This window comes from Micromonospora sp. NPDC048909 (assembly GCF_040649635.1).
Taxonomy (GTDB): Bacteria; Actinomycetota; Actinomycetes; order Mycobacteriales; family Micromonosporaceae; genus Micromonospora.
In genome coordinates this window covers 115,344-172,237 of record NZ_JBEZFU010000008.1, presented here as the reverse complement: position 1 = coordinate 172,237, position 56,894 = coordinate 115,344, and the positions used below count along the sequence as shown (strand labels likewise).

At 73.3% G+C, this 56,894-nt stretch carries 50 protein-coding genes and 1 riboswitch (2 of these 51 cut by a window edge); of the genes, 13 read left to right on the top strand and 37 right to left on the bottom strand.

Annotation, left to right across the window (positions count from 1 at the left end):
* The 3 genes in view from AB0C04_RS22240 to AB0C04_RS22230 are tightly spaced (at most 22 nt apart) and all read left to right on the top strand, a layout consistent with a single transcriptional unit that may run on beyond the window.
* Window positions 1-1,290, top strand: the 3' portion of a protein-coding gene (locus AB0C04_RS22240; RefSeq protein WP_357057578.1) for an aldehyde dehydrogenase family protein. The gene continues 129 nt to the left of window position 1, outside the view; the window shows 1,290 of its 1,419 coding nt (coding positions 130-1,419); its start codon lies off the left edge, out of view; its stop codon occupies window positions 1,288-1,290.
* Complete coding sequence (locus AB0C04_RS22235) at window positions 1,287-2,360, top strand: alcohol dehydrogenase catalytic domain-containing protein (RefSeq protein WP_357057577.1); 1,074 nt, start codon at window positions 1,287-1,289, stop codon at window positions 2,358-2,360. Before AB0C04_RS22240 ends, AB0C04_RS22235 begins: the two co-directional genes overlap by 4 nt.
* Window positions 2,361-2,382: 22 nt before the next feature.
* Window positions 2,383-3,141 (top strand): GNAT family N-acetyltransferase, encoded by a 759-nt coding sequence (locus tag AB0C04_RS22230; protein WP_357057575.1) that lies wholly within the window; start codon window positions 2,383-2,385, stop codon window positions 3,139-3,141.
* A 30-nt stretch (window positions 3,142-3,171) separates the two neighbouring features.
* On the opposite strand, the gene AB0C04_RS22225 is transcribed toward AB0C04_RS22230, so the two are convergent.
* The 11 genes from AB0C04_RS22225 to AB0C04_RS22175 all read right to left on the bottom strand — a co-directional run bounded on the left by AB0C04_RS22225 (window position 3,172) and on the right by AB0C04_RS22175 (window position 16,842).
* Window positions 3,172-5,925 carry an AAA family ATPase gene (locus AB0C04_RS22225; RefSeq protein ID WP_357057573.1) on the bottom strand — a complete coding sequence of 918 codons (2,754 nt, stop codon included), beginning with the start codon at window positions 5,923-5,925 and terminating at the stop codon, window positions 3,172-3,174.
* 50 nt (window positions 5,926-5,975) lie between these two features.
* Complete coding sequence (locus AB0C04_RS22220) at window positions 5,976-6,584, bottom strand: TetR/AcrR family transcriptional regulator (RefSeq protein ID WP_357057571.1); 609 nt, start codon at window positions 6,582-6,584, stop codon at window positions 5,976-5,978.
* A gap of 118 nt (window positions 6,585-6,702) precedes the next feature.
* A complete protein-coding gene (locus AB0C04_RS22215) occupies window positions 6,703-7,473 on the bottom strand; it encodes an SDR family oxidoreductase (RefSeq protein ID WP_357057569.1) in 771 nt (256 codons plus the stop codon).
* A gap of 203 nt (window positions 7,474-7,676) precedes the next feature.
* A complete protein-coding gene (locus AB0C04_RS22210; RefSeq protein WP_357057567.1) occupies window positions 7,677-8,957 on the bottom strand; it encodes an ABC transporter substrate-binding protein in 1,281 nt (426 codons plus the stop codon).
* Between the two features lie 71 nt (window positions 8,958-9,028).
* Window positions 9,029-10,141 carry a branched-chain amino acid ABC transporter permease gene (locus tag AB0C04_RS22205; protein WP_357057565.1) on the bottom strand — a complete coding sequence of 371 codons (1,113 nt, stop codon included), beginning with the start codon at window positions 10,139-10,141 and terminating at the stop codon, window positions 9,029-9,031.
* A complete protein-coding gene (locus AB0C04_RS22200) occupies window positions 10,138-11,016 on the bottom strand; it encodes a branched-chain amino acid ABC transporter permease (RefSeq protein ID WP_357057563.1) in 879 nt (292 codons plus the stop codon). Before AB0C04_RS22200 ends, AB0C04_RS22205 begins: the two co-directional genes overlap by 4 nt.
* Before the next feature lie 20 nt (window positions 11,017-11,036).
* Window positions 11,037-11,759, bottom strand: coding sequence for an ABC transporter ATP-binding protein (locus AB0C04_RS22195; RefSeq protein WP_357057561.1), 723 nt, complete (start codon window positions 11,757-11,759; stop codon window positions 11,037-11,039).
* Between the two features lie 76 nt (window positions 11,760-11,835).
* On the bottom strand, window positions 11,836-12,621 hold the full coding sequence (locus AB0C04_RS22190; RefSeq protein WP_357057559.1) for an ABC transporter ATP-binding protein: 786 nt from the start codon (window positions 12,619-12,621) through the stop codon (window positions 11,836-11,838).
* A 135-nt stretch (window positions 12,622-12,756) separates the two neighbouring features.
* Window positions 12,757-13,659 carry an alpha/beta hydrolase gene (locus AB0C04_RS22185; protein WP_357057557.1) on the bottom strand — a complete coding sequence of 301 codons (903 nt, stop codon included), beginning with the start codon at window positions 13,657-13,659 and terminating at the stop codon, window positions 12,757-12,759.
* Window positions 13,660-13,815: 156 nt separating this feature from the next.
* Window positions 13,816-14,550, bottom strand: coding sequence for a DUF2071 domain-containing protein (locus AB0C04_RS22180; RefSeq protein WP_357057555.1), 735 nt, complete (start codon window positions 14,548-14,550; stop codon window positions 13,816-13,818).
* 93 nt (window positions 14,551-14,643) lie between these two features.
* Complete coding sequence (locus AB0C04_RS22175; protein ID WP_357057553.1) at window positions 14,644-16,842, bottom strand: hypothetical protein; 2,199 nt, start codon at window positions 16,840-16,842, stop codon at window positions 14,644-14,646.
* A gap of 394 nt (window positions 16,843-17,236) precedes the next feature.
* Here AB0C04_RS22175 and AB0C04_RS22170 point away from each other — a divergent pair, with 394 nt between their 5' ends.
* Window positions 17,237-18,421: a low temperature requirement protein A gene (locus AB0C04_RS22170; RefSeq protein WP_357057551.1), complete on the top strand. Its 1,185-nt coding sequence runs from the start codon at window positions 17,237-17,239 to the stop codon at window positions 18,419-18,421.
* Between the two features lie 60 nt (window positions 18,422-18,481).
* Here the strand turns inward: AB0C04_RS22170 and AB0C04_RS22165 are convergent, their stop codons facing one another.
* Window positions 18,482-19,672, bottom strand: coding sequence for a low temperature requirement protein A (locus AB0C04_RS22165; protein WP_357057549.1), 1,191 nt, complete (start codon window positions 19,670-19,672; stop codon window positions 18,482-18,484).
* Window positions 19,673-19,863: 191 nt separating this feature from the next.
* Between AB0C04_RS22165 and AB0C04_RS22160 the strand changes: the two genes are divergently transcribed.
* Entirely contained in the window at window positions 19,864-22,242 is a 2,379-nt protein-coding gene (locus AB0C04_RS22160; RefSeq protein ID WP_357057547.1) for a discoidin domain-containing protein, read from the top strand.
* Between the two features lie 73 nt (window positions 22,243-22,315).
* On the top strand, window positions 22,316-24,367 hold the full coding sequence (locus AB0C04_RS22155) for a glycosyl hydrolase family 28-related protein (RefSeq protein ID WP_357057545.1): 2,052 nt from the start codon (window positions 22,316-22,318) through the stop codon (window positions 24,365-24,367).
* Between the two features lie 108 nt (window positions 24,368-24,475).
* On the opposite strand, the gene AB0C04_RS22150 is transcribed toward AB0C04_RS22155, so the two are convergent.
* From AB0C04_RS22150 to AB0C04_RS22140, 3 genes are all read right to left on the bottom strand, one after another.
* Complete coding sequence (locus tag AB0C04_RS22150; RefSeq protein WP_357057543.1) at window positions 24,476-26,065, bottom strand: Na+/H+ antiporter; 1,590 nt, start codon at window positions 26,063-26,065, stop codon at window positions 24,476-24,478.
* Window positions 26,066-26,226: 161 nt separating this feature from the next.
* Entirely contained in the window at window positions 26,227-26,517 is a 291-nt protein-coding gene (locus AB0C04_RS22145; RefSeq protein WP_357057541.1) for a hypothetical protein, read from the bottom strand.
* On the bottom strand, window positions 26,511-26,831 hold the full coding sequence (locus tag AB0C04_RS22140; RefSeq protein WP_357057539.1) for a hypothetical protein: 321 nt from the start codon (window positions 26,829-26,831) through the stop codon (window positions 26,511-26,513). The genes AB0C04_RS22145 and AB0C04_RS22140 overlap by 7 nt, the downstream gene beginning before the upstream one ends.
* A 176-nt stretch (window positions 26,832-27,007) precedes the next feature.
* Between AB0C04_RS22140 and AB0C04_RS22135 the strand changes: the two genes are divergently transcribed.
* A complete protein-coding gene (locus AB0C04_RS22135) occupies window positions 27,008-29,164 on the top strand; it encodes a glycogen debranching N-terminal domain-containing protein (RefSeq protein ID WP_357057537.1) in 2,157 nt (718 codons plus the stop codon).
* Window positions 29,165-29,176: 12 nt separating this feature from the next.
* Here AB0C04_RS22135 and AB0C04_RS22130 read toward each other — a convergent pair whose 3' ends face one another.
* The 3 genes from AB0C04_RS22130 to AB0C04_RS22120 all read right to left on the bottom strand — a co-directional run bounded on the left by AB0C04_RS22130 (window position 29,177) and on the right by AB0C04_RS22120 (window position 30,760).
* Window positions 29,177-29,593 carry a nuclear transport factor 2 family protein gene (locus AB0C04_RS22130; protein ID WP_357057535.1) on the bottom strand — a complete coding sequence of 139 codons (417 nt, stop codon included), beginning with the start codon at window positions 29,591-29,593 and terminating at the stop codon, window positions 29,177-29,179.
* A 160-nt stretch (window positions 29,594-29,753) separates the two neighbouring features.
* Window positions 29,754-30,161, bottom strand: a complete 408-nt coding sequence (locus tag AB0C04_RS22125; RefSeq protein ID WP_357057812.1) for a ChaB family protein — start codon at window positions 30,159-30,161, stop codon at window positions 29,754-29,756.
* Between the two features lie 155 nt (window positions 30,162-30,316).
* Window positions 30,317-30,760 (bottom strand): PPC domain-containing DNA-binding protein, encoded by a 444-nt coding sequence (locus AB0C04_RS22120; protein WP_357057533.1) that lies wholly within the window; start codon window positions 30,758-30,760, stop codon window positions 30,317-30,319.
* 200 nt (window positions 30,761-30,960) lie between these two features.
* A riboswitch (SAM riboswitch) is annotated at window positions 30,961-31,073 on the top strand.
* A gap of 264 nt (window positions 31,074-31,337) precedes the next feature.
* Here AB0C04_RS22120 and AB0C04_RS22115 point away from each other — a divergent pair.
* The 3 genes from AB0C04_RS22115 to AB0C04_RS22105 are packed head-to-tail and all read left to right on the top strand — an operon-like array spanning window position 31,338 to window position 33,772.
* On the top strand, window positions 31,338-32,204 hold the full coding sequence (locus tag AB0C04_RS22115; protein WP_357057531.1) for an ABC transporter substrate-binding protein: 867 nt from the start codon (window positions 31,338-31,340) through the stop codon (window positions 32,202-32,204).
* Window positions 32,205-32,243: 39 nt separating this feature from the next.
* Window positions 32,244-33,023, top strand: a complete 780-nt coding sequence (locus AB0C04_RS22110; protein ID WP_357057529.1) for an amino acid ABC transporter permease — start codon at window positions 32,244-32,246, stop codon at window positions 33,021-33,023.
* Window positions 33,020-33,772 carry an amino acid ABC transporter ATP-binding protein gene (locus AB0C04_RS22105; RefSeq protein WP_357057527.1) on the top strand — a complete coding sequence of 251 codons (753 nt, stop codon included), beginning with the start codon at window positions 33,020-33,022 and terminating at the stop codon, window positions 33,770-33,772. The genes AB0C04_RS22110 and AB0C04_RS22105 overlap by 4 nt, the downstream gene beginning before the upstream one ends.
* A gap of 11 nt (window positions 33,773-33,783) precedes the next feature.
* Here the strand turns inward: AB0C04_RS22105 and AB0C04_RS22100 are convergent, their stop codons facing one another.
* The 3 genes from AB0C04_RS22100 to AB0C04_RS22090 form a co-directional block, all read right to left on the bottom strand.
* Window positions 33,784-34,623: a sugar phosphate isomerase/epimerase gene (locus AB0C04_RS22100; protein ID WP_357057810.1), complete on the bottom strand. Its 840-nt coding sequence runs from the start codon at window positions 34,621-34,623 to the stop codon at window positions 33,784-33,786.
* A 119-nt stretch (window positions 34,624-34,742) separates the two neighbouring features.
* Window positions 34,743-35,906 carry a dihydrodipicolinate synthase family protein gene (locus tag AB0C04_RS22095; protein WP_357057525.1) on the bottom strand — a complete coding sequence of 388 codons (1,164 nt, stop codon included), beginning with the start codon at window positions 35,904-35,906 and terminating at the stop codon, window positions 34,743-34,745.
* Window positions 35,907-35,982: 76 nt separating this feature from the next.
* The gene (locus AB0C04_RS22090) at window positions 35,983-37,134 is read right to left on the bottom strand and encodes a Gfo/Idh/MocA family oxidoreductase (protein WP_357057522.1); all 1,152 of its coding nucleotides are present in this window, start codon (window positions 37,132-37,134) and stop codon (window positions 35,983-35,985) included.
* Between the two features lie 219 nt (window positions 37,135-37,353).
* Between AB0C04_RS22090 and AB0C04_RS22085 the strand changes: the two genes are divergently transcribed.
* Window positions 37,354-38,382 carry a LacI family DNA-binding transcriptional regulator gene (locus AB0C04_RS22085; RefSeq protein ID WP_357057520.1) on the top strand — a complete coding sequence of 343 codons (1,029 nt, stop codon included), beginning with the start codon at window positions 37,354-37,356 and terminating at the stop codon, window positions 38,380-38,382.
* Between the two features lie 91 nt (window positions 38,383-38,473).
* On the opposite strand, the gene AB0C04_RS22080 is transcribed toward AB0C04_RS22085, so the two are convergent.
* From AB0C04_RS22080 to AB0C04_RS22050, 7 genes are all read right to left on the bottom strand, one after another.
* The gene (locus AB0C04_RS22080) at window positions 38,474-40,576 is read right to left on the bottom strand and encodes a PQQ-dependent sugar dehydrogenase (RefSeq protein WP_357057518.1); all 2,103 of its coding nucleotides are present in this window, start codon (window positions 40,574-40,576) and stop codon (window positions 38,474-38,476) included.
* A gap of 50 nt (window positions 40,577-40,626) precedes the next feature.
* A complete protein-coding gene (locus AB0C04_RS22075) occupies window positions 40,627-41,589 on the bottom strand; it encodes a LamG-like jellyroll fold domain-containing protein (protein WP_357057516.1) in 963 nt (320 codons plus the stop codon).
* 109 nt (window positions 41,590-41,698) lie between these two features.
* Window positions 41,699-42,448 (bottom strand): ABC transporter ATP-binding protein, encoded by a 750-nt coding sequence (locus tag AB0C04_RS22070; RefSeq protein ID WP_357057514.1) that lies wholly within the window; start codon window positions 42,446-42,448, stop codon window positions 41,699-41,701.
* Window positions 42,438-43,178, bottom strand: a complete 741-nt coding sequence (locus AB0C04_RS22065) for an ABC transporter ATP-binding protein (protein WP_357057512.1) — start codon at window positions 43,176-43,178, stop codon at window positions 42,438-42,440. Before AB0C04_RS22065 ends, AB0C04_RS22070 begins: the two co-directional genes overlap by 11 nt.
* Window positions 43,175-44,386, bottom strand: a complete 1,212-nt coding sequence (locus tag AB0C04_RS22060; RefSeq protein ID WP_357057510.1) for a branched-chain amino acid ABC transporter permease — start codon at window positions 44,384-44,386, stop codon at window positions 43,175-43,177. Before AB0C04_RS22060 ends, AB0C04_RS22065 begins: the two co-directional genes overlap by 4 nt.
* On the bottom strand, window positions 44,370-45,257 hold the full coding sequence (locus tag AB0C04_RS22055) for a branched-chain amino acid ABC transporter permease (RefSeq protein ID WP_357057508.1): 888 nt from the start codon (window positions 45,255-45,257) through the stop codon (window positions 44,370-44,372). Before AB0C04_RS22055 ends, AB0C04_RS22060 begins: the two co-directional genes overlap by 17 nt.
* Window positions 45,258-45,263: 6 nt before the next feature.
* Window positions 45,264-46,490, bottom strand: a complete 1,227-nt coding sequence (locus tag AB0C04_RS22050; protein ID WP_357057506.1) for an amino acid ABC transporter substrate-binding protein — start codon at window positions 46,488-46,490, stop codon at window positions 45,264-45,266.
* Between the two features lie 117 nt (window positions 46,491-46,607).
* Here AB0C04_RS22050 and AB0C04_RS22045 point away from each other — a divergent pair, with 117 nt between their 5' ends.
* Entirely contained in the window at window positions 46,608-47,639 is a 1,032-nt protein-coding gene (locus AB0C04_RS22045) for a LacI family DNA-binding transcriptional regulator (RefSeq protein WP_357057504.1), read from the top strand.
* A 26-nt stretch (window positions 47,640-47,665) separates the two neighbouring features.
* On the opposite strand, the gene AB0C04_RS22040 is transcribed toward AB0C04_RS22045, so the two are convergent.
* Window positions 47,666-48,457 (bottom strand): maleylpyruvate isomerase family mycothiol-dependent enzyme, encoded by a 792-nt coding sequence (locus AB0C04_RS22040; RefSeq protein WP_357057502.1) that lies wholly within the window; start codon window positions 48,455-48,457, stop codon window positions 47,666-47,668.
* 232 nt (window positions 48,458-48,689) lie between these two features.
* On the opposite strand from AB0C04_RS22040, the gene AB0C04_RS22035 reads away from it, so the two are divergent.
* Entirely contained in the window at window positions 48,690-50,408 is a 1,719-nt protein-coding gene (locus AB0C04_RS22035; RefSeq protein ID WP_357057500.1) for a hypothetical protein, read from the top strand.
* On the opposite strand, the gene AB0C04_RS22030 is transcribed toward AB0C04_RS22035, so the two are convergent.
* From AB0C04_RS22030 to AB0C04_RS21995, 8 genes are all read right to left on the bottom strand, one after another.
* Window positions 50,405-51,781 carry a transposase gene (locus AB0C04_RS22030; RefSeq protein ID WP_357057498.1) on the bottom strand — a complete coding sequence of 459 codons (1,377 nt, stop codon included), beginning with the start codon at window positions 51,779-51,781 and terminating at the stop codon, window positions 50,405-50,407. The two genes, AB0C04_RS22035 and AB0C04_RS22030, sit on opposite strands and share 4 nt — an antisense overlap.
* 203 nt (window positions 51,782-51,984) lie before the next feature.
* A complete protein-coding gene (locus tag AB0C04_RS22025; RefSeq protein WP_357057496.1) occupies window positions 51,985-52,365 on the bottom strand; it encodes a DUF2267 domain-containing protein in 381 nt (126 codons plus the stop codon).
* A gap of 109 nt (window positions 52,366-52,474) precedes the next feature.
* Window positions 52,475-53,281, bottom strand: coding sequence for a methyltransferase domain-containing protein (locus tag AB0C04_RS22020; protein WP_357057494.1), 807 nt, complete (start codon window positions 53,279-53,281; stop codon window positions 52,475-52,477).
* Between the two features lie 5 nt (window positions 53,282-53,286).
* Window positions 53,287-54,084, bottom strand: coding sequence for an ABC transporter ATP-binding protein (locus AB0C04_RS22015; protein ID WP_357057492.1), 798 nt, complete (start codon window positions 54,082-54,084; stop codon window positions 53,287-53,289).
* Window positions 54,084-54,827: an ATP-binding cassette domain-containing protein gene (locus AB0C04_RS22010; protein ID WP_357057490.1), complete on the bottom strand. Its 744-nt coding sequence runs from the start codon at window positions 54,825-54,827 to the stop codon at window positions 54,084-54,086. Before AB0C04_RS22010 ends, AB0C04_RS22015 begins: the two co-directional genes overlap by 1 nt.
* Window positions 54,824-55,849, bottom strand: a complete 1,026-nt coding sequence (locus AB0C04_RS22005; protein WP_357057487.1) for a branched-chain amino acid ABC transporter permease — start codon at window positions 55,847-55,849, stop codon at window positions 54,824-54,826. Before AB0C04_RS22005 ends, AB0C04_RS22010 begins: the two co-directional genes overlap by 4 nt.
* Window positions 55,846-56,742 carry a branched-chain amino acid ABC transporter permease gene (locus tag AB0C04_RS22000; RefSeq protein ID WP_357057485.1) on the bottom strand — a complete coding sequence of 299 codons (897 nt, stop codon included), beginning with the start codon at window positions 56,740-56,742 and terminating at the stop codon, window positions 55,846-55,848. Before AB0C04_RS22000 ends, AB0C04_RS22005 begins: the two co-directional genes overlap by 4 nt.
* Window positions 56,739-56,894, bottom strand: the end of a protein-coding gene (locus AB0C04_RS21995) for an ABC transporter substrate-binding protein (protein WP_357057483.1). It continues 1,038 nt past the right edge of the window; 156 of the gene's 1,194 nt are visible here — the last part of the coding sequence; its start codon lies beyond the right edge, outside the window; its stop codon occupies window positions 56,739-56,741. The genes AB0C04_RS22000 and AB0C04_RS21995 overlap by 4 nt, the downstream gene beginning before the upstream one ends.

Genomic DNA, 56,894 nt, shown 5'->3' with positions numbered 1-56,894 from the left:
GACGTCGACCGCGCCGTGGCCGCCGCCCGGGCCGCCTTCGACGGCTGGGCCGCGACCGCGCCGGCCGAGCGGGCCGCGCACCTGGACCGGCTGCACGCCGCCCTCTCCGCCCGCGCCGACGAGATCGGCCGCACCATCGCGCTGGAGCTGGGCACCCCGCTGAAGCTGGCCACCCGGGTCCAGGCCGGCCTGCCGCTCACCGTGTTGCACAGCTACGTGGAGCTGGCCGCCCGCCCGCCGGCGGACGAGACGGTGGGCAACTCGACGGTGGTCCGCGAGCCGGTCGGCGTGGTCGGCGCGATCACCCCGTGGAACTATCCGCTGCACCAGGTGGTGGCGAAGCTGGCCCCCGCGCTCGCCGCCGGCTGCACCGTGGTGCTCAAGCCGAGCGAGCTGACCCCGCTGGTGTCGTACCTGCTCTTCGACGCGATCCACGAGGCCGGCTTCCCGCCGGGCGTGGTCAACCTGGTCACCGGCACCGGCCCGGTGGTCGGCGAGGCCATCGCCGGGCACCCGGACGTCGACATGGTCTCCTTCACGGGCTCCACCGCGACCGGCCGGCGGATCGCCCACCTGGCGGCGGAGCGGATCGCCCGGGTCGCGCTGGAGCTCGGCGGCAAGTCGGCGAACGTCATCCTCGACGACGCCGACCTGGCCACCGCGGTCAAGGTCGGGGTGGGCAACGCCTTCCTCAACTCCGGGCAGACCTGCACGGCGTGGACCCGGATGCTGGTGCACCGGTCCCGCTACGACGAGGCGCTGGCGCTGGCTGCCAAGGCCGCCGAGGGGTACCGGCTCGGTGACCCGTTCGACCCGGCCACCCGGCTGGGTCCGCTCGTCTCCGCCGCCCAGCGGGAGCGGGTCCAGGGCCACGTGACCCGCGGGCTGGCCGACGGCGGAAGGCTGGTCGCGGGCGGCCCCGACGCCCCGGTCCCCGACCGGGGCTTCTTCGTCGCGCCCACCGTGATCGCCGACGTCGACCCGGGAAGCGCGCTGGCCCAGGAAGAGGTCTTCGGCCCGGTGCTGGCGGTGATCCCGGTCGACGACGACGAGCACGCCGTCGCGGTCGCCAACAACTCGCGGTACGGGCTGGCCGGCGCGGTCTGGTCCGGCGACGAGGAACGCGCGGCGCGGGTGGCCCGGCGGATGCGCACCGGAGCGGTGGACATCAACGGCGCGCCGTTCAACCCGCTTGCCCCGTTCGGTGGCTACAAGCAGTCCGGCATCGGCCGCGAGCTGGGCCGGCACGGGCTGGACGAGTTCCTCCAGACCAAGGCCATCCAGCGATGAGGGCGCTGGTCGTCCGCGAGGTCGGGGCGCCGCTGCGGGTGGAGGAGATCGAGCTGCCCGCGCCGGGGCCGGGTGAGGTGCGGGTCGGCATCCGGGCCGCCGGGGTCTGCCACTCCGATCTGTCCATGGTGAACGGCACGCTCGCGCCGTCGTATCCGCTGGCGCTCGGCCACGAGGCGGCCGGCGTGGTCACCGAGGTCGGCGCGGACGTCTCCCGGGTGGCGCCCGGCGCGCACGTGGTGCTGAACTGGGCGCCCCCCTGCCGGAACTGCTGGTACTGCGGGCACGGCGAGCCGTGGCTCTGCGCGGGCCTCGGGTCGCCCTCCACGCCCCGCGGCCGGACGGCGGCCGGCGATCCGCTGCACGTCACGCTCGGCCTCGGCGCGCTCGCCGAGGAGGTGGTGGTACCCGAGAACGCGGTGATCCCGGTCCCCTCCGCGCTGCCGTTCGAGGCGGCGGCGCTGCTCGGCTGCGCCGTGCTCACCGGGGTCGGCGCGGTCCGGCGCACCGCGACGGTGGCGCCCGGCGAGTCGGTCGCCGTGATCGGGCTCGGCGGGGTGGGGCTGTCGGTGGTCGGTGCCGCCCGGGCGGCCGGCGCGGACCCGGTGCTGGCGGTCGACGTCTCGCCGGCCAAGGCCGGCCTGGCGATCGCGGCCGGCGCCACCGACTTCCTGCTCGCCGACGACAAGCTCAGCCGCGCGGTACGGGAGCGGACCGACGGCCGGGGCGTGGACCACGCGTTCGAGTGCGTGGGGCGGGGCAGCACGATCCGCACCGCCTGGCGGTCCGCCCGGCGTGGCGGACAGGTGACCGTGGTGGGGATGGGGGCCAAGGACGACCTCGTCCCGCTCAGCGCGCTGGAGATCTTCCACTCGGCCCGGACGCTGCGTTCCTCCGTCTACGGCTCGTCCGACCCGGATCGCGACCTGCCCGAGTTGGCTCGGGCGGTGCTCGACGGCACCCTCGACCTCGCCCCGCTGATCACCGACCGCACCACCCTGGACGGCGCCGCCGAGGCGTTCGACCGGATGGCCCGGGGCGAGGGCGCGCGTACCCTCGTCCTGCCCTGAGCGGGCGCGGCCGGGCAGCCCGATGGCCCGTACGTCGGTACGCGATCTCCAGGAGCGGGCGGCCCGAGCGCTGCCGGCCGAGCAGGTCGAGGTGGTCGACGGGTGGTGGCTGCGGCACCATCCGCACTCCTCGTGGTGGGTGGGATCGGTGCTGCCGCACGGTGTGCTCGACTCGGGCGACCTGGTCCACCGGGTCGTCGCGGCCGAGGAGTTCTACCGCCGTCGCGACACGACCCCGCTGTTCCAGATCAGCCCGGGCGCGTGCCCGGCCGGGCTCGACGCGCTCCTGGCGGCGCGCGGCTACCGCCGGCACGGTGGCCTGTCGTTGCAGGTGGCACCGACCGCGCGGGTCCTGACGCGGGCACCGGCCGGCGCGCTGCGGGTGCGGTGGGACGACCACCCGACGGACGCCTGGTTCGACGTCTGGCGCGCCGCGCACGGTGACGACGGCGACGAGGCCCGCGCCGAGTGGGAGCTGCTCGCCCGGGTGGACCGGCCGAGCGCCTACGTCCGGGCGATGATCGGCGACGACGCCGTGGCGGTCGGCCGCGCGGTCGCCGACACCGGCTGGGCGGGAGTGTTCAACATGGCCACGCTGCCGCGGGCACGCGGGGAGGGCGCGGCCGACAGGGTGCTCGCCGCGCTCGCCGACTGGGCCGCCGCGCAGCACGTCGACGAGATGTACCTGCAGGTGGAGCGGGACAACGCCCCGGCCATGCGGCTGTACGGGCGGCGAGGTTTCCGCGAACTGCGCGGATACCACTACCGCATCGCGGGCTGAGCACCGCTTCGGCGGGGCGGCCGCGCGGGGCTAGCCGAGCGCCCGGGCGAGTTCGGTCCGGGACCGGATGCCGAGCCGGTGGAAGATGTTGCGCAGGTGGTGGTCGACCGTCCGGGTGGAGAGGAACATCCGGGCGGCGATCTCCCGGTTGGTGGCGCCCTCGGCGACCAGTTGGGCGATCCGCAACTGCTGGCCGGTCAGCAGCCGGGCGGCGGCCGGGTCGGGGGCGCCGACGGACTCGCCGGCGGCCCGCAACTCGGCGGTGGCCTGTTCGGCCCACGCGTCCGCGCCGAGCACGGTGAACGCGGCCCAGGCGTCGTGCAGGTGCGACCGGGCGTCGCGGGGTCGGCGGGCACGGCGCAGTTCCCGGCCGAAGAGCAGCGCGGTACGGGCCCGCTCGAAGGCGCCCGCGTCCACCGGGTGCAGCCGCAGCGCGGTGTGGAAGTGTTCCTCGGCCTGCCCGCTGCCCTTGCGGGCCAGCAGGGCGTGACACCGGGCCGACAGGGCCCGCCGGGACGGGCTCGCCGTGCTGCTGGCCCAGCGGTCGAAGACGGCCAGCGCGGCGTTCGCCGCGGGTCGGTGCACCGGGTCGACAGCGGCGGCCTCCACCAGGTACGGCGTGGCCATCACCTGGACGAGGACCTGCCCGTGGCCGGTGCCGGGGCGGGCCAGCCCGGTCAGTCGCGCCGCGGCGGCGGCGTGCCGGCCCTCGGTCAGGTCGAGTACCGCGAGGGCCCACTGGGCCAGTGCCCGGGGGCGGCTGTGCGGCGCGGGGGCCTCGCCGATCTCCCGAAGCCGGCGCAGGCACGTCTGCCGATCGGCGCGGACGGCGGCGAGCACGGCGAGCATGCCCAGGTGGACGCCGGCCGTGGCGATCTGCCCGGTCGCCCGGGCCAGCCGCAGGCCCTCCCGGGAGGTCTCGGCCGCCGCCTCGTGGCGGCCCAGCCAGTACTCGGCGACGGCCCGCAGCTCCAGGGCCCGGGGCAGCGCGGACAACTCACCTCGGCTCCGGGCCAGCTCGACGGCGCGGTCGGCGAGCCGGTGCGCCGGGCCGTCCACCGCCACCAGGAGCCCGGCCGCCGCGGCCCAGGTCAGCGCGGCCGGGGTGAGCGCCGGCCCGGAGAGCTGGCCGCCGAGCACGACGGCCCGGCGCAGCGCGGGGCCACCGTGTTCGTGGTCGCCGCGCAGCGTCGCGCCCACTCCGTTCAGGTAGGCGCTGGTCAGCTCGGTCACCGGCGGGTCGCCGGGGCGGAGCAGCGCGCGGGATCGGCGGGCGAGATCGGCGTAGCGGTACTGCTGACCCGAGTAGGAGGCGAGTTCGCCGGCCCGGGCCAGCGCGACGAGGGCCAACGCCCGGTCGGTGCCGGCCAGCGCCTCCGCCGCGGCCAGCAGCGCGGGTGCCGCGGCCGGGACCGGGCCGCACCGCAGCGCCATCTCGCCGCGGAGCAGCTCGGCCCGGCCGGCGGCGCACGGCGACAGCGGGCCGGCGCCGAGGCCCGCCAGGAGCAGCCGGGCCCGCTGCGGCGATCCGGCCTGCCAGGCGTAGCGGGCGGCGGCGACCCGACGCTCGGCGGCGCGGGCCGGCTCGTCGGTGAGTTCGGCGGCCCGTTCGAGGGCGCCGGACGCGTCGGCCGGGTCGCTCTCGTCGGCGAGCGCGGCGGCTTCCAGCTCGGCGGCGAGCGCCGGGTCGGGACCGGTCGCGGCGGCGGCGTGGTGCAGGGCCCGGCGCAGTCGGTCCGCGGGGTCGTCCAGCACGCCGGCCAGCAGCAGGTGCGCCGCGCGCCGCTCGGCGAGCGGGGCGGTGGCCGCGACCACGACCCGGACGACCGGCTGCGGGAAGGTGATCTGGTGCGCCTCGACGCGGACCAGGCCGGCCACCTCGGCCGGCGCGAGCGCGGCGATCGCCGCCCCGCCGGCGCGGGCCGCCCGCACCAGGGTGTCGGGGTCCGCGTCGGGGTCGAGCGCGGCGAGCAGCAGCACCCGGCGGGTGTCGCCGGGCAGGTGGTCCAGCCGGGCCCGGTAGGCGCGGCCCAGCGCGCCGTCGACCGGTGGCGCGACGGGCGGCGGCGCGTCACCCCGGCGCTGGTCGTGGCTGAGCGTGCCGGCGAGGTCGACCAGGGCCTGCGGGTTTCCTCCGGCCGCCGCCGCGAGCGCCGAGGCCACCGCCGGGGCGGGCGGTTCCGGCAGCCGGTCGGCGAGCAGGGCCGCGCTGTCCCGCTCGTCCAGCGGGTGCAACCGGTGGGTGGGCAGCCCGCCGGGCGACGCGGTCGCCGCGGTGAGCAGGACGGCGACCGGCAGCCGGCGCAGCCGCCGAGCGACGAAGGCGAGCGTCTCGGCGGTCGGGGGGTCGCCCCGGTCGACGTCGTCCATCGTGCACAGCACCGGACGGTCCTGGGCGACGGTGGCGAGCAGCCGCAGCACGGCCAGGCAGAGGGCCAGCCGGCGCTCGGTCGGGCAGCCGCCGCCGGCCAGCGTCCGGCGCAGCAGGCGAGCCTGCGGGCGGGGCAGCGTCCCGATCCGGTCGAGCACCGGGTCGAGGAGGCGTTGCAGCCCGGCGTACGGCACGGCCGCCTCCTCCGCGTGCCCCGCTGCGGCGAGCACGGCGCAGCCCTCGGCGTGCCGGTGGGCGTAGCCGACCAGCGCGCTCCGGCCGGAGCCCGGCTCGCCGTGGAGCACCAGGGCGCTCCCGCCGCCGGCCACGCCGTCGAGCAGCCGGCGGATCGCCCGGCACTCCTCGTCCCGGCCCCGCAGCACGGTTATTTGCACTCTTGATGCAGTAACCATGCATTCAGTGTTACCTATAGGTAACCGGTTGGAAAGAGGCGTCCGTGGGGTCATTCGTCGGCGGCGGCCAGCAGCGCGCCGACCGTGCGGGCCATCACCGCACGGGCCTGGTCCACCCCCAGCCCGAGGCCGTCGCGGAGCATCGACCAGGCCGGCCACATGCTCGCCGCCACGATCGCGTCGACCAACTGCTTGCGGCCCGGCCCGGACGGCGGCAGCTCGCCGGCGAAGAGCGCCTCGACCTCGTCGCGCACCCGCCCGATGTGCTTGAGCCGGTTGCGGTGCAGCTGGTCGGAGACCGGTTCGCGCATCTGCGCGGCCCGGGCCGACGGTGCGATCAGCTGGAGCAGCCGGGCCCGCTGCCGGCAGTACGCGTCGACCCGCCTGGCCAGTGGCAGCGCCGGCGAGATCGTCCGGTGGGCGGCGTCCTGCTGGCGGAGCACCTCGGCGCCGCTGGCCTCGAAGAGCGTCTCCATGTCCTTGAAGTTCGTCCAGAGCGTGCGCAGTGAGATGCCGGCCCGCTCGGCGATCCGCTCGCCCGTCGGCCGGAGGTCCCCCTCGGAGATCAGGGCGAGGTGCGCCTCGACGATCGCCGCCCGGGTGCGTTCGGCGCGGGCGGTCCGTCCGTCGACCCGTACCGGCGCCTCGGCCCTGCCCATTCGCCTCTGCCCCCTCACCACCGCCGCGGCCCACCCGGCAGCACCGGCGAGTCTAGACGCGCGGTGATCAGCGCCACCGGGGCACCGGGCGAGGGTCCGACCGCCGGCCGGCGCAAAGTCATCCGGCGGCCCGGCCGGTGAGCGTCGCGCCGCCGTCACAGACGACGGTCTGCCCGGTGATCCAGGCCGCGTCGGGCGAGGCCAGGAAGGCGACCGCGGCGGCCACGTCCGGCGGCACCCCGAGGCGCCCGAGCGGGTACGCCGCCGCGACCTCCTCCTCCCGACCCTCGTAGAGGGCCGCCGCGAAGCGGGTCTTCACCACCCCGGGCGCGACCGCGTTGACCCGGACCGTCGGACCGAGTTCGACGGCCAGACAGGCGGTGAGATGGTTGAGGGCGGCCTTGCTCACCCCGTAGAAGGCGATGCCGGTCGACGGGGCGAGGCCGGCGACCGACGAGACGTTGACCACGCAACCGCCGCGCTCGGTCAGACCCGCGGCGCAGACCTCCTGCACCCAGCCGAGCGCACCGACCAGGTTGACGTCGAGGATCTTGCGGGCCGCCGCCAGGTCGAGCGTCGCGAGCGGCCCGTACGCCGGGTTGATGCCGGCGTTGTTGACCAGGATGTCGATCGGCCCGAACGCGTCGGCCACCCGGCGCACCGCCTCGGCCCGGTGCTCGGCGTCGTCGGCGCGGCCAGGCACGGCCACGGCGTGCGCCGGGCCACCGAGCGCGGCGACCGCCTCGGTGAGCGTCTCCGGTCGCCGGGCGGTGAGGCCGACCCGTGCGCCCTCGGCCACCAGCCGCCGGGCGATGGCGAGCCCGATTCCACGGCTGGCGCCGGTGACGAGGGCGACCCGGCCGGGCAGCCGAACTGAATCTGCATTCACAGTGCAGATAGTAGGAGGCCGATCGACCGGGGTCAACGACCGACCGGCGCGATCACGGAGACCGCATCGCCGTCCACTTCCGAAAGCAGCATCGGCGGTGCAGATAGCCGACCTCGCCGCCGCCGAACCGCGGGCACGACGGCCGGCCGGGCCTGGCCGTGGCGGCGATGCCACGGCCGGACCCGGCCGGTGATCGTTGTGGATCAGGACGCGGTCGGCACCCCGTTCGCCGGCGGTTGCACCGGCGTCGCGGTGTACTCGTTCACCGGCCCGTCGGCCTCGTCGGTCTCGTAGACCGGGCCGAAGTAGCTCTGCGTTCCTCCGCTGACCCGGCTCAGCTGCTGCCCGCCGTAGCCGGAGTGATCGGTCGCCGAGAAGCGCAACGGCGCCAGCCCGGGCCCCTGGTAGCCGCCCTTGCTCACCGCCGCGGTCACCGACTCCCGGGTGAGGTCCTTGCCGGCGGCGAGCAGCACCTGGACGAAGAGGTAGCCGACCGACATGCCGTAGACGGTGTTGCCGTCGAACGGCGCGTCCCCGTTGTGCTCCTTGTTGATTCTGGTGAAGAGCTGGATCCACGGGTTGGCGGTGTCGTTCTGCATCGGCAGGTAGTTGGTGCCGATCATGCCCTCCAGCAGCGGCGCGGCCTCACCGAGCTGCTTCGCCAGGGTGGGGTGGTCGGCGCCCACGTTGGAGACCATCCACTGCGGCTTGAAGCCGAGCCGGGCGGCGGTGCCGATGGAGAGCGCGGTGAACCCGGGGACCGTGGCGAGGATGACCACCTCGCACGCCGCCGCCTTGAACGCGCCGATCTGCGGGGCGACGTTGGTGTTGCTGGTGACGTAGGTCTGCTTGACCGCCACCGGGCCGAGCACCTTCTCCACGCCGGCCAGGCTGTCCCGGCCGAAGTCGTCGTCCTGGCCGAGGAAGCAGACCTTCTTGCCGGGCAGGGCGCTCTTCACGTGGTTGGCCAGGATCTTGCCCTCCACGGTGTAGTCCGGGTTGAAGCCGAACGTGCCGGGATACTTGTCGGGCTGGTCCCAGCTGCGGCTGCCGGAGGCGACGAAGAGGTCGGGCACCCGGTTGCTCTTGAGGAAGTCGAGCACACCGGTGTGCGTCGGCGTGCCGAGCCCGTTGAGGATCGCGAACACCTTGTCCTGCAGGACCAGTTGGCGGACCACCTGCTGGGTGTTCGCCGGGTTGTACCCGTCGTCCATGATCTTGTAGGTGATCTTCCGACCGTGCACGCCGCCGTTGGCGTTGACGTAGTCGAAGTACGCCTTCGTCGCCGGGGCGATCTTCGAATAGCCGGCCGAGGCCGGCCCGGTGAGCGGCATGTGGGTGCCGACCACGATCTCGGTGTCGGTGACGCCGGGCACGGACCCGCGTCCGGGGCTGGACCCGCCGTCACCGCTGCAGGCGGTGGCGCTGACGAGCAGGGCGATGGTGCTGGCGATGGCGAGACCGCCTCGTGCCGTACGGTGCATGGGAACACCGGCCTTTCGTCATCTGGATGTGGTGGTGAGGTGGGGCGCCCGGCCGGGGCCGGACCGAAGGATCAGGACCGCCGGCCCGACCGGCGGGCTAGCAGGGCGCGACCGAGCCGGGAGAGCAGACCCTGCACGCCGCCGGGCGCCGCGATCATGACGACGATCAGGGTGACGCCGAAGATCGCCAGGGGCAGGTTCCCCTCCAGCCGCTGCGCCGCCGCGGGCGAGAGGGTGAGCAGCTCGGTCACCGAGTGACTCAGGTCGGGCAGGGCGACCAGCAGCACGGCGCCCCAGACCGCCCCGGCGAGCCGCCCCAGACCGCCGATCACCACGGCCATCAGCAGGAAGAGCGACAGGGTCAGCGAGAACGCGCCGGGAGACACGCTCTGCGCCAGCACCGCGAGCAACGCGCCGCCGAGCCCGGCGGTCGCGGCGCTGACCACGAAGGCGAGGACCTGGGTACGCGCGACGTGGATGCCGGCCAGGCGGGCGGCCACCTCGTCGTCGCGGACCGCCCGGAACGTGCGCCCGTAGCGGCTTCGGACGAGGTTGGCCAGCAGCAGCAGGGCGAGCAGGGTGGCCCCGGCGGCGATCCAGAGCTGCCACCGTTCGTAGGGGAAGTAGGCGCCGAGCGCCAACGGTGGCGGCTCGACCGGCACCGACAACCCCTGCTCGCCGTTGAAGACGCCGTCGAAGGTGACGGTCAGGGCGGGCACCACCACCGCCACCGCCAGGGTGACCCCGGCCAGGTACGGCCCCCGCAGCCGGGCCGCGGCCACGCCGACCACGGCGCCGACCACCACCGTGGTGAGCACGGCCGCGGCCAGCGAGATCGGCAGCAGCCAGTGGCCGGTGAGCCCCCGGTCGGCGAACGCGTTCTGGCCGAAGGCGACGGTGTAGGCGCCGGTCGCCATCAACGCCCCGTGCCCGAGCGAGAGCTGACCGTTGAGCCCGGTCAGCACGGTGAGTCCGGCGGTGGCGCAGAGATAGGCCGCCACGGTGGCGAGCTGGAAGTTGCGGAACGGCTCGACCGCGTAGCTCAACCCGAAGAGCAGCAGCCCGGCGACCGCGACGACGGCGAGGTGTCGCAGCAGAGTGCCGCCGCGGCGCGGCGCAGCGGCCTGCCGCGCCTCGTCGGCGCTGCGCTGGCGGGGCGGGGTGGCCGCCCGGGTGGCGCTCACACCCGCCTCGCCGCGACCGGGGCGAAGAGCCCGCCGGGCCGGACCAGCAGCACCGCCAGCAGCAGGACCAGCACCGCCAGCGGGGTGAGGTCGCTGCCGGCGTAGCCGCTGACGTACGACAGCAGCAGGCCGACCACCAGCCCGCCGACCACCGCCCCGGGTGGACTGTCCAGCCCTCCGACGACGGCCGCGGTGAACGCCGAGACGAAGACCAGGTCCATCGCGTGCGGATGCAGGCCGAGCTCGGTCGGGATGACCAGCATCGCCGCCAGCGCGCCGACCGCCGAGGCGAGCGCCCAGCCGAGGGTGAGCATCCCGCCCACGTTCACCCCGAGCAGGCGGGACACCTCGGGGGCGAACGCCGCCGCCCGCATCCGCAGGCCGACCGCGGTCCGGGCGAAGATCCAGGCGAGCGCGCCGACCACCACCCCGACGGTGGCGAAGACGAACAGGTCGTACGGCGACAGCAGGGCGAGCCCGCCCACGGTGAACGCGCCACGCGAGAAGGGCGTCTCGGCGGGCCGGAACTCGCTGCCGTAGACCATCCCGAGAACGGCCTGGATCAGCAGCACCAGCCCGAGCGCGACGATCACCGGGTTGAGCGGCGAGGCGTGGTCGATGTGGCGCATCAACGCCCGGTCCACCACCGCGCCGAGCAGCAGACCGGCGGCGAGCGCGGCCAGGAAGCCCAGCCAGTAGGAGCCGGTCGCGGCAGCCACGCCGTACGCGACGTACGCGGCGGCGACGGCCATCGCGCCCTGGGCGAAGTTGACGACCCGCGCCGCCCGCCAGATCAGCACCAGGGCCAGCGCGAACGCGGCGTAGACCGCCCCCCGGGACAGGCCGTCCAGGGTGAGGAACACGAAGCGGTCCAACAGTTCTCCCTCCGGGGTGGTCAGAAACCGAGGTAGGCGTGGCGCAACTCGACGTCGTCGCGCAGCCGCTCGGCGGGGGCGGTGGTGACCACCCGGCCGAGGGACATCACCACCCCCTGGTCGGCGATCGAGAGCGCGCTGCGCACGTTCTGCTCGACCAGCAGCACGGTCAGGCCGGTGGTGTCCCGCAGCTGCCGCAGCAGGGCCATCGCCCGGGCGACCACGCGCGGCGCCAGGCCGAGCGACGGCTCGTCGAGCAGGAGCAGTCGGGGCCGGCCGACCAGCGCCCGGCCGAGCGCGAGCATCTGCCGCTCGCCGCCGGAGAGCTGGTGCCCGAAATGCCGCCGGCGCCGGGCCAGCGGCTCGAAGAGCTGGTAGACGTCGTCGAGGGCCCGACCCGCGTCGGCCCGGTCGCGCCGCCACAGCCCGCCGAGGCGCAGGTTCTCGTCCACCGTGAGCTCACCGATCACCCCGCGCCCCTCGGGCACGTGCGCCATCCCGCGGCGCACCAACTGCTCCACCGGCGTTCCCCGCAGGTCGTCGCCGTCGAGCAGGACCTGGCCGGCCGACGGGCGCAGCATGCCGGAGACGGCGCGCAGCAGGGTGGTCTTGCCGGCGCCGTTGGCGCCGACCACGGCCGCGATGGTGCCGGCCGGGACGGTGAGGTCGACGGCGTGCAGCACCGGCGCGGCGCCGTAGCCCGCGACCAGGCCGCGCACCACCAGCAAATCCCCCCCGCTCATGCCGCCGACTCCCTTCGGTCGCCGACGGCACGAGGCTCGACCGCACTGCGCCTGATGAGTCGCTCACTCCGCTCGCTCATGGTGTTGCCTCCTCGACGGTGGCGCCGAGGTAGGCGTCGGTGACGGCCGGGTCGTCGCGGACCTCGTCGGGGGTGCCGGCGGCGATCACCCGCCCGAAGTCGAGCACCACGAGCTCGTCGCAGACGGACATCACCAGATCCATGTGGTGCTCGACCAGGAGCACCGCGCACGGATCGGGGTCGCGGCGGGGCAGCTGCCGAATCAGCTCGGCCAGCTCGGCGATGTCGTCGGCGCCCAACCCGCCGGCGGGCTCGTCGAGCAGCAGCAGCCGGGGCTTGGCGGCGAGCGCGCGGGCCAGCGCCACCCGCTGGCGTACGGCGAAGGGCAGCGTGCCCGGCATCGCGCCGGCGTGCGCGGCGATGCCGAGCCCGTCCAGGACGTCGAGCGCGTGCGCACGCAACCGCGCCTCGTCGCGATCGCTGCCGGGCAGCCCGAGCAGGGCCGGCAGGAAGCCCGCCCGCGCGGTGTGCGAGGCCCCGGCCATCACGTTCTCCAGCACCGTCAGGCCGGCGAAGAGCCCGGTGCCCTGCAGGGTCCGGGCGATGCCGAGCCGGTTGAGCTGGTGTGGTCGCGGACGCAGGGGCCGACCGTCCAGAGTGAGCGAACCCGCCTCCGGCCGGAGGAAGCCACAGATGACGTTGAACAGGGTGGTCTTGCCGGCGCCGTTGGGGCCGATCACCCCGACCACCCGGCGGGGAGGCACCTGCAACGAGACGTCGTCGAGGGCGATGAGGCCTGAGAAACGCACCCCGATGTGGTGCAGCGCGAGCCCGTCCTCCATCAGCCATCCCTCGCTCAATGGCGGGTGTTATTTACACTCGCAGTGTACATTTCTGCGTTACCGCGTCAATACCTTCGATGTTTCGATACCGGCGCGACGGGGCGGCCGCCGCGGCGGCCGCCCCGCTGCTCACCGTCAGGAGCTCGGGCAGGTGTTGCGGTACTCCTCGATCTGCGTGCCGCTCGGCCCCGGGCAGAGGAACTGCTCGTAGCGGGTGTCGTTGTCGACGAACCGCTTGAGCCAGGCCACCATCTGCCGCGCGGTGGGCGTGTTCACCGTCTGCGGAAAGAAGTGGCTCGCCCCGTTGAGCTCCAGGTACGCCTTCTCCGCCGACGACGGAATGCTGTTGTAGAACGGCACCGAGTGCGACGAGACCGGGGCGACGCTGTCGGACTCGCCACCGATGATCAGCGTCGGCACCTGGAGCTCCGACCAGGTCTTGTCCAGGTTCCACGGCGCGAGCGGCACGGCGGCCTGCAACGACGGTCGGTCCGAGGCCGCCTCCAGGCTGCCCCCGCCGCCCATCGAGTGACCGGCCACCGCGAGCCGGCTGCCGTCGATCCGGCTCCGCACCGAGCTGCGCTCGACCACGTAGTCGAGCGCGGCCAGCAGCTGTCGGCCCCGGCTGTCCGGCTGGTCGAGCCGGGAGTTCGTCTCGATGCCGATCACCACGAAGCCGTGCGAGGCGATCCGGGGGCCGAGCCAGCTGATGCTGGACCAGGCGGCGGTGTAGCCGGGCGAGATGGCGATGGCGCCGAAGGTGCCCTCGCTGGTGCTGGTCGGGTAGTAGATGACACCGCCGCCGAAGCCGGTGACGCTCAACGACGAGACGTTCTGCGAGGCGGTGGCGAACGGGCCGCGGCTGGCCTCGAGCAGCGAGACGGTCGGCGCCGGACCCCGCTCGTACGGGTTCTCGGCGGCCTGGGCCGCACCGGCCGGCGCGGCCAGCGCGGCACCGGCGGCCAGGGTGGCGGCCAGCGCGATCCGGGCGACCCGGACGGCGGACGGACGGGGACGGGTGGTGGTTGGTGATGACACGTCGGGCACTCCCTAGCGGTGGGATATATCGACGTGTGCAAGTCTTCGACGGCGCTGCCGGCCGCCGCATCGGTGAAATCACCAGTCCCCGGAGACACCGGCGGGCTGCCTGGAACGTCCTTCGCGCCCGCGTCGTCGAGCAGGATCCGCCGCAGGTCAGCGCAGGACGGCGGGCGCGCCGAAGCGCACCGGGACGCCGGGCGAGTAGAGCACGCTCACCGGCGCCGACGCCGGTGCGGGCAGCCCGGCCGCGCGGACCAGCTGGTCGTCCAGGTGCACCAGTTCCGCGCGGTGCAGCGGCCAGCGCGGGTGGACGTTGGGCAGGTGCAGGGTCCGCCCGTGGGCGCGGGTGTGCAGCCCCCAGCGAGCGGTGAGGAAGTGCTCCAGCGGGCTCGGCTCGGCCAGCGCGGCGCCGACCCGCACGCTCAGCTCGCTGGTCGCGCCGCGCGGCCCGGGCCAGCGCCGGCGGCAGGTGTAGGTCAGCAGGTCACCGTCGCGGCGCAGCCGCATCCGCGACCACAGGTACGGCAGCCGCAGGCTGGCCCGCGCGACCAGGACGGGCATCAGCCGGGCGGCGTCCAGGGACCGGAACACCACGGCCCGACGCCCGGCGGTGTCGACGCTGTACACCCGCACGTTGGTCTCGCAGAACGTGCCGAGGTAGGGCAGTCCCGGCCCGGCGAGCAGGCCGAGCCCCACCATCCGGAACGCGATCAGCCCCACGTACGTCTGTCCGGCCAGGACGTCCGGCCGGGTCCCCGGCGGCAACAGCGGCGCCACCACCTCCGGGTCCACCGCCCAGTGCAGGAAGGCGAGGTCCTGCCAGCGTTGGACCAGCACCGGCCGGCGCAGCGGCCGGATGGCCTCGGCCGTGATGTCCTCGGCGTCCATCCGGGCATTGTCGCGCGGGCCGGGCCGGTCGTCCGTCCGCGCCGCTCGGCGCGGCGCCCCGCCCGGGGCACGATCCGGAGGAGACGGCGTCCGCTACGTCGACCCGACGCTCGGGTCCGCCGGCTCGCGGAGACGCTCCACGAGCTCGCGCACCGCCCGGGTGAACGGCTCGTCGGTCTCGCACGGCCCGTGTCCCTGAATCGGGGGTGGGACGCTGTCGCCGGGTGGGGCCACCACGTCTCGGGGGTCTCGTAGTCGGCGGTCCACCGTGGCCGCCGGGCCGCCGACGGTGGCCGGCGCGCTCGGCCGGTGGGCGGAGAAGATCCAGCCGCCGACGGGGTCGGTGTCCCGCCACAGGTTCGCCCACCGCCAGCCGATCCGGCCGCCGATCTCGTGCAGCACCGCACTGTCGATGTAGGCGGGAAAGAGCCGGGCGTAGAGCCGGCGCAGCGGCGACCCGTAGGTGAGCAGGGCGACCCGGCTGCCGACCCGTGCCGGCAACTGGAGCACCGTCGCGGCGAGCAGGACCGAACCGTGGCTGTGCCCGGTGAGCAGCACCGCGTTGCCGCTCTCGACCAGGTACGTGATCCGTCGGGTCAGCTCCGGCACGGCCCGTTCGGAATAGCAGGGTGGCGAGAACGGATGGGCGGCCCGGGGCCAGAAGGTGCCCAGGTCCCACAGGATGCCGACGTTGCGCCGGAACTCGATGGTCCGGTAGGCGAAGATCGCGCCGATGATCAGGCCGAGGATGACCGCCGCGATCGCCCAGCTGCCGGCCGCGATGCCGAAGGTGAACAGGCCGGCCGGCACCCCGGCGAACCGCTCGATGACGTCACCCGGATACCACTGCAGCAGAGCGATGGTGGTGGTGGCCGTGCCGAGGCCGGTGAGACAGCCGTAGACCGCGGCGAGCGGCAGCAGCGTCTCGGTGAACCGGGCCCGGGCGATGGCCCGGCGTACCTGCCGCAGTCGGGGTCCGGCCTCCGCCGGCGGGTCCGGGTAGTCGTGCGCGACGATCGCCGCCGCGGCGCGGTACCGTCCGCGTCGGGAGATCAGGATCACCAGTCCCACGACGATCAGGGTCAGCAGTAACGCTCGGAAGAAGCCGTAGATCGCCCAGGTGTAGGCCTGCGGCGGGCCGGTGGCGATGCCCTCTCCGGTCGGCGCGTCGCGGTCCAGGAAGTCGGCCACCCGGTAGACCAGCTCGGCCGAGAACGCCACCGCCAGACTGATCGACGCGGCGGCCATCACCAGCGCTCCCAGCCCTGCCAGCGGTGTGGCACCCGGCTCTCGGTCCCGCTGCCGGAGCAGCATCGCGCCCAGGGTGGCGAGCAGCGCCGTCTGGGTGGCGAACAGCCAGATGAGGATCGACTCGTAGCCGGGCAGGTTCGCCCCCTCGCGCCACGGCGCCGGGCTGGTCAGCACGTGGGCCACGACCACGCCGGTCAGGACGATGGCGATCGTCCGCAGCGTGCGGGTGATCCGGTCGAGTCGCCGGTCCGCGGCGGCCCGGTCGATCAGCGGAGGCGTGCAGAGCAGGATCACGCAGGCGACCAGGACCGCCCCGGTGAGCACCGCCAGCGCGACCGTGGCGGCCGAGGCGCCGGCGGCGGCCCGGGCGGCGAGCAGGGTGACGCTCAGGGTCGCGAACGCCGCCGCGACGTGGATGGAGCGCAGCCGGCCCACCAGCGGCTCGGCGTCCCACCGGCCGACCGCGCCGAGCCGATGCCCGGAGAGCTCCTCCTCAGGGGCGCGGAACGCCTCGAACGCCCTTCCCGGGCGGGTGCCGAGCCACCAGATCAGACCGATGGCGGCGACCGGGACCAGCGTGAGCTCCGCCAGCCGTGGTCCGGCCGGCTGCCCGCCCAACCAGGACAACCAGCTGCGCCCGGCCAGACACTGTGGCGTGGACAGGCACTTCCAGGCCAACAGGTCCAGGGCGACGCCGGCGATGGCGAGCGTGTACAGCGCGGTGAGCGTGAGGGCCAGCAGCCGGCACAGGGACCTGACGACCGCCTCCGGGCCGGGGCTCGCCGGACGCATCCAGATCGCCACGTTGACCAGCATGAAGGGCAGCAGGAACACCAGTGCCAGGGTGCGCAGCACGGTCCCGGACGGCAGGTCACCCCAGCGGTACGCCTCCCGCGTCACCTCGCCCGCGCCCCGGTCGCCCGAGCTCCGGGGCCGGTAGAAACCCCCGATCCGGTCGCCCGCGACCTGCTCCGTCGGTGGCAGGTCCAACGCCCGCTCGGCGCTCGCGCCGGTGATCCCGTGCACCCGCAGCTCCACCACACCGGCGGGCCTTCCTGGCCCGCTCAACCGCGCTGGTCCATCCGACATCGCCCCCCGAGGCGTCCCGGTAGCCCCCGCCCCGCGATCCGGCCGGGAGCGGCCCGCCACCCGCGTGGCAGACCCGGATCTACCCGGCCAGATCAGGCCTAACCGTGGGAAAACGGAGTCGATGCCCCGTCGGCGAGCCTGCCGCGGCCCTCGGCGCGCCGACCGGCGGCGCGACCGATCGATCCGGCGGCCGGATCGTGGCACCCGACCGGCGGGCCGGCGTGCCGCCCGTTCCGGGGACGACCCGCCGGTTCCGGCTCGACCGGCCGAGCCGGTCGATAGCGTGGCAGGTGGCCCGAGACCGGTCGCGGCTTCTCCGGCGCACGCGCCAGAGGAGGCAGCCGCGGTGACGTCCAGTCCACTCCCCCGCATCCTGCGCCGGCGCGGCGAGCCGGAGTATCCGACCTTCCTGGAGCTCTTCTTCGACCTGGTCTACATCTTCATGCTCTCCCGACTCGCCGCCGGGTTCGCCGAGGACCTCAGCCTCCGGGGCGCGGCGCAGACCGCCGTCCTGCTGATGGCGGCCTGGTGGGTCTGGGTGCTGACCGCGTGGCTCACCGACCTGTTCAATCCGCGGCTGCCGATCATCCAGGCCACCGTCCTGGCGGTCATGCTCGGCACCCTGCTCATGGCGATCGCGGTGCCGGAGGCCTTCGACCGCTACGGGTGGCTCTTCGTCGCGGCGTACTTCGGCATCCATCTGGTGCGCGACGCCGTGCTCATCGCCGGCACCCGGGTGAACCGGCCGATCCAGGCCAGGAGCATCCGGGTGTTCTTCTGGTTCGGCGTCACCGCCGCGCCGTGGGTGGCCGGGGTGTTCGTGGAGGGCACCACGCGGCTGCTCCTCTGGGCGTTCGCGGTGGCGATCGACCTCGGCTCGGCCCGGTTCGGCTGGCCGACGCCGAGGATGGGGCGTACCGAGTTGGCCAGCCAGATCTTCACCGGGACGCACCTCTCCGAGCGGCACCGGGCGATCTTCATCATCGCGCTGGGCGAGCTGGTCCTGACCGCCGGTCGAGGGCTGTCCCTCAGCGAGTTCGAGGCCGGCCGGACGATGGCGAACGCTTTCGGGTTCGGCAGCGCGGTGCTGCTGTTCCTGCTCTACTTCCACCGCGTACGGCAGCTTCTCGCACCGCCGAACGTCGCGGTGGTCGAGCGGGTCCGCCCCGGCACCTCCACCTCGTACAGCCACCTGGTCATGGTGGCCGGGGTGCTGACGGTGTCGACCAGCGTCTCGCTGGTCACCGAGCGACCGTTCGGGCCGACGCCGGCCAGCTGGGCGGCGGTCATCCTCGGCGGGCCGGCGCTGTTCCTGCTCGGCAGCGCACTGTTCGACGCCGTCGTCACCGGCCGGCTCCTCTGGTCCCGGGCGCTCGGCGTGGTGGTGCTGGGTGGGCTGGCGCCCGCGGGGACGCAGCTTCCGCCGTTGGCCGTGCAGGTCGTCGCGAACCTGGTCCTGCTTCTCATCCTGGTCGGGGAGACGTGGGCGCCCCGACTGCGGCTGTTCGGCGCGACCGCGCCGGCGCGCTGAGCGTCGGCAGCCCGGCGTGGGACGCCGGCAGCGCGAGCGGCCGCGTCGGCGTGGTGAGCGTCAGCCGTGCGCGGGTGGCCTGGGCGAGCGCGTGTGCCGGCGGGTGCTCACCAGGTTCGCGGCGGCGATGAGCAGCAGGACGGCCACCGAGAGCAGGGCGACTCCGACCGGCGGCAGCCGGGTCGCGACCGGCGCGACGGCGCCCAGCAGCGCCAGCCCGACGAGCCGGGACCGGGAGATGCGGGCGAACACGGTGTAGTCGAGCACGCCCCGGCCGATCAGGAAGAGCGCCGGTCCGCCGAGGATGACCGTCGCCCAGCTGGCGGGCGTCGGCCCGAACGGGCGGACGACGACCAGATGCGCGGTGACCGCCACGCCGGCGATGCCGGCCACCATGATCAGATGGGTGACCGCGGCGCTCTGGGTGAGCAGCGACGGGTTCGTCGACCGGGCGATCGCTTCGGTCAGCAGCTCCCCCGCCCGGTAGATGTAGATCCGCCACATCAGCACCACGCCCGTGAATATCACCACCAGGGCCATGGCACGGCCAGCCGTGTGGTCGTGCATGGTGTACATCGTCCCGGTGACGAAGAGTGCCGCGCCGAGCGCGATGATGACGAACTGCCGGTACCGCTCGGCGACCCGCTCGCCGATCAGCCGCCACTCCTGCGGCTGGGATCGGCCGAACCGGGGCACCGGCCAGCCGAGTGAGGCGGCGGTGTACTCCACCGTCACGGCCGCCGCCCAGAGCGCCAGCCGGGTGGCGCCGTCGGTCAGTCCCCCGCCGACCCAGCCGACGGCGGCGATCACGTACCAGAAGAGGATCCTTCCGCTGCGCCGTGGTTCGGGCGCTTTCCGGTCGAACAGCAGGTAGTAGCCGGACGAGCCGAGGTGGATGGTCAGGTAGGTGAGCGCGAAGAGCAGCCCCCGCCCGTCGTACGCCTCCGGCGTGGCGGCCGCCAGCAGCAGGCTGGCCGCCGCCACCGCGATGAGCTGCACCTGGACCAACGGCCGGGAGAGGTCGAGGCTGTCCGCGGCCCACGTGGTGATCGCCCAGACCAGGGTGAAGGCGAGCAGCAGCACCAGGACCTCGGCGAACCCGGTCCAGGTCAGGTTCTCGGCCAGGGTCTTCACGAGGGAGATGAGCGCGAAGACGTAGACCAGGTCGAAGAAGAGTTCGAGGAAGGCCGGGCGGCCCCGTGAGGTGGTGGTAGCCGCCGGCTCGGCGCCACCGTCCGCTGTCATCGCCATCGCGCCCCACCCGGCCCGGCCTCAACGTCCCTGCCGACGTTACGTGGAGGCAGCCGCCACCGGCCGTACCATCCATTTCTTACAACCCTGTAGCCGCCATCTTTCATGAAGCAGTCGGAGTATTGCGGTCCTGTGTCGACGGCTGGCATGATGGCCGTCAATTCCCTCCTACCCCCGAAGGAGCGGTTGCCATGGCGCTCACCCGCCGCACACTGATCGGGTCCGTGGCGGCGGGGTCCGCGCTCGCCACCCTTCCCGACCTGGTCCCAGCTCTCACCCCCGCCGCCGCCGCGGCCAGCCCACCCGGCGACGTGGTCGGGAAGATCACCGTCGGCTATCAGGGGTGGTTCAGCTGCCCGGGCGACGGCGCGCCGATCGGCGGCTGGTGGCACTGGAGCCGGGACCGGTTCCAGCCACCCTCACCGAGCAACACCACGATCATCTCCTGGCCGGACATGCGGGAGTACGACCACGGCTACACCACCGCGTACCCCAACCTCGGCAACGGCCAGCCGGCCCGGCTCTTCTCCTCCTACGACCAGCAGACCGTCGACACCCACTTCCGCTGGATGCAGGAGCACGGCTGCGACACCGCGGCGTTGCAGCGGTTCAACCCGTTCGGCGACGAGGGCCCGACCCGCGACGCGATGGCGACGAAGGTGCGCAGCGCGGCGGAGCGGTTCGGTCGCAAGTTCTACATCATGTACGACGTCACCGACTGGACGTCCATGCAGTCTCAGATCAAACAGGACTGGACGACCAAGATGTCGGCGCACACCGCGTCGGCCGCGTACGCCCGGCAGAACGGCAAGCCGGTGGTCTGCATCTGGGGCTTCGGCTTCAACGACCCCGGCCGTCCGTTCACCCCGGCCCCCTGCCTCGACGTGGTCAACTGGTTCAAGGCGCAGGGCTGCTACGTCATCGGCGGCGTGCCGACGCACTGGCGACGCGGCGTCGAGGACTCCCGGCCCGGCTTCTCCGAGGTCTACCACGCCTTCCACATGATCTCGCCGTGGATGATCTACCGGGCCACCACCCTCGAGGGCCTGGACGACTACTACACCAACGTCAACACTCCCGACCTGGCCGACTGCGCGGCGTACGGGATCGACTACCAGCCCTGCGTCATGCCGGGCGACCTGTCGGCCGGGCACCGCCGGCACGGCGACTTCTACTGGCGGCACCTCTACAACATGATCCGCCTCGGCTCGCAGGGCCTCTACGTCTCGATGTTCGACGAGTACAACGAGGGCAACCAGATCGCCAAGACCAGCGAGACGCAGGCGACCACGCCGGCCGGCGCGGGCATCCGGGCGCTCGACGAGGACGGCACCCCCTGCTCCGCCGACTACTACCTGCGGATCACCGCCGACGGCGGCCGGATGCTCAAGGGGCAACTCGCGCTCACGCCGGTGCGGCCGACGCCGCCGGTGCTCGGCGGCGGACCGCCGCCGAGCGGCAACCTGGCCGCCGGCCGGCCCACCAGCGCCAGCAGCCAGAACGGATCGTTCACCGCCGGCAACGCCGTCGACGGCGACCGGGGCAGCTACTGGGAGGGCACCAACAACGCCTTCCCGCAGTGGTGGCAGGTGGACCTGGGCGCCGGCCACCCGGTCAACCGGTTGGTCCTCGCCCTACCGCCCGGCTGGGAGGCGCGCACCCAGACCCTCTCGGTGCAGGGCAGCACCGACGGCAGCACCTTCACCACCCTCGCCGCAGCGGCCGGGATCCGGTTCGACCCCGCCTCCGGCAACACCGCCACCGTCACCGTGCCGACCACCACGGCCCGCCACGTCCGGGTGACCATCACCGGCAACACCGCCTGGCCTGCGGCGCAGCTCGGCCAGGTCGAGGTGTACGCGGGCACGGCCACCCCCACCCCGCCGACCGCACCGGGCAACCTCTCGGTCACCGCGAAGAGCGCCACCAGCGTCTCGCTGGCCTGGACCGCCGCCACCGACGCGGACGGGATCGCCGGTTACCAGGTCCGCCGAGGTGGGCAGACGATCGCCTCGGTCACCGGCACCTCGGCCACCGTCGGCGGGCTGAGCCCGGCCAGCGCGTACACCTTCACCGTGGTCGCGCTGGACACCACCGGCGCGCAGTCGCAGCCGTCGAACGCGGTCACCGTTACCACCGACCCGGCGCCCCAGGGCGACCTCGCCCGGGGCCGGCCGACCGCGGAGAGCGGCCACACCCAGAGCTACGGCAGCGGCAACGTGGTCGACGGCAATCCCGACACCTACTGGGAGAGCGCCAACAACGCCTTCCCGCAGTGGGTGCAGGTCGACCTCGGTTCGGCCATCACGATCGGGCGCGTCGTGCTCCGGCTGCCGCCGTCGCCGGCCTGGCAGACCCGGACCCAGACGCTCTCGGTGCAGGGCAGTACGGACGGCGCCACCTGGAACACCCTGGTCGCCTCGGCGGGGCGGGTCTTCGACCCGGCCACCGGCAACCAGGTCACGCTGACCTTCGGAGCCGTCGCCACCCGCCACGTACGGGTCCGGATCACCGCCAACACCGGCTGGCCCGCCGGCCAGCTCTCCCAGCTCGAGGTCCATTCCGCCTGAACCGCGGCCGCCCGCGCCGAATGTCGGTGGCGGCCGCTCGCACCACCTCACACCGAACAGAGATGAGTCCTTGATGACCCGGAGCATCCGCGCGGCGCTGCCGCGCACCCGACGCCGGCCCACCGCGGCGGTCGCCGCCGCCACGGCGCTGGCCACCGCGATCGGCATCCTGGCCGGCGTGCCGGCCAGTGCCGCCACCGGCAAGCAGCCCGGCAAGGCCGGCGTCGCCCCGGTGGTGACCCGCGCCGCCCTCGATCCGAAGCTGGTCGCCGGCCGCGGGGCCAAGGTCGCCTTCCTCGAACAGGAGGCGGAGAACGCGGCGACCAACGGCGAAGTCATCGGCCCGGACCGGAGCGCCTACACGCTGCCGTCGGAGGCCTCCGGCCGGCGGGCGGTCAAGCTGGTCCCCGGCCGGTACGTCGAGTTCACCCTGCCGGCAGCGGCCAACGCGATCACCGTGCGCTACAGCATCCCGGACGCGCCCTCGGGCGGCGGCATCACCGCTCCGCTCGACGTCGCGGTCAACGGCAAGCGGACCCGGACGATGACCCTGACCTCGCAGTACGCGTGGCTCTACAACCAGTACCCGTTCAGCAACGACCCGAACGCCGGGCTGCTGCACCCGGACTGGTGGATCACCGAGTGCTCCTGCGTGCCCGCCGCCACCACCCCGTACCCGAGCATCCCCACGCCGTTCCGGCCCAGCCACTTCTACGACGAGCAGCGACTGCTGCTCGACCGCACGTACCGCGCGGGCGACCGGATCCGGCTCACCGCGCCGGCCGGCAGCAGCGCCGCGTGGACGGTGATCGACCTGCTCGACTCCGAACTGGTCGCCCCGCCGCGCGTCCGGTTGCTCGCCGCGAACGTGCTGGCCTTCGGCGCCGACCCCACCGGACGCCGGGACTCGGCCCCGGCGATCGAACGGGCCATCGCCTTCGCCAAGCGCACCGGGCTGAGCGTCTACCTGCCGCCCGGCACCTTCCAGGTCAACCGGCACATCATCGTCGACGACGTGCGGATCGAGGGCGCCGGCAACTGGTACACCGTCATCAAGGGCCGGGAGGTGACGCTGCCCGCCCCGGCGCCGGACGGCTCGGTGCACACCGGCGTCGGCTTCTACGGCAAGGACGCCGCGGACGGCGGCAGCCGCAACGTGCACCTCTCCGGCTTCGCCATCGAGGGTGACGTCCGGGAGCGGATCGACACCGACCAGGTCAACGGCGTCGGCGGCGCGATGAGCGACTCCACCATCGACGGGCTGCACATCCGGCACACCAAGGTAGGCATCTGGTTCGACGGGCCGATGCGCAACGTGCGCGTCACCAACAACATCATCGTCGACCAGATCGCGGACGCGTTGAACTTCCACACCGGCGTCACCGACTCGCGGGTGGCACAGAACTTCGTCCGCAACACCGGCGACGACGGGCTGGCCATGTGGTCGGAAGCGACGGCGAACGCGCGCAACACCTTCGACCGCAACACCGTGCAGTCGCCGGTGCTGGCCAACGGCATCGCGATCTACGGCGGCACGGACAACACCGTCTCGAACAACCTGATCGCCGACCCGGTCCGCGAGGGCAGCGCCATCCAGGTCGGCTCCCGGTTCGGGGCGGAGCCGTTCACCGGGCATCTGTGGATCACCGGCAACACCACGGCCCGCGCGGGCACGTACGAGCTGAACTGGAACATCGGCCTCGGCGCCATCTGGCTCTACGCGCTCGACCGCAGCATCGACGCGCGGATCGAGGTGGTCGGGGACACCTACCTGGACAGCACCTACAACGCGATCATGCTGGTCAGCGAGTGGTCTGTTAAGGACCTCTACTCGATCAGCAACGTGCACTTCCGCGACATCCGGGTCGACGGCACCGGCACGTCTGTGGTGAGCGCACGCTCGGCCGGCTCGGCGTCCTTCGAGAACGTGGACGCCCGGCACGTGGGCGCGGTCGGGGTCAACAACTGCGGGTCGTTCCACTTCACCCCGGCCGGCTCGGAGTTCAGCCTGAACGACCTCGGCGGCAACGACGGGGGGTGGCTCGCCGACTGGCAGTTGCCGAACACCATCACCTGTGACGACCGCCCTCCGGTCGTCCCCCCACCCCCGCCAACCACCTGGTAACCCGGACCCCGGCACGGTCGATCATGCAGTTGTGGTGCCCGGTGCGCGGTGCTTCGCACCCTGCGTCCACCACCACAACTGCATGATCGCCGCGCATTTTGGCGATCACTAGTCCGGCGCTTCCGGGCCCAGCAGCCGGATCTCCTCGATGTCCAGGACCGCCTGCAGATCGCGCAGCACCACGTCGTCGATCTCGTTCGCGTCGCGCATCCGGGTGATCTCCCGACGTTTGCGTTCGAGCAGACCGAGCCGCAACTGCCGCTCCACCTCGCGGGCCCGCGGCATCCCCTCCTCCTGCTCCGCGGCGCGGATGTCGTCGAGCAGCGCCTGGTAGTCGGTCCGTACCCGGCTGACCACGTCCTCCCCGGCGCCGATCTCGGAGGCCACGTCCGGCAGCGCCGCGAGGCTCACCTTCCCCGCCCTTATCCGGGCCAGTCGCACCTCGTCGACGCGCTGCTGGTCGCCGGTCAGGCCGGCCCAGCGCACCAGCAGCGGCAGGGTGGTGCCCTGGACCAGCATGATCAACAGGATCGCCACCGCGGTGCAGAAGATGATCAGATCTCGCTCTTCGACCGGTCGACCGTTCGTCATGGCCAGCGGCACCGCCAGCGCCGCGGCGAGGGAGACGGCGCCGCGGAAGCCGGACCAGCCGGCCACGGTCCGCACCCGCCAGGGCACCCGATTCTCGCGCTGCGACTCACCGCGGTAGAAGAGCCGAAACAGGTACGGGGTGAACCACACCCACGCCATCCGGGTCGCCACCACCACGAGCGTGACCACCAGCGCGATGACCAGCGCGCGCTGGGTCGAGACGCTGGTGACGCTGCGGACCGCGCGCGGGATCTGCATCCCGAGCAGCACGAACAGCCCACCGTTGATCATGAACGTGGAGAGGTCCCAGAACCCGAGGGCCAGCACGCGGGACCGGGCCCGGATCACCCGCGGGCCCGCGTAGGCGAGCACCAGGCCGGCCACCACCACCGCCAGCACCCCACTGGCGTGGGCGGCCTCGGCGAGCAGGAAGGCGGCGAACGGGGTGAGGACGCTCAGCGCGCCCTCCCGCAGCGGGTCGTCGATGTGCCGGCGCAGCAGCACCACGATGAGGCTGACCGCCAGCCCGGCGGCGATGCCGCCGACGAAGGAGAGGCTGATCTCGCCGAGGAGGTCGAGCGGCCCGGGCACGGCGCCGCCGGCGAGCAGGCCGACCGTGACGGCGAAGAGCACCAGCGCCGTGCCGTCGTTGATCAGGCTCTCCGCGTGCAGGGTGGTCAGCAACCGGCGGGGCATCCGCTTCGCGAGGCCGGAGACCGCGGCGGCGTCGGTCGGCGCCAGCACCGCGCCGAGCACCCAGGCTGCCGCGGGATTTACGCCGAGCGCCTGCGCGGCCAGCGACACGGTGAACATCGTGAGCCCCACCAGCACCACAGCGAGCAGCCCGATGACCACAAGGTTGTTGCGGATCTCCCGCAGGCTGGTGGTCAGGGCCTCCCGGTAGAGGATCGCCGGCAGGAAGAGGACCAGCACGACCTCGGGGCTGAGCACCACGTGTGACAGCGGTGGGATGAGGGCCAGCAGCGCCCCCATGCCGATGAGCAGGACCGGTGGCGCGACGCGGTAACGCCCGCCGATGGTGGTGCCGACGAGCACGGTGGCGCCCAGCACCACGAGCAGCACGAGCGCTGCAACGTCCCCTTTCACGTCGCACCCCCCGCCGTCACCCTGGCGACCTGCCCGCAGCCAACTCCACTGTCGCGGCTTTCGGCGGGTCGCGGAGGCGGAACGGGCTCAGCCGCGCGGCGGGAACGGGGTCGGTGGCGGGGCCGGAACGGGCCGGGCGGGGCGCGCGGGGTACGGCACCCTCAGCAGAACCAGCCGTCCTGGACCCAGCCGCGGCGGTTGATGTGTCCGTAGGCGAAGCCGTACACGTAGCCGCCGCTGCGGGGGCCCTCGACGAGGAAGGTCTGGCCGCGGTAGAGCGTGCCCATCCAGGCGCCGTTCGGCTCGGTACGGACGAACAGGTCAGCCGCGCAGACGGTCTCCCGCTCACCGATCGTGCCGTTGTCCGCCTGTGCCGGTCCGGTCGGCGCGGCGGCGGTCGCGAGCACCGCGGCGGCGCAGACGGCGCCGGCGCGCCGGAGCAGTCTCACCATGAGTCGTACCCCCCGATGCACTCGATGCGCAGGTAACCCCAGTCGTTGGGGCCGAAGTCGAAGGCTGCCGCCCAGCCGTTGTAGACGGGGTGGGCGCCGGGGGTGTGGCCGATCTTGTTGCCGTACTCCAGCACCCGCTTGAGCCCGTGCGGGCCGCCGGCGGAGTCGTAGTTGGCGTAGAAGCTCGCGCTCTGGCAGACGACCACGGCGTGCCGGGGCACCACCGGGTCGGCGTGCGCGACGCCGGCGGAGAGCGGGGCCGCCAGCGCGGCGACCGCGAGAACGGCGACGAACCGGGCTTCCTGACGGCGCATCTGACCTCCCCGAGTCGGTACCCGCCGACGGTACCAAAATAATCTACCTTCATCTATGGACCGCGATCCCGGCGCCGGCCCCACCCATGTTGGTCGATGCCAGGGCGGCGTCGGCCCCGCGCCGCATAGGCTGATCGACGGTGACGGCATGTCCGGTTCGTCGGCTGGAGGTGTACGTGACGGCTACGGAACGACGCACCCCGGCTCAGCCGTGGCCGGCGGCGGACGGCGAGCGGCTGACTCACAGCGGTGCCTGCCGGGACTTGCCGCCGGAGCTGGGGCCGGACACCGTCGGCGTGCTCGAGGGCCGGACCTTCATGTTCTCCAACGCCCGCGGCGACGTGCCGAAGGGCTCCATCGGCGGGCTGGTGCACGACGACACCCGCTTCCTCAACCGGTGGGAACTCACCATCAACGACGCCCCCTTGCTGGTACTCGGGTCCGGAACGGTCGACCCGTTCTCGGCCGCCTTCTTCCTCGCCAACTCCGAGCTGCTCGGCCTGCCGGCGAACCGGGTGGGGATCCGCCGGCAACGCTTCGTCGGCGACGGCATGTACGAGCGGATCGAGCTGCGCTACTTCGGCGCGGAGCCGGTCGAACTCCGGCTGCGCCTCGACGTCGGCACCGACTTCGCCGACCTGTTCGAGATCAAGGAGTCCGGGCGGGACCGGTCCCCGGAGATCACCCGCAACCACGAGGCGGACGGGTCGACGCTCCGCTTCGCCTACCGCAATGGCGACTACGCCGCCTCGGTGCGGGTGGCGGCCGATCCGGCCGCGGACCGGGTCGACGGCGACGCCCTCATCTGGCACCTGCGGCTCGCCCGCGGCCAGGCCTGGCGCTGCGAGCTGCGGGTGCCGCTGCGCTGTGGAGAGGAGGACTTCGAGCCGGTGCCACGCAGCTTCGGTGACGTCTTCGAGCGAGACGCCGCGGACCCGTCCAGCCGCTGGCTGGCGACGGTGCCGACGCTGGAGAGTCAGTCCGACCGGCTGGTGGCGGCGTACGAGAAGTCCGCCGCCGACCTGGTGTCGATGCGGATCGAGAAGCGGATCCGCGGTGAGCCGGTGGTCCTGCTGGCGGCCGGGCTGCCCTGGTTCATGACCGTCTTCGGCCGGGACACCCTGATCACCTCGTACCAGACCGTGGCGTTCGGCCCGCAGGTCGCGCGGGGCGCCCTGGTGGTACTCGCCGCACACCAGGCCCGCGAGACCCACGACTTCACCGACCGGGAGCCGGGGAAGATCTTCCACGAATACCGCACCGGCGAGCTGACCCAACTCGGTGTGAAGCCCTACCAGCCCTACTACGGCGCCGCCGACAGCACCGGGCTCTGGCTGATCCTGCTCTCCGAGTACTGGCGCTGGACCCGTGACGACGAGCTGATCTGCAAGCTGCGACCTAACGCCGAGGCGGCGCTGCGCTGGATCGACGAGTTCGGCGACCTGCACGGCAGCGGTTACGTCGGCTACGCGACCCGCTCCTCGCAGGGGTTGGGCAACCAGTGCTGGCGGGACTCCCGCGACGGCGTCCAGTTCGCCGACGGCAGCATCCCGGCGCTGCCCATCGCGACCTGCGAGACGCAGGGCTACACCTACGACGCCAAACTGCGGATGGCGGAACTCGCCGACGGCCCCTGGCAGGACCCGGCGATGGCCGCGCGGCTGCGGACGGAGGCGGCGGCGCTGCGGGAGCGGTTCAACCGGGACTTCTGGATTCCGGAGCGGGGCGGCTACTACGCGATCGGCCTGGACGGCGACGGGCGCCAGATCGACTCGATGACCTCGAACATGGGCCACCTGCTGTGGAGCGGCATCGTCCCGCAGGAGCGGGCCGACGTGCTGGCCGCCCAGCTGATGTCCGAGGAGATGTTCTCCGGTTGGGGGGTGCGCACCCTCTCCACCGGCGACCACGGCTACAACCCGATCGGATACCACCTCGGCACGGTCTGGCCGCACGACAACTCCCTCATCGCCGCCGGCCTCGCCCGCTACGGCCACCACGACGACGCGGTCCGGATCGTCACCGCCATGTTGGAGGCGTCCGCCTACTCCGAGCACCGGCTGCCCGAGGCCCTCTCCGGCTACGACCGGGCGTTCGGCCGGCAACCCGTCCCCTACCCCACCGCCTGCAACCCGCAGGCCTGGGCCAGTGGCGCGCCACTGCTCTTCCTGCGTACGTTGCTCGGGCTCGACGCCGTCGACGGCCGGCTGGTCCTCGACCCGCACATACCGGAATCGCTCGGCTGGATCCGGCTGACCGGGAGCCCGGCCTTCGGCCGCCGATGGGACCTGGACGCCGACGGCAGCCGATCCTCCGTCCGGGAGGCCGGCTGAGCACCGCGTTCGTCAGCTGGCCGGCGGGATCTTCCAGAGCTCGTTGAAGGCCAGACTGTCGAAGAAGGCCGTCCCGTCGACCACCTTGCCGTCGCGGAAGGTCAGGAACCAGGCGTAGGTGTTCTCGTACGTCGAGCCGGTCACGGTGACGCCCGCGCCGTCGAAGACGGCGATGACGGTGTTCGCGTCGGCGTCCTCGTAGATCGCCCGGAGGGCCACCGGCCGGTACTGGCCGTTCGCGTCGAACCGCGCGTTGAACGGCCGCATCGCCTGGGTGAGGAACTCGTCGGCGCTCTGGTAGGTGCCCGCCACCACCGAGTTGCCGACCACTTCCCACCGCATGTCGTTGGCGAAGATGTCGCTGATCGCGCCGGTGCCGGCGGACCAGTCCGCGAAGGCTCGGGTGACGATGTCCCGGTTCGTCGTCATGGCGCCCACCTCTCCGCGGGTTGCGACCATGGCGATCGCACCGCCCCGCCCCCGTGTCGTCCGGTGCCTCACCGCCACCATATCGGCGGCGCCGGCCGCCCGAGGCCGGGTCAGCGCAGCGGGGTGGGCCGCCCGGCCAGGACCGGCGGTCCGGCCGGGGTCACCGTCGTCGCCGGGCCCGTGCGGTGGCGCGGGCGTTCGCCTTCTCGATCGCCTGCACGAGATCGCCCTTCGCCAACTCCTCCGGCTGCGCGACACCGACCCGCCGCGCCACCTCGTCGAGGTGCTCCTTGCTCGCGTTGGCGTCCACCCCCTGCGCCGTCTCCCGGGGGCGGGACCGGGACGCGGGACCGCCCAACGCGGCCTGCGGATCAGACGGCCCGGGACGCTCCTTCGGCTCCCAGTGGTCGCCGACCTTCTCGTGGGTGTGCTTCAACGAGGCGTACGCGGTCCGGTGGGCCCGCTCGCCGTCGCCGTAGGTCTCCTCGGCCGACTCGAGCGTCTTCTTGTAGGTCCGCACCGCCTTGTCGTCGGAGCGGGCGACGGTCGACGGCACGTCGTCACGCATCTCTTCGGCCTGCTCGTGCTTGTCCGGCACGGCGTACCTCCTCGGGCGGCGTCGTCCCGGGACGGGTACCCCGCCACCGTCGGGGTACGCCAGCGGATCCCGTCGGGCCACCCGCTCCGTCCGGGGGCGCGCCGGTTACGACGACCGGCCCCGGCTCACCGCTCGGCGGTTCCGCTCAGCAGCGCCAGACCGGTCGCCGGGTCGACCCGTTTGGCGAGCCGCGCGCCGACCTCGGTGATCACCACCTCCAGGGTCGGCCAGACCTCGCCGCGCAGCAGGTGACCGCCGACCGTGCTGCCGTCGCGCCGGCCGAGCACCGCGTGCACGTGCAGGGTGGGCCGCCCCCGGTCGTCGGCGATGTCGCCCAGGATGCTGAGCACCTCCACCTGCCCGGTGACCGGAATCGGCTGGTACTCGCGCCGGTCCCGGTCGAAGTAGCCCAGCTCGGCGCCCTGGAAGCCGCCGACCGCCGTCACCGTGGCGGCCCGGATGTTGCGGTCCACGGCGACCTGGTTGATCACCGCCACCGGGTCCTCGCCCTTGTCGAGCACGACCACGACCACCCGCCGGCCGTCCTCGGGCAGCTCCACGTCCCGCATCGCACCCACCCGACCTCTGCCTCCGCGCCGCCGCAGCCCGGCGGTGCGTCCACCATCCGGTGATGGTGTCACCGCCGCCCGCGCCGGGTGGGTGATTCGCCCGGCTTCGGACGCGCGGCCTCACCCGGCCCGGCCGGCCCGGGTGAGCGTGGTCATAACGGGTGGACGATGCCCCGTACCGCCCTGCTAGCCTCGGCGCAGGTCATGAGCGCCAGCGTCAAGCCCCGGCTCGCTGGCCGGCAACCCTCCTCCGCGGTGGGGTGCCCCGGGTGAAGACCAGGCATCGGAGCAACCTCCGGTGCAAGCGTGGCCTGGTTCCCAGGTCAACCCGACCCAGGAGAACCATGATGATTCGCACCAGCACTCCTCCGGTCGCCGCGTCGGTCCCGTCGCCCGCGCCGGTGGCCCTGACCCGGCGCCGCCACGTCGACATGATGTGGGTCTGCAGCGCCGCGTGTCGCCCCTCGCGCTGACGCGCCCGCCCCCGCTCCCCTGATCGATCCCGCGGTTCGCCCACCGGGCGCACCGTCGGCGGCGCACGCCCGTGCCCCGCCGCTGACACCATTCGGAGACACCTGTGCGATCTCTTCCTGCCCTGACCCGGGTGGCCGCCCTCGGCGTGGCCGCACTCCTCGGCACCGCCGCCCTCACCGCCTGCGGCGACGACGCCTCGTCCAGCGCGGCGGACAACCCGTACGAGCTGCTCCAGCCCGGCGTGTTGCGGGCCGGCACGCTCACCGACGCGCCGCCGAACGTGTACCTGAAGGACGGTAAGTTCACCGGTTTCGACAACGACCTGCTCAGCGCGGTCGCCGCGAAGATCGACCTGAAGGTGGAGTTCGTCGGTACCGACTTCTCCGCGCTGCTCGCCCAGGTCAACAACCACAAGTTCGACGTCGGCAGCTCCTCGATCACGATCACCGAGGCGCGCAAGAAGACCGTCGACTTCGGTAACGGCTACGACTTCGGCTACTTCGGACTCGACGTTCCGGCCGGTTCCCCGATCACCAGCTTCGACCAGCTCAGCGGCAAGCGGGTCGTGGTGGTACAGGGCACCGTGCAGGACGACTACGCCACCGGCAAGCAGCTCAACCCGGTGCGGGTGCCGGACTACAACGGCGCGATCAACCAGCTCAAGGCCGGTACCGCCGACGCCTGGATCGCCCCGGCCGAGATCGGTGAGAAGTCCGCCGCGGACAGCGGCGGCAAGATCTCCGTGGCCGCCAAGCAGCTCAGCCCGGCGCCGACCGCGTACGCGGTGGCGAAGGGGAACGACAAGCTGCGCGAGGCGCTGAACAAGGCCCTCGACGAGGTGATCGCCGACGGCACCTGGAGCCGGTTGCAGGCCCAGTACTACCCGGGCCGGCCGGTGCCGGCGGACTTCAAGCCGGGCAGCGGCACCGTGGCGGTTCCGGCGGCGCCGTCGGCGTCGGCCGCCTCCTGACGGTACGAGACGACGAGCGGGGCGGTAGGAGAGGCGACTATGGATCCGTTGCGCACCCTGTGGGAGACCTTCTTCGACTGGGACTCGATGCGCGAGGCGCTGCCCGAGATGCTGACCGTCGGGTTGCCCAACACGCTGATCCTGGCGGCCTCCGCCGCCCTGCTCGGCTCGGTGCTGGGCATGCTGCTGGCGATCGCCGGCATCTCCCGCACCCGCTGGCAGCGTTGGCCGGCCCGGGTCTACACCGACGTGTTCCGGGGACTGCCGGCCGCCGCGACGATCCTGCTGATCGGCGTCGGGCTGGCGCCGCTCGGCATGCAGGTCTGGGGCCCGAACCCCTACCCGCTGGGCATCCTGGCGCTCTCCCTGATCGCGGCCGCCTACATCGGAGAGATCTTCCGATCGGGCATCCAGTCGGTGGAGGCGGCCCAGCTGGAGGGCGCGCGGGCGCTCGGCTTCTCCTGGACCGAGTCGATGCGGATGGTGATCATCCCCCAGGGCGTACGACGCGTCCTGCCGGCCTGGGTCAACCAGCTCATCGCGCTGATCAAGGACTCCAGCCTGGTGTACTTCCTCGGCCTGGTGGCCAGCGAGCGGGAGCTGTTCCGGATCGGCCAGGACTACGCCGCCACCACCGGCAACGAGTCCGCGCTGCTGCTGGCGGGGCTCTTCTACCTGGCGTTGACCGTGCCGCTGACGCACGTGGTCAACGCGATCGACCGGCGGCTACGACACGGCCGCCCCGGTGCCCCACCGACCGACGACACCTCCGACGTGGACCTGACGCTGCCCGGCGCGGCGGGAGGGAGCCAGCGATGAGCACCGACACCACGAGCACCAGCACCTCGGTCAGCCTGGGTGTGCGCGACGTGCACCTCGCCTTCGGGGCGAACCAGGTGCTCCGCGGGGTCGACCTGGATGTGCCGCGCGGCACGACCGCCTGCGTGATCGGCCCGTCCGGGTCGGGCAAGTCCACCCTGCTGCGGACCATCAACCGGCTGATCGAGCCGGACCGCGGCGACGTGCTGCTGGACGGACGCAGCGTGCTGTCCGACGACCCGGACGCGCTGCGGCAGCGGGTCGGCATGGTCTTCCAGCAGTTCAACCTCTTCCCGCACATGAGCGTGCTGCGCAACGTCACCCTGGCGCTGCGCCGGATCAAGCGGCTGGGCGAGGAGGAGGCGGTGGCGGTGGCCCGGGCCCAGCTGGACCTCGTCGGGCTGGCCGGCAAGGCGGACGCCCGGCCGGCGCACCTCTCCGGCGGCCAGCAGCAGCGGGTGGCGATCGCCCGGGCGCTGGCGTTGCAGCCGCAGGTGATGCTCTTCGACGAGGCGACCAGCGCGCTCGACCCCGAGCTGGTGAAGGGGGTGCTCGGGGTGATGGCGGACCTCGCCGCCGGCGGCATGACCATGGTGGTGGTCACCCACGAGATGGGCTTCGCCCGCGAGGTCGCCGACACGGTGGCCTTCATGGACCGTGGGGTGGTGCTGGAGGCCGGGCCGCCGGCCGCGATCTTCGAGGAGGCCGAACACCCGCGGCTGCGCCGCTTCCTCGACCAGGTGCTCTGAGCCCGGGCCGGTCAGTCGGCCAGCACGTGCGCGACGTAGCGGCGGGCCAGGGTGGCGACGACGGCCTCGGGGTCGGCCGCCCACACCTCGGCGTTGAAGATCTCCACCTCGACGTCCCCCTGGTAGCCGGCCTGCTCGACGGCCCGGCGCAGCAGCGGGAAGTCGATGTGCCCGTCACCCATCATGCCCCGGGAGAGCAGGGCGTCCGGCGGCAGCGGGGTGATCCAGTCGCAGACCTGGAAGCTGACGATCCGGCCCCGGGCCCGCCGGATCTGGCCCAGCACGTCCGGGTCCCACCAGACGTGGAAGGTGTCGACCACGACGCCGACCTGATCGGCGGGGAACCGCTCGGCGAGGTCGAGCGCCTGGCCGAGGGTGGAGAGCACTCCGCGGTCGGCGCAGAAGATCGGATGCATGGGCTCCAGCCCGAGCCGCACCCCGCGCCGCGTCGCGTACGGGACCAGCTCGGCGATCCCGTCGGCGGCCCGCTCCCGGGCGCCGGCCAGATCGCGGGAGGAGTCCGGCAGGCCACCGACCACCATGACCAGGCACTCCGCGCCCAGCCCGGCGGCCTCGTCGATGGCCCGCCGGTTGTCGTCGAGCGCGCGGCGTCGGGCCGCCGGGTCGGCGGCGGTGAGGAACCCACCCCGGCACAGTGAGGAGACCCGCAGGCCGGCGTCGGCGACCAGGCGGGCCGCGGCGGGGACGCCGATCGCCTGGACGGGTTCGCGCCACAACCCGATCGCGGGCAGGCCGGCCCGTACGCAGCCGGCGACCGCCTCGGCGACCGACCACCGGTCGGTGGTCTTCTGGTTGAGCGAGAGCCGGGCCAGCCGCGGGTCGCCCGGCACCGGGGTCGGCTCGACGGCCGGCCGACCGGAGGGCACGTCGACGGCGGTGTCCGTGGACGCCGGAGCGGGGCCGTCGACGGTGGTGTCCGCAGTGGCCGGTGCCGGACCACCCGTGGCGGTCATCGCGGCACCCCGGCGACGTCGAGGAAGGCCCGCAGCCGGGCGGCGGCCAGGTCGGGGTCGGGCAGTAGCCGGGCGTCGTCGGCGAGCCGGGCCAGCTCGGCCAGGTGGACGACGCCCCGGCCGCTCTGCAGGCCGCCGACCATGCTGAAGCCGGGCTGGTGACCGCAGAGCCAGGCCAGGAAGGCGACGCCGGTCTTGTAGTACCAGGTCGGGGCGGTGAACATGTGCCGGGCCAGCGGCAGCGTCGGCGCGAAGGTCGCGTCGTAGCTCGCCAGGTCGCCCCGGTCGAGGGCCTGCAGGGCCGCCGACGCGGCCGGTGCGATGGCGGCGAAGACGCCGAGCAGGGCGTCGCTGTGGTGCGTCCCGTCGCCCCGGATCAGCTCCGGGTAGTTGAAGTCGTCGCCGGTGTAGAGGCGCACCCCGGCGGGCAGGGCGGACCGCAGCATCCGCTCGTGATCCGCGTCGAGCAGCGACACCTTCACCCCGTCGACCTTGCCCGCGTGCCGCCCGATCAGGTCGAGGAACGCGGCGGTGGCCGCCGGGACCTCCACCGAGCCCCAGTAGCCGTGCAGCGCCGGGTCGAACATCGGCCCCAGCCAATGCAGGATCACCGGGCGGGAGACCTGGCCGAGGAGTCGCTCGTACACCTTGGCGTAGTCCTCGGGGCCACGGGCCAGCCGGGCCAGTTGCCGGCTGGCCATCAGGATGACCTGCGCGCCGCTGGCCTCGACGATCTCGATCTGCTCCTCGTAGGCGGCGGTGACGTCGTCCAGGGAGGTGAGGTCGGCCGGCGCGTGGTCGGTGCCGGCGCCGGCGGCGATCCGGCCGCCCACCTCGCGGGCGGCGGCGGCGCTGCGGTCGATCAGCTGGCGGGTGGCGGCCCAGTCCAAGCCCATGCCGCGCTGGGCGGTGTCCATCGCCTCGGCCACCCCGAGCCCGTAGGACCAGAGGTGCCGGCGGAACGCCAGGGTGGACTCCCAGTCCACCACCGCCGGCGCGCCGGGCACGTTGTCGCCCAGCGGGTCGGCCACCACGTGCGCGGCGGCGAACGCGATCCGGGCGGTGAGCGGCTCGGCCGGCCGCTGCCAGCGGGCCGGCTCGGCGAGGCGCCGCCGCTCCCACGACCCGTCGGCGCGGGGCAGCCGCACGGTCGCGCTCACGCCGGCACCCCGCGTCGGTCGGTGCCGGCGGGCGGCCCGGGCGGGCGGTGCCCGATGATCCGCCCGCTGCGCCCGCTCATGCCGTCAGCTCCGGCAGCTCGATCCGGCGGCCCTCCCGGGAGGAGCGCAGCCCGGCGTCGGCGAGCTGCACTCCGCGGGCGCCGGAGAGCAGGTCGTAGGGGTTCGGCGCGTCCTCGACCACGTGCCGGACGAACTGCTCCCACTGGGCCTTGAAGCCGTTGTCGAGCACGGCGTTGTCCGGCACCTCCTGCCACTGGTCGCGGAACACCTGGGTCTCCACCAGGTCCGGGTTCCACACCGGCTTCGGGGTCACCGCCCGTGGCTGGACCCGGCAGCGGTGCAACCCGGCGACCGCGCTGCCGTCGGTGCCGTCGACCTGGAACTCCACCAGCTCGTCCCGGTTGACCCGGACCGCCCAGGACGAGTTGACCTGGGCGACGACGCCGCCGTCGAGCTCGAAGATGGCGTAGGCGGCGTCGTCGGCGGTCGCGTCGTAGCGCTGGCCCTGCTCGTCCCAGCGCTGCGGGATGTGCGTCACGACCCGGGCGGTGACCGCCCGTACCGCGCCGAACAGGTTCTCCAGCACGTAGCTCCAGTGCGGGAACATGTCCAGCGCGATGCCGCCGCCGTCCTGCGCCCGGTAGTTCCAGCTGGGCCGCTGCGCCGGCTGCCAGTCGCCCTCGAAGACCCAGTAGCCGAACTCGCCGCGCACCGACAGGATCCGGCCGAAGAAGCCGCCGTCGACGAGCCGCTTGAGCTTCATCAGCCCGGGCAGGTAGAGCTTGTCGTGCACCACGCCGTTCTTCACCCCGGCCCGCCGGGCGTGCCGGGCCAGCTCGAGCGCCCCGGTGAGCGACTCGGCGATCGGCTTCTCGGTGTAGATGTGCCGGCCGGCGTCCATCGCCTTGATCAGCGACTTCTCCCGGACCTGGGTCAGCTGGGAGTCGAAGTAGACCGGATAGTCGGCGTCGGCCAGCGCGGAGTCCAGGTCGGTCGTCCAGCGGGGCAGCGCGTGCCGCTCGGCGATCTCGCGCAGCTTGGTCTCGTTGCGGCCGACCAGCAGCGGCTCGAGCTGCACCCGGGTGCCGTCGGAGAGCAGCACGCCGCCCTGCTCCCGGATGGCGAGGACGGACCGCAGGAGGTGCTGCCGGTAGCCCATCCGGCCGGTCACCCCGTTCATCACCACTCCGAGTTTGCGACCGGCCATCGACGAACCTCCTTGGAAAGCGCTTACCGAGACGGTATGGCAGAGCCCCGCACCCGTGCAAGCCCCGGCCGCACCGGTGGGTCGACGGCGGGGACGGGCGCTCGGCCACGCGGATCCGGGCCACCGGCCGGACGACGGGTTTGACGAGGTGATCGACCGCTTCCTACGCTGGCGGTAAGCGATTTCCGCCCGCGGTCGAGTTCGGGAAGGAACGGTTTCGTGACCGGTTCCGTCACGCTGCACGACGTGGCGCGCCGCGCCGGCGTGTCGCTGGCCACCGCCTCCCGCGCCCTCAACGGCAGCGCGAACCGGGTGGTCGGCGAGAAGCTGCGCGAGCGGGTGCTGCAGGCCGCGGCCGAGCTGCGCTACTCCCCCAACGCCCACGCCCAGGCGATGGCCCGCGGCCGGACCAACATCGTCGGCCTGTCGCTGCACGACATCGCCGACCCCTACTTCTCCGCCGTCGCCGCCGGGGTGATGCGCGAGGCCGAGGCGCACGGACTGCTGGTCACCATGGCGAGCACCGAGCGCCGGCCCCGGGCGGAGTCCGACTACGTGGGCGCGTTCCGCCGGCACTGGGCCAGCGTCGTCATCGTGGTGGGCAGTCGCACCGACGACCGGGCCGCCACCGACCGGCTTGCCGACGAGCTCGCCGCGTTCGAGGCCGAAGGGGGGCGGGCGGTGGCAGTCAGCCAGCCGCGCCTCCCGGTGGACACCATCTCGATCGACAATGACGCCGGCGCGCGGGACCTCGGGCAGGCGCTGCACGATCTCGGGCACCGCCGGTTCGCGGTGCTCTCCGGTCCGGCCGACCTGGTCACCGCCACCGAGCGGGTGACCGGTTTCCGGGAGGCGCTGGCCCGCCGGGGCGCCCGGCTCGCGCCGGAGCATGTGGTGCCCGGGCCGTTCACCCGGGACGGCGGCTACCAGGCCATGCAGCAACTGCTCGACCTCTCGCCCGACGTCAGCTGCGTGTTCGCCGTCAACGACGTGATGGCGGTGGGCGCGATGGCCGCGCTGCGCGATCGAGGGCTCGAGCTTCCCGCCGCGATGGCGATCGCCGGCTTCGACGACATCGCCACCCTGCGCGACGTCAATCCGGGGCTGACCACCGTGCGGATCCCCCTGGAGGAGATCGGGGCGTTGGCCGTCCGACTGGCGCTGGAGGACGACGTCGAGCGGCCCCGCCTGCGCCGGATCGGCGGCGAGGTGGTGCTGCGGGCCAGCACTCCCCGGGTACCGGCCTGACCCGGCGGCGCCGACCCACGAGCCGAGGGAGCGGGGAGCGGCGGCCACGTTGCCGCCGCTCCCCTGCCCGTCCGGCCGGGCCGGCGGCCGGTCAGGCCGCCGGGGTGCCGCGTACGGTGAGGTCACGCATCCGCCCGATGTTGTCGAACGAGCCGAAGCCCACCCGACCCGAGCCGAACGTGGTGTCCTTCGCGGTCATCAGCGGGTCCTTCGCCCCGTCGATGTAGACCGCGATCTCTCCCGTCGCCGGCAGGTGCTTGACCCGCACGGTGTGCCAGTCCGCGTCCACGATGGCCGGCGCGGCGCCGCGGGAGCGACCGTTCCACTGGTAGTCGATCCGCTCCCGGTCGGCGTTGTTGACCTTGAAGATGCCGTTGTGCGGCAGGATCGTGTTGTCCGTCGAGACGTGCGCGTAGTAGAACTCCGTGTCGGACTTGTAGCCGAACACGATGATCACATCTCGGTTGGTCACCTCTACCGGGGTGTCCAACCGCACCTCGGCGGTGACGTCCACCGCGGCGAACTCCGGCCCGGCGGTGAGTACCGCGTACTCGAACGGGCGACGCGGACCGGGCCGGGTCACGCCGGCCTCGGCCAGGATCACCTGCTTGCCGGTGAACTGCCACTTCGACGGGGTCACCGGCGCCCAGTTGCTGGGGCGCATGGTGTCCCGAACCTTGGTGTTGCCCACCTGGCCGCTCGCGAACTCCCGGGTACCGGTCACCTTCCAGATCTTTCCGTTCGCCTTGGCCAGCAGGTAGAGCTCGCCCTGCGCGTCGGTGCCGAACCGCAGGTCGACCCGGTTGGGGTCACTGGGCGCGGGCGCACCCGGGCCGGAAAGGTCCTGCATCCGCACCGAATTGCCGGCGGTGTCGAAGAGAGCCAGCCGGTGGATCGGTGCCAGCCCCTCCCCGCGGCGCATCTGCTTGGCCTCGGTGTAGAGCACCCGGCCGTCGACCAGGTCACCGAAGACGTACTTGCCGCGCAGCGCCGGCACGTCCCGGCCGCGGTAGACGAACCCGCCGGCCACCGCGACGCCGACGTCCGAGGTGCAGTTCCAGCCCGGGGCCGGATCGTGGTCGTACGCCGCCACAGGGTAGGTGTAGCCGTACTGCTCGTCGTCCTCGGGCAGCGGGAAGAGCTTGTCGCAGGGACGCGTCGAGGTCTTGTCGAAGACGAACGCTCCCTCGCGCTCGCTCCAGCCGAAGTTGTCGCCCGCCCGCACCTCGTAGATCGCCTCGATGGCGTGCTCACCGATGTGGCCGAGGTAGAGCGCGCCGGTCTGCCGGTCCCAGCTGAACCGGTGCGGATCCCGGAATCCGAGGGCGTAGATCTCGCCGAGCGCGCCGGCCCGGCCGACGAACGGGTTCGACGGTGGGACACCGTAGCGGCCGCTCGCGGCGTTGGTGCCGAGCGGGTCGATCCGCAGCAGCTTGCCGTGCGGCAGGGCGAAGTTCTGCGGGTCGGTGTTGCGCACGCCGAGCCCGCCGTCGCCGGCGGCGATGTAGAGCATCCCGTAGTCGAGGTCGCGCTTCTTGGCGGTCGGGTTGAAGTTGATCTCCTGGATGCCGTGCACCTGGCCGCCGAAGCCGATGCGCAGCACCTCCCGCCGGCTGCCCGCGAACGTGTCCGCCGCGGGGTCGCTCGCCGTCCACTCGGTGATGACGCCGTGGAAGATGGTGCCGCTCTGCGACCAGTCCGGCACCTCGGTCGCCAGCGCCGCCTGCTCGGTGTGCACGGTGTAGAACTTGCCGCTGCGCTTGAAGTCCGGGTGGAAGGCCACGTAGCCGAAGCCCTGGCCGAGCCCGCGGCCGGAGAAGAACTTCGGCGCGAAGGCCGCCGCCACGTCGAGGTAGACGTGCGGCACCCCGTTCTTCACGACGTAGAGCTGGCCGTTCAGATCGGGCACGGCCCGGCGGCCGGAGCCGTCGGGGATCTCCATGATGGTGTTGATCCGGGCCTGCCGCATCAACCGCGGGTCGGTCGGCGCGGGCGTCGGCTCGGACTTCGGGAAGGAGGTGTACTCCTCGAGGACGAGCCCGAGGCGGCTCTGGATCTGCGCCTCGGGGATCGGATCGTAGATCGGGTCGGCTGCCTGGGCCGGCGTCGCGGCCAGCAGCGACAGGGTGAGCGCGGCGGCCGCGAGCACGGCGGTGGTCACCGGTCTGCGCGCGCGACGAGTGGAGATGCGCAAGGGTCACTCCATTCTCGGGACAGGGATGGCGGGACGGGTGGCGGGGCGGGTCAGTGCCCCCGGGTCATGTGCCGGTACTGCTTCTCGACGTCACGCGCCGAGACCACCTGGTCGAGGAACATCAGCGAGTCCATCCGGCAGTCGCACGGGTTCTGCTCACGGGTGTCCTGCGGATAGCTGCCACCGATCTTGATGCCGCGCGGATCGGAGGCGGTGGTGACGTGCGGGCCCGGGCCGCTCACCAGCCACGGGTCGTCGGTACGGGTGTAGAAGCCGGCGAGCGGCCGGCCGTTGCGGTAGAGCGCCATCGAGCCGGTGGCGAAGTCGAAGGTGGCCGCGAGGTGCACCCACTCGCCCGCCGGCAGCAGGGTGCGCCAGTCCCCCTCCGCCGCGAACGTCTGCGAGTTGCCGCCGTCGAGGCGCCGGCCGAGCGCGACGAGCCGGAGCTCACCGTTGACGTCGATGAGTTCGAGCAGCGCCCGGACGCCGTGCCCGTCGGAGTCGCCGGTCAGCACGCCGGCGAGCCCGATCGCGTTGAACAGGTCGGCGGGGTCGGCGGTGTTGGAGTTGGGGCGAGGGCTGGTCATCTCCACCTTGAACCAGCCCATCACGGTGGTGCCGGCGACGGCGTTGAACGGACGCATGGTCCGCACGCCGCTGGCGGAGTAGATGCCGGCCTTCCAGTCGTCGTTGCCGGCGACGCTCGGCTCGACCTGCCGGGTCTGCAGCGCCCGGCCGGCGCCCCGGTAGGCGCGGTCCGCGACCCTCATCTGCGCGCCGCCGTTGACCAGTTCGATCTCGGTGCCGGACCGGCCCTGGTCGCGCTCGAGCGCCGGGTCGCCGGGGACCGGGTGGTCGAAGTCGTAGAAGGCGACCAGGTTCTCTCGTAGGGACGGGTGAACGTCGCGCGGGCCGGGGGAACCGGCCAGCGCGGGTGGCGCCGCGGCTCCCGCCAGCACACCGGCCGCCACGAGTGCGGCGGTGGCGGCGACCGCGCGTCCTGCTCTCGACATCGCGTACACCTCTCTGTGCCACGAACTTCGTCGGTCCACCGTCCGGGCAAGCGTTTTCCGGAGCGGCCGGACCTCCCTATGTCGGTGCTGCGGTGGTGCCGTTTCGGGTTCAGCGCTTGGGCGCAACCGGTGGCTCGGCGGGTCGTCCGCCGAGATAGAGCTCGCCGAGCTGCGGGTCGGCCAACAGCTCGGACGCCGGGCCGGAGATGTGCACCCGGCCGAGGTCGAGCACGCAGCCGAGGTCGGCGGTCTCCAGCGCCCGCCGCGCGTTCTGCTCGACGAGCAGCACGGCGGTGCCGGCGTCGCGCATCCGGACCACCTGCTCGAAGACCGTGGCGGTCGCCTTGGGGTCGAGGCCCATGGACGGCTCGTCCAGCAGGACCACCTTGGGATCCACCATCAGCGAGCGGGCGAACTCCACCTGCTTCTGCTGCCCGCCGGAGAGCAGCCCGGCGAGGCTGCCCCACCGCTCGGCAACCACCGGGAAGAGCTCCTTGACGAACTCGACGCGCTCGGCGATGAACGCCTTGTCCTTGAGCGTGTAGCCGCCGAGCAGCACGTTCTCGGCCACCGTCATCTCGCGGAACACGCTGTGCCCCTGCAGGACGTGGGCGACCCCGGCGGCGAGCATCCGCTGCGGGCCCTGGCCGGTCACCTCCCGGCCGCCGACCAGGATCCGCCCCTCGCGCGGCGTCAGCAGCCCGCTGGCGACCTTGAGCACGGTGGACTTGCCGGCGCCGTTCGGGCCGACCAGACAGACGATGGTGCCGGCCGGCACCGCGACGGAGAGGCCGCGCAGCACCGGCGCGGCGCGCCCGTAGCCGGCCTGGATGTCGATGAGTTCGATCTCAGACGCCAAGGTAGGCCCCCAGCACGCGTTCGTCGGAGCGGATGACTGACGGTGGCCCCTCGGCAATCGGCCGTCCCCGGTCGAAGACCACGATGTGGTCGCTGATGCTCATCACCAGGTCCATGTTGTGCTCGACGATCACGAAGGTCCGGCCCTCGGCGTTGAGTTCACGGACCAGGCCACCGATCCGGTCGAGCAGCGCCGGGTTGACCCCGCCGGCCGGCTCGTCCAGCAACACCGTCTCCGGATCGCTCATCAGCACGCCGGCCAGCTCCAGCAGCTTCTGCTGCCCCCAGGACATGTTCCGCGCCTCGACGTCGGCGAGGTGCTCGATGCCCAGCCGGGTCAGCCAGCCGCGGGCCCGGTCGACCTCGGCCCGGCCGTGCGCGCCACGCAGCTGACCGAGCAGGCCCGCCGGGCGCACCGCGGCGAGCACGTTGTCCAGCGCGGACATCCGCGGAAAGACCCGGCAGAGCTGGAAGGTACGGCCGACGCCGGCGTGCGCGATGGCGTGCGGCGTCGCGCGGGTGATGTCGCGCCCCCGGTAGGTCGTCCGGCCGCCGTCCGGCCGGATCATGCCGGTGACGCAGTTGAAGAACGTGGTCTTGCCCGAGCCGTTGGGCCCGATGAGCGCGTTCACCTTGCCGGAGTGGAAGGCCACGCTGGCGCCGTCGAGCGCGACCACGCCCCCGAACGCCTTGGTCAGGCCCTCCGTGGCCAGTGTCTGCCCGCCGCTCATGACCGCTCCTTCGTCGACCGGGTGCCCGCGCCGCCGTTGCCCGCCCCGGCCAGCTCGGGTGACCCGGCCTCGGGATCGTCGCGCTCCCGCTGCTCGCGCAGCTCGGCGGCGGTCACCTCGCGGATCGAGTGCTGTGCCGGGCGGAACCGGTCCCGCAGGGCCGCGACCGCGGGCAGCACGCCGTCGGGCATGAAGAGCACCACCAGGGCGAGCAGCAGGCCGGTCGCCACCAGGTGCAGCGGGGTGTTGCCGTACTCGACCTTGAAGTACTCCAGCGCGACGCCGACGACCAGGGCGCCGAGCAGCGGCCCGAAGAGGTTGCGCACCCCGCCGAGCAGCGCCATGAGCACCATGTAGGAGCCGGTCAGGATGGAGAACTGGAAGACCGGGTCGAGGTCGCCGAACCAGAGCGCGTAGAGGCCGCCGGCACAGCCGGTGAACCCGGCGGACACCACGAAGACCACCAGCTTGTAGGTGAACGTCGGGGTGCCCAGCGCCTCGGCCTTGTCCTCGTCCTCCCGGATCGCCTTCAGCCCGAGGCCGAAGCGCGAGCGGTCGATCAGCCACCACGCCAGCAGCGCGAGCGCCAGCAGCCCGACGAAGAGGAAGTAGAAGACCCGATGGTGCTCGGGGCGCAGCAGATCTGGGAAGGGCCGCGGCACGACCAGCCCCCGGGATCCGCCGGTGAACGACGCCCAGCTCTGGAAGATCAGTAGCAGGACCAGCACCAGGGCGATGGAGACGATCACGAAGGAGGCGCCGCGGACCCGCAGCGCCGCGTACCCGATCGGCACGGCGAGCGCGGCGACCGCGAGGGCCGCGAGCGCGAGGGCCAGGAAGCTCGGCAGGCCGGCCTTCGTGACGAGCAACCCGGTGCCGTACGCGCCGAGCCCGGCCAGCGCGCCGTGCCCGAGCGAGATGTAGCCGGTGAACCCGCCGACGAAGTTCCACGAGGTCGACAGGACCGCGTAGTTCACCACGACGATGCCCGCGGAGAGGATGTAGGGGTTCGGGGCGAGCGACGGGAAGGAGAGGGCCACCGCGACGAGCGCCACGAGCAGGACGCCACGGACGACCCGACCGGTGGTGAGCACCGACCGGCGTGCGCCGAGCGGTCCACCGGCCGGCGACGCCGCCGGCGATCCGGCCGGTGGCGGTACGGCGGCCTGCGGCGGTGTCGCCGTGCTGGGGTCAGAAGCGCTGGGCAAGCCGACCTCCGAAGAATCCCTGCGGGCGGAACGCCAGCGTGGCGAAGAGCGCGAGATAGAAGATGGTCTGCGCCCAGGTGGTGTTCAGCGGGATCTGCAACAGGCTCTGCATCAGCCCGAGCACCATGGCGGCGGCGGCCGCGCCCGGCACGCTGCCCAACCCACCGACGACGATGATCGCCATCAGCGGCCCGATCCAGTGCCAGTGCAGCGAGGGGTAGATGGTGGTGTCCAGCGCCAGCGCGGTGCCGCCGACGGCCGCGCTGGCCAGGCCGAGGCCGAAACCGAAGCCGGCGACCCGGTCGGTGTCGATGCCGACCAGCCGGGCCGCGTCGCGGTGCTGGATCGTCGCCCGCAGCGCCCAGCCGAAAGTGGTCCGCTTCAGCAGCAGGTAGAGCGTCAGCAGCGCGACGGCGGCGAGGCCGAACGCGATCAGCTTGACCACCGCGATCCGCGCGCCGAACAGCTCGATGTTCGCCGAGCCGTAGCCGAGCTGGATGCGCCGCTGGGTGCCGCTGAAGGCGTAGCCGAGCAGGCCCTCGATCGTCACCGCGATGGCGAAGGTGAGCAGCACCGACATCATGGTCAGCGTCGCCGGGCGCAGCCGGGACAGCAGCAGCCGTTGCAGCAGCACTCCGAAGCCGAAGAAGAACGGGACGGTGACGACCAGCGACAGCAGCGGGTCGACGCCGAGCCGGGTGTGCGACCACCAGGCGAGGTACGCGGCGAGGATGAGGAACGCCGAGTGGGCGATCATCACCACCCGCATGATGCCGAAGTAGAGCGTCAGGCCCGAGGCCAGCAGGGCGTAGAGCCCGCCCAGGAGCACGCCCAGGACGACGCTCTGGAAGATCAGCGCGCCAGAGGACATCGATGCCTACCAGGCCGGCTTGGGGTAGACGATGTCCGCCTCCTTGGCGTCGGCGGGGAGCACGATCTGGATCTCCCCCTTGACCCACTGCTGGATCATGTGCGCGCCCTGCGGCTTGCCGGTGGCGTCCCAGGTGAGGGGGCCGACCACGGTCTCCACCTTGTTGCCACGGATCCAGTCGATCAGCTTCTGCTGGCACTCGCCCTGCTCCGCGCAACCGACCGCGGTGATCGCCGCCGCGACGACCTGGCCGGTGGTGTAGGCGTTCGCCTCGTCCTCCTCCGGCGGGGAGCCGAACTGGGCGGTGTACTTCTGCACGAACTCGACGTTGCTCGGATAGGGCGCCTTCTGGGTGTAGCCGGTGGGCGAGAGGATGCCCTCGGTCTTGTTGCCGATGGCGGCGGCGAACTCGGGGCTGGTCGGCGCCGTGGAGAAGGCGGCCAGCTTGGGCTGGTAGTCCAGCTGCTGGAGGGCGACGATCAGGTTGACGCCGTCCTGGTACTGGGAGCCGCCGACCACGATGTCCGCCCGTGACGAGGCGATCTTCGCGGCGATGCCGCTGAAGTCGGTGGTGTTCGGCGGGTAGACCTCGTTGACCACGGTGCGAACGCCGGCCTGCTCCAGCTTCTCCTTCAGGCCGTACGCGGTGCCCTGGGCGAACGGGTCGTCCATGGCGGCGTAGGCGGCCGTGGTGGGCCGCTGGCCCGCCGGTAGCGCCAGGATGTACTCCGCGAGGTGGTTGTAGTGGTCGTTCGCCACCGCCGGGGCGGCGTAGAACAGGTTCTTGAAGCCCTGCTCGAAGACCTCCTTCGCCGCGCCCGCCGGCTCGACGAACAACATGCCGTACTCCTGGGCGACCCGGGCGGCCGGCACGACGAGGCGGGTCGAGAAGGGACCGACGACGACGTCGACCTGGTCCTGGCCGATCAGCTGCTCGTAGTCGGAGACGACGCGATCGGCGTTGGACTGGTCGTCGAGGATCTTCAGCTGGACCTTGCGGCCCAACAGGCCGCCGTTGTCGTTGACGATCTTCTCCCAGGCCTGGTAGCCGCGCTGCACACCCTTACCGGGCTCGGAGAAGTCGCCGGTCAACGGCAGCGAGATGCCGACCACGATCGGGTCGTCCCCGGAGGACGAGCCCCCGTCGCCTCCCCCGCTGCAAGCGGAGAGCGCGAGGGCCATCGTCGCGCCGAATGCCGTTGCCCATCTCATTTTTGTCAACCGGGTGGACATCCTCGGACGCTCCTTTGCACCGGGCTGGAAACGCTTACGAAAGCGCTTTCGTACTCTAGGCTGTGTGCTACGTCACTGGCAATACTCGCCAGCATCCATGTTTCAGGAGAGTTACCGATGCCCAAGCCTGGCTCGAGGTTGCGCCTCGTCGACGTCGCCGAACGGGCCGGAGTGTCGCTGGCGACCGCCTCGCGCGCCCTGGCCGGCCGCGACGGCGTCAGCGAGGAGGTGGCCGACCGGGTCCGCCGGGTCTCCCAGGAGCTGGGCTATGTTGCCAACCCCTACGCCCGCACCCTGGCCGGCGGGGCGAGCTCCACAGTGGGGCTGGTGGTGCACCAGGTGGACGACCCCTACTTCTCCGAGATCGCCGGCGGGGTCATCCAGGTCGCCGCCGACCAGGGGCTGCTCGTGCAGATCTGCCACTCCGGGCGTGACCCCGGCTTCGAGCTGCGCCAGATCCGCCACCTCATCGCGCAGCGGGTCGGCATCATCCTCGTCGCCGGCTCCGGCTACACCGACCCCCGGGTCGAGGCCGAGACCAAGGCTGAGCTGTCGGCCTACCAGAACCTCGGCGGGCGGGTGGCCGTCATCGGACGGCACTCCCTCGGCGCCGACGCCGTGCTGCCGGAGAACGAGGCCGGTGGGCGGGCGCTCGGGGAGCACCTGCTCGCGCTGGGGCACCGGCGGATCGCCGTCGCGGCCGGCACGGCCGGGCTCACCACGGTCACCGACCGCCTGGCCGGGGTCGCGTCGGCGTTGCAGCGCCACGGTCTGGACCTCGCCGACCTTCCGGTCGTGCACACCGACTTCACCCGCGAGGGCGGCCGGGTCGCCGCCGAGCAGATTCTCTGCGACCACCCGGAGACGACCGCCATCATCGCCCTCAACGACGCGATGGCGATGGGTGTGCTGGCGGTCCTGCGCGCGCACCGCATCTCCGTGCCGGAGCGGATGTCGGTGGTCGGCTTCGACGACGTGTCGGTCGCCGCCGACCTGGCCCCCAGCCTCACCACCATCCGGCTGCCGATGACCGACATGGGGCGGATGGCGCTCGCGCTCGCGCTGAAGCCCCGGTCCACCCGGCCGCGCCGCCGCTCCACCGGCCACACCCTCGTGGTCCGCGACTCCACCGGCCCCGCGCCCGCCTGAGCGCGCGCGGGGCCGACCACGGTGGCTCAGAAGCCGGGGAAGACCCCGCGCAGCTCGTCCAGGCTGACCGCGCCGGTCACCCGCACACTGTCCGGCGTGTACTGCGGACCGAGCCGTCCGACCGTGAGGCGCAACCACGCCTCGGCCGGCGCCGAAAGCTCGCCGTCCGGCTGCTGCGGCACCTCGGTCAGCTCCAGTCGCTCGCCCAGCCGCAGGCCGTACGACCGCTGCGGGTCGCGCAGTCGCACCGCGAGCACGGCCTGCCGGCCGGCGAGCACGTCCGGCCGGCCGGTCCAGGCGAGCATCGCCCCGACCTGGTCGAGCAGCAACGGCACGGCGTCGGCCGCGACCGTGGCGGCCGGGTCGAAGCCGACCTCGACGTCCCAGCGGTGCAGGGCGAACTCGCTGAGCCGCATCCGGCCCGCGGTGGCGACGTCCACCGGCTCGGGCAGGAAGCCGAGGTCGATGCGCAGGTCGGCCCGGGCGCTCTGGTCCAACGCCTCGTACGCCTCGACGAGCCGCTCGTTGGCCTCGAGGAAACCGGCGGCGTGCTCCTCGGGCGGCATCGCGTCCCACCGCGCCCACACGCCGGTGTTGAAGTCACGCGCCGGCGCCGGGTCACCGGCCTGCGCGGCCCGCAGCGCCGCCAGGTTGATCTCCGCTCCGCTGCCGAGGTGGCTGAGCACCTGCGACACCTGCCAGTCGCTGGCGGCGGAGGGCCGGAGCAGGTCGTCCGGGCCGAGCTTCCGGACGAGGGCGGCGAGCGCCTCGTGCCCGGATCGCAGGGCGGCTATCGTCTGGTCCGCGATCGAGGACATGATTCTCCTGTCGGCCGATCGGCACCGTCACGCTCCCCATGCGAGAGCCGACTGATGAACGGCGCCGGCACCCATCATGCCCCCACCGGGGCGGTCGGCGAGCTGTCTCCGGGCACAGCGTGGCGGGCTGGCACCGGGCCGGGACGACGGGCTCGGTCGGGGCGGCGGTAGCGTTGCGCGACACCATGGCCCGCGGGGGGCAGGGCGCTCGGGATCGTACGGAGGATGGCGCATGTCCAACGGCGAAGAGCCGTTCACGATACGCGAGGACGGCAGCTCGCGACCCAGCTTCGAACTGACCCTGCGGGGCTACGACAAACGGCAGGTCGACCGGTACATCGAGCAGCTCGGCGGCCAGCTCACGGCGTCGATGGCCGAGCGGGATCGGATGACCGGCCATGCCCGGGAACTGACCGGGCAGCTCCAGCAGCTACACGGGGAGCTGACCGAGCTGCGTCAGCGTCCCAGCCGGCCGGACCGGGCGACGTTCCGCGATCTCGGCCCGATGGTCGACGAGATCCTCGCGTTGGCCGAGAAGCAGGCCGCGGTGATCACCGAGACCGCCGCGCAGCTCGCCGGCGATCTGCACGCGGAGGCGGAGCAGACGGTGCTCGAGACCCGGGAGCGGACCGCCCGGGCGCTGCGGGATCTGGAGGACGAGCTGTCCTCGCGGCGCGCCGAGCAGCAGCAGGCGCAGGAGGAGCGCCGCGCCGCGGCCGAGGCCGAACTCGCCGAGATCCGCGAGGCGGCGGAGAAGCTGCGGGCTGACGGCGAGGCCGCCCACGACCGCGCCCGCCAGGAGGCGAAGCGGATCAGCGAACAGAGCGCCCAGCAGATCGAGCAGGCGCGGGCGGCCTCCGAGGCGCTGACCCGGGCCGCGCGCACCCAGATCCAGCAGGAGCTGCAGGCGGCCCGGAGCAAGAGCCAGCAGGAGCTGGCCCAGTGGCAGGCCAACATCGAGCGGGACATCACCGAACGGCGCACCGCCGCCGAGCAGGACCTTGCCGAGCAGCGGACGGCCGCCGAACGGGAGATCGCCGGCCAGCGCAACGCGGCGGAGCAGACGATCGGCTCGCTCATCGCCGAAGCGCAGCAGTACGCCACCGAGGTGCGCCAGCGCGCGGACGAGCAGAACACGGCCCAACAGGAACAGCTCACCGTCCTGCAGCAGGAGATCGCGGCCCGGCAGCAGGCGGTGACCCAGCTGCAGGCCGAGCTGGCGACCGCCCGGCAGCAGCTCGCCGAGTCGCGTCACGAGCAGGCCGAGGCGGATCGCGAGCTGGACCAGGTGCAGCAGCGCCTCGACGAGGTCCGCCGGGAGCTCGGCGCCGAGGTCGAGCGCCTCAACGCGGCGCGTCGGGCGGGCGACTCGGCCGAGCGGCACGCCAAGGACGTCCGCGCCCGGGTGCAGCGGGAGGCCAAGCGGGTCGCCGACCTCGCCGCGGCCGCGGTGATGGCCGCCGCCGCGGGCGGCGGGGCCACCGCCGAGTATCCGATGGTGGCCGCCCGACCGGCTGCGGAGCGGCCGACCGGCGACGCGGAGGCCGGCGAACCGCAGGCCGATGCCGTGGCGGCCGACGAACGATCGGCCGACGCCGCGGAGAGCGGCGAGGCGCAGGCGGAGCCTGCGGCGGCCGACGAACGGCCAGCCGACGTCACGGAAATCGGCGAGCGGCAGGCCGACGACGCGACGGCCGAGGAGCGGCGAGCGCACGTCGGCGAACCGCGGGCCGACGGGGCGGAGGCCGGCGGTCAGTCGGCGGTCGAGGCGGAGGCCGAGGCGGAGACCGGCGCCCGACACGGCGAGGAGATCGGCACTGCCGAGCGGCGGGTCGACATGTTCGGGCCGGGCGGCCGGCACAGCGACGAGGGCGGGGCCGGCGGGCGGCAGGTCGACATGTTCGGCAACGGTGGACGGCGGGCGGACCCGGTGACCGCCGAGCAGACCTAGTGCGGTGTCCACGAACGTTCACCGGGCGTTCCGGTGTGGTGTTGTGGATCCTCGCCGTTGCGGGCGAGCGACTCCCCACCAGGTGGTGGGGCGGGCCTCCGCGGGCCAACTGATCCTCTCGCCGCCCGAGGTGGGCGGCGGGGGTCACGCCGGGATCGGCCGGTGCCGGGGAGGTGCCGGCCGGCTCGACGGTGCGTGACCACCCCGGCAAGCACAGGGAAGGCTGTCGTGGGGGTGGTGGGTCCGCCGCCCGGGGTGCGGGTGGCGATCATGGCGGCCGCGACAAGATCACGGTGCCCGGAGAATCGGCAGTGCGGGCAGGACAAGGTGCGCCCACGCGGTTTCGGTATCCGCCGCTGACAGGTGGGGCAGGTCGAGGAGGTGCCGCGTTCGTCGACCAGGTGGACGGTGATGCCGGCGAGGGTGGCCTTGTCGGTGAGGACCTGAATCAGCCGGCCGATCTGCCACTGCCGCAGCCGCAGGTTGTGCCGCCGCCCCACCGGCAGGTCGAGCACACCACGGGGGTCGCCGACGTGCAGCACTCCCACCCGCTGCTGCTGGGCCCAGGACACGACGGTGCGGGCCGCCTCATGCTGAGCCTGCCGGATGCGCCGACGGTGCCGGCCCTGCACCAGCCGGGCCCGGCGGCGGTATTGACGCCACCGCCGTGACCCCCGCTGGCCTGGTTTCGGTGCCCGCCGCGCCGTCGCCCGGCACCGGGCTTTGGTGTCGGCGAGGTGCATCCGGTGCTCGGCGCGGACCGCCCGCCCGGACACCAACAGTCCGGCGCCGTCCGGCCCGGCCACCGCGTAGGGGTGGATGATGCCCAGGTCCACCCCGGCCACCTGTCCGGGGTCCGGCTCCTCGCCGGGCGGGTAGACGGTTACCGGAACTTCGGCGCTCACATCGAGGAACAACCGACCACCCTCACACAGCAAAGTGATCGAGCGGACCTGCTCCACCGGGTACGGCAGATCACGGCCGAGGCGAACCCACAACTGGGAGGTGCCCCTCGCGCCGGGGATCCGCACCCTGTGCCCGTCGATGGTGAAGGTGCCGTGATACCAGCGCACCGGCACCAACCCGCGCCGGCGACGCGGAAACCGGGCCGACTCGTCACCGGCCTTACGCCGGTTCGCCGCCGCGAACCACGCATCGGAGAACCGGCGCAACACCGACCGCGCGCCCGTGCTGTCCAACTCGCCGAACGTGCCCGGCCCCGAAGCGGCCAGCTCCCAGCACAACTCCTGATAGCCGGCCAGCGGTGCGTCGCGACGGCGGCGCCGCCACGCGTTGACCTCCAACACACACGCCCACACGTCACCAGCCGAACGCAGCAGGCCGAAACACCGGCGCCGCTGCCCCGCCGTCACCCGCAAACCGACCCGAGCCGTGCGATACACCACCCGCGGCGCAGCGGAATCCCGACGGCGAGGCACGAACCACACCCAACACCACCGGTACGACAATTCCCCGACTGCCGGCAACCCGGCGAACGTTAGTGGCCACCGCACTAGCCGGTGCGCCCGCGTCGCCGGCCGGAGTCGGCGGCGCGGCGCTCACCGCGGGAGTCAGCTCAGGACCTGGTGCCGAAGAGCGAGGCGTAACCGGACGGCAGCTGGGTGATCACGTCGTTGAGCTCGCCGTAGGTGATCGCGTCCGCCACCGTGGAGAGCACCGCGCCGGCGTCCCACTCCGCCGTGCGGGTGGTCGCCCCGACACCGGCGGCGATGCGCTGGAGGAACTCCTGCACCGACAGTCGCAGGGTCGGCTGACTCTGGTCCTCGAGGATCTCGGCCACGCCCTGCGGCAGCTGCGAGGCGAGGTCGTGCGCCTCGTCGGGGGTCAGCCGCGCGGCGAGCACGCCGAGCACGGTACGGATGACCTGCTCGGCTTCGGCCGCGCTGCCGTACTCACCGCGCTGGCGTACCGCGGCGACGAACTCCTGGTACTGCACGCTGGTGTCCCTTCCGCAGACCCGTCACCACCTGCGAGTCTGGCACGCCGGGGCCGGCCGGAACGCGGTAATCGCCGCCCCGGCCGGCCCGGACGCCCGGGCGGCGCGGCTAGGCGGGCAGGTGCTGGCCACGGGTCGAGACGAACTGGTAGGACATCACCGCGAACGCCGGATCGCGCAGCAGCTTGCGGAACGCGTCCAGTTGGCCCGCGGAGAACCCCGCGGCCAGCAGCTTCGACTCCAGTTGCCGCGAGTTCGTCTCGTACAGCGACGCCCCGCTCGATCCGCCGGCCCAGCTCTCCGCGTGGGTGACGGTGTCGACGTCGGTCAGCCCGGCCAGCGTCATCTCGGCGTGCACGTCCTGGGCCCAGGCCAGGTCGGCGCCGTGCCCCTGCAGGATGCCCAGCATCGCGTCGGTGACCTGGCCGAAGAGCTTCGCCGCGTCGTCGTTCGGGGCGGTCAGCACCCGCAGCGGCGCCGTGCAGTCGAACTCCTCGACCACCAGCCATCCGCAGGGCGCCAGCGCGCCGGCCAGCGCCCGCAGGATGTGCCGGCGTTCGGGCAGGTGCAGCAGCACCAGCCGGGCGTGGATCAGATCGAAAGCGTCCCCCGGCGGCGGCTCGGTGCGCACGTCGTGTCGACGGACGTCGAGGTTGGCCGAGGCGAACAGGCGCGAGGTGTCGATGTCGGTGGCCAGCACCCGGCCGTCGGCGCCGACCGCCCAGGACATGCCGCGGGCCACCGAACCCCCGCCGGCGCCGACCTCCCAGCAGCGGGCGGACGGGGTGAGCACCGGCGGCGCGAGCCGGCGCATGGTGATCGGATCCAGGAACGCCTCCAGCGCGCGCAGCTGGGGCACCGCCTCCGCGGCGGCGTTGTCGAACGCGTAGTCGCTGTCGATGGTCTCCGTCGGCATCGTGTTCACCCTTCCGAACGTGGTCGTGGGTCCTGCGGGGTGTTGGCCCAGAGCCCGGGCACCGGTCGGGGCTGCGGGGGCGTGGCGACGGCGGTGATGCTGAGCATCGCCGCCAGGGTGCCCGGGTCGGCGCGCGCCTCGGCGGCCGGGCGGTCGTAGACGAGCCGGCCGTACTCCAGCACCGCGACCCGGTCCGCGACCTCGATGGCGTGCTGGAGCTGCTGCTCGACCAGGAGCACGGTCAGCCCGGTGCCGGCCAGGCTGCCGACGAGTTCCCGGACCCGGGCGGCGAGATCCGGCGCGAGCCCCTCGCACGGCTCGTCGAGCAGCAGCACCCGCGGTTGGCCGAGCAGCGCCCGGGCGATGGCCAGCATCTGCTGCTCACCGCCGGAGAGCTGGTCGCCGCGGTGGCGCAGCCGCACCGCCAGCCGGGGCAGCAGCTCCAGGATCCGGGCGACCGTCCAGCCCTCGCCGCCCGGGGTCGCGGCCCGCCACGGCGCGGCGGCCAGGACGAGGTGTTCGGCGACGGTCAGCCGGGAGAAGACCCGCCGGCCCTGCGGGACCAGCCCGACGCCGGAGCGGGCGATCCGGTGCGGCTGGCGGCCGGCCACCTGCACCCCGCCGATCTCGATGAGACCCCGGGACGGGCGGACCAGCCCGGCGATCGTGTGCACCAGGGTGCTCTTGCCCGCTCCGTTACGGCCGACCACCGCCAGGATGCTGCCGGGCGCCACCCGCAGGGTCACCTCGTGCAGCACGGTCCCACCGTGGTAGCCGGCGCAGAGCCCGTCCACCCGCAGCATCAGGCCACCCCCTCGGCGTAGGCCCGCCGCACCAGCTCCGAGCCGCGGATCTCGTCCGGCGAACCGGCGGCGAGGGTGCGACCGTCGCGCAGCACGGTGACCGTGTCGCAGAGCGCGTAGACCAGATCGAGCCGGTGCTCGACCAGCAGGACGGCGACCGCGCGGGGCAGCTCGCGGAGGAAACCGACCAGCCGGCCGACCTCGGTGGCGGAGAGCCCGGCGGCCGGCTCGTCGAGCAGCAGCAGGCGGGGCCGGCCGGCCAGCGCCATGGCGATCTCCAGCTGCCGTCGCTGGCCGTGCGCGAGCTCGCCGGCGGGCCGGCCGGCCAGGTCGGTCAGGCCCACCCGGTCGAGCAGCGTGTCCGCGGTACGGCGGGCGGCACGCCGGGCCGCGCCGGGCCGCCACCGGCCGGGACGCAGCGCCAGCGGTAGCGCGGCGACCTGCACGTTCTCGGTCACGCTCAGCGTGGACCAGACGGCGGGGCGCTGGTGGATCCGGCCGATGCCGCGGCGTGCCCGGGCGGCCGGTCCGCGCCGGGTGACGTTCCGGCCGGCGAGCCAGACCTGGCCGCCACCCGGCCGGGTCGCTCCGGCGATCACGTTGAGCAGGGTCGTCTTGCCGGCGCCGTTGGGCCCGATGAGCGCGTGCCGCTGGCCGTGGTCGATCCGCAGGTCGACGCCGTCGATCGCGGCCAGCGAGCCGTACCGCACGGTGATCGCCCGGGCGGCGAGCAGCGGGGTCATGTCCGCACCTCCGTTCGTGCGGCGGGGTCAGGGCCCGTCCGCAGCGCCGGGTCGGGCCCGGGGCGACCGGGTTGCGGCCGGCCCCGCAGCCGTGGCCGTCGCCGCCCGTCGCCGGGCAGCAGGTAGACGGTGACGATGAAGATCGCGCCGAGCACCAGGGGCGCCTGACCCGGGAGGATGCCGAACAGCCAGTCCCGGGACGCGATGACGAGCGCCGCGCCGACCAGCGCGCCGCCGACCGAGGCGGTGCCGCCGATCACCACCCCGAGCAGCAGCAGGGCGGAGGTGTCGAAGCTGAAATCGGCCGGCGAGATGTACTGCTGGGCGACCACGAGCAGCGAGCCGGCGGCACCGGCGATCGCGCCTGCGGCGATGTGCACACCGGCGACGTGCCCGGCGACCCGGTGGCCGCTGGCCCGCAGCCGCGCCTCGTCGTCCCGGCCGGCCCGCAGCACCAGGCCGACCCGGGTGCGCAGCACCAACAGCAGAGCGCCGACCACGACCGCGACGACGACCAGGGTGTACACGTAGCGGGCCCGGTCGCCGGCGAGGACCGGCAGCCCCCAGAACGGGCGGACCGGCGCGATGCCGGCGAGCCCGTCGGTGCCGCCGGTGACCGAGCGCCACCGGCCGAGCACGGTGACGACGAGCTCGCCGATCGCCAGAGTGATCATCAGGACGACCACGCCGCGCGCCGACACCACGAGCGGGACGGTCAGCGCGGCCAGCGCCGCGCCGGCCGCCGCGGCGACGGCGAGCTGCGCGACCGCGACGTCGGAGACGCTCCCACCGACCACCGCGCAGGCGTACGCGCCGGCCGCGTACGGTGCCGTCTGCCCTAGGGTGGGCATGCCGGCGACCCCGGTGAGCAGGGCGACGCTCACCCCGACCAGGCCGAGCGCCAGCGTGCGGGCGAGGATCGCCGCGGTGTAGTCGTCCACCGTCCAGGGCGCCACGACGAGCCCGGCCAGCACGACGGCCGCTACGACCCCGCGCAGCGGACGGATCAGCTCGTCCCTCACGTCGCCCCCCGTGCGGCGGCCAGGCCGCGCGCGCGTACCGCGAGCACCGCGGCCATGGCGGCGAAGAGCAGGAAGGGCGCGGCCGACGGGGCGAGCGCGACCCCCAGGGTCTGGATCTCCCCGACCAGGAGCGCGGCGAGCAGGGTGCCGGTCAGCGACCCGAGCCCGCCGAGCACCACGACCACGAGGGAAAGCAGCAGCACCGTGTCGGCGGTGTCCGGCCCGGGGCCGATGATCGGCGCGCCGAGCACCCCGGCGGCGCCGGCCAGCGCCCCGGCCGCGGCGAGCACGCCGATCCGGATCCGGGTCGGGCTCACCCCGAGACACGCCACCATCTCCGGGTCGTCGACGGCGGCGCGGACCAGCATCCCGGCCCGGGTACGGCGCACGGTCAGGTAGAGCAGGCCGGCGAGCAGCCCGGCGACGACGATGAAGACCAGCCGGTACGCCGCGTAGCGGTGGCCCGCGACCGCCACCGACCCATCGAGCGCGGCGGGGACGTTGACCGGTCGGTCGTCCGGCCCGAACGCCGAGACGAGCAGGCTGCCGCCGGCCAGCGCCACCCCGAAGGTGAGCAGCGCCTGGGTCAGGTGGTTGCTCGCGGCGGCCCGGGTGAGCAGCCCCGCGAGCGCCACCCCGGCGGCACTGGCGGCGGCGACCCCGAGACCCAACGCCAGCGCCAGGCTCGGCCAGCCGCCGTCCAGCACGGCCGCGGCCGTGTAACCGCCGATCGCGTAGAGCGTGCCGTGCGCGAGGTTGAGGATGCCGGCGACGCCGAAGCAGAAGACCAGCCCGGACGCGGCCACGAAGACCAGCAGGCCGTAGGCGACCCCGTCCAGTGCCGGGATGAGGTACGGGTCGATCCGGTACGCGCCGGCCGCGACCGCGCTCATTGGCCGACGGTCGCGAGATCACCGACGACGGTGTTGGAAAGCGCCCGGCCGTCCTGGCGTACCTGGCGCAGGTACCACTTCTGCACCGGGGAGTGCGTGCTGGTGGAGAACTGCCACGTGCCGCGCGGACTTGAGATCTGACCGAGCTGGCC

Bases quoted from the DNA above. Each gene is read 5' to 3' on its own strand.
- AB0C04_RS22225 (WP_357057573.1), bottom strand. From the start codon at position 5,925: ATGGTTACTGCATCAAGAGTGCAAATAACCGTGCTGCGGGGCCGGGAC.
- AB0C04_RS22130 (WP_357057535.1), bottom strand. From the start codon at position 29,593: ATGACGACGAACCGGGACATCGTCACCCGAGCCTTCGCGGACTGGTCC.
- AB0C04_RS22040 (WP_357057502.1), bottom strand. From the start codon at position 48,457: ATGTCCTCGATCGCGGACCAGACGATAGCCGCCCTGCGATCCGGGCAC.
- AB0C04_RS22140 (WP_357057539.1), bottom strand. From the start codon at position 26,831: ATGCGCCGTCAGGAAGCCCGGTTCGTCGCCGTTCTCGCGGTCGCCGCG.
- AB0C04_RS22105 (WP_357057527.1), top strand. From the start codon at position 33,020: ATGAGCACCGACACCACGAGCACCAGCACCTCGGTCAGCCTGGGTGTG.
- AB0C04_RS22090 (WP_357057522.1), bottom strand. From the start codon at position 37,134: ATGGCCGGTCGCAAACTCGGAGTGGTGATGAACGGGGTGACCGGCCGG.
- AB0C04_RS22075 (WP_357057516.1), bottom strand. From the start codon at position 41,589: ATGTCGAGAGCAGGACGCGCGGTCGCCGCCACCGCCGCACTCGTGGCG.
- AB0C04_RS22165 (WP_357057549.1), bottom strand. From the start codon at position 19,672: ATGGCGATGACAGCGGACGGTGGCGCCGAGCCGGCGGCTACCACCACC.
- AB0C04_RS22000 (WP_357057485.1), bottom strand. From the start codon at position 56,742: ATGAGCGCGGTCGCGGCCGGCGCGTACCGGATCGACCCGTACCTCATC.
- AB0C04_RS22035 (WP_357057500.1), top strand. From the start codon at position 48,690: ATGTCCAACGGCGAAGAGCCGTTCACGATACGCGAGGACGGCAGCTCG.
- AB0C04_RS22235 (WP_357057577.1), top strand. From the start codon at position 1,287: ATGAGGGCGCTGGTCGTCCGCGAGGTCGGGGCGCCGCTGCGGGTGGAG.
- AB0C04_RS22065 (WP_357057512.1), bottom strand. From the start codon at position 43,178: ATGAGCGGCGGGCAGACACTGGCCACGGAGGGCCTGACCAAGGCGTTC.
- AB0C04_RS22110 (WP_357057529.1), top strand. From the start codon at position 32,244: ATGGATCCGTTGCGCACCCTGTGGGAGACCTTCTTCGACTGGGACTCG.
- AB0C04_RS22180 (WP_357057555.1), bottom strand. From the start codon at position 14,550: ATGGACGCCGAGGACATCACGGCCGAGGCCATCCGGCCGCTGCGCCGG.
- AB0C04_RS22020 (WP_357057494.1), bottom strand. From the start codon at position 53,281: ATGCCGACGGAGACCATCGACAGCGACTACGCGTTCGACAACGCCGCC.
- AB0C04_RS22050 (WP_357057506.1), bottom strand. From the start codon at position 46,490: ATGTCCACCCGGTTGACAAAAATGAGATGGGCAACGGCATTCGGCGCG.
- AB0C04_RS22155 (WP_357057545.1), top strand. From the start codon at position 22,316: ATGACCCGGAGCATCCGCGCGGCGCTGCCGCGCACCCGACGCCGGCCC.
- AB0C04_RS22010 (WP_357057490.1), bottom strand. From the start codon at position 54,827: ATGACCCCGCTGCTCGCCGCCCGGGCGATCACCGTGCGGTACGGCTCG.
- AB0C04_RS22195 (WP_357057561.1), bottom strand. From the start codon at position 11,759: ATGAGCGGGGGGGATTTGCTGGTGGTGCGCGGCCTGGTCGCGGGCTAC.
- AB0C04_RS22190 (WP_357057559.1), bottom strand. From the start codon at position 12,621: ATGGAGGACGGGCTCGCGCTGCACCACATCGGGGTGCGTTTCTCAGGC.
- AB0C04_RS22220 (WP_357057571.1), bottom strand. From the start codon at position 6,584: ATGGGCAGGGCCGAGGCGCCGGTACGGGTCGACGGACGGACCGCCCGC.
- AB0C04_RS22210 (WP_357057567.1), bottom strand. From the start codon at position 8,957: ATGCACCGTACGGCACGAGGCGGTCTCGCCATCGCCAGCACCATCGCC.
- AB0C04_RS22160 (WP_357057547.1), top strand. From the start codon at position 19,864: ATGGCGCTCACCCGCCGCACACTGATCGGGTCCGTGGCGGCGGGGTCC.
- AB0C04_RS22045 (WP_357057504.1), top strand. From the start codon at position 46,608: ATGCCCAAGCCTGGCTCGAGGTTGCGCCTCGTCGACGTCGCCGAACGG.
- AB0C04_RS22230 (WP_357057575.1), top strand. From the start codon at position 2,383: ATGGCCCGTACGTCGGTACGCGATCTCCAGGAGCGGGCGGCCCGAGCG.
- AB0C04_RS22120 (WP_357057533.1), bottom strand. From the start codon at position 30,760: ATGCGGGACGTGGAGCTGCCCGAGGACGGCCGGCGGGTGGTCGTGGTC.
- AB0C04_RS22145 (WP_357057541.1), bottom strand. From the start codon at position 26,517: ATGGTGAGACTGCTCCGGCGCGCCGGCGCCGTCTGCGCCGCCGCGGTG.
- AB0C04_RS22055 (WP_357057508.1), bottom strand. From the start codon at position 45,257: ATGTCCTCTGGCGCGCTGATCTTCCAGAGCGTCGTCCTGGGCGTGCTC.
- AB0C04_RS22015 (WP_357057492.1), bottom strand. From the start codon at position 54,084: ATGCTGCGGGTGGACGGGCTCTGCGCCGGCTACCACGGTGGGACCGTG.
- AB0C04_RS22125 (WP_357057812.1), bottom strand. From the start codon at position 30,161: ATGCGTGACGACGTGCCGTCGACCGTCGCCCGCTCCGACGACAAGGCG.